Here is a 57671-nt window from a genome sequence, read left to right on the forward strand (position 1 = left end):
ATAGAGATATAACATGGAGTTGGCATCGTAATCCTTCCTTTAATCCATTTTTGAATGAGTGGTTGATTGAACGAAGGAGATAGAGCAAGGGGGATGCCAACCTCAAATCCACCAAATTTCAATAAGTTAAAATAAAACAAGCAAATAACTGCCCCTTAACGAGCAATTTATTGCTCTTCAGGCAAAATTTCTGATGGTGCGCCATTTCTTCGTTCTAATGCCAAATGCTCTTCTAATTCCACCACCTTCCAACTCAAACTATTTAATCGCTCTTTAAGCACGGAGAATTCCATTTGTGCTTGTTCATAATCGCCCTGCTCAATGAGATCTTGCACATACCCCACTCGCCCATACACTGGCGACAAGCTCACCGCAAAATCTTCAAGTGATTTGGTCTGGCGTTGCAGTTCTCGCCAACGCTCTTTCTTTGCTAGCAAAGAGATATTAGCCATGCGGGTTCTTATCTCTTGAAAACGTTCAATAAACTGTGAGGTCAAAAGAAGTGCTTGCTCCTTTGATAGCGCCACAGATTCTTGTACTTGTTGGGTTAACTCTGAATCAGGAAATAGAATATTCAGTGCTTCAAGCTGTTGTTGGGCCTGAATTAACGGCAGCTCCACAGATGAATCAATCAAAGTTTCAATGGAATCACTATAAAGCGTTGTAATGCCCTGCTCTTCGTTGGCTACCGACTCCTGAGAATGAATGCTTAAATAATGTAATGCTTGCTCCCTTCCCGCCAAATTTGGTGTGGTTAATTGCTGTTGAAAAGATATTTCATGGAACCAAGGCGTATTTTGATAAATCGCGTTCGTGCCAAATACCGAACCAATTCCCAATAGGAAACAACCAGCTAGCCACCAGCGTTGTTTGGCTTTTCCTTTACGAAGAACTTCAGCCTGATGCTCCTCGTCCACTTTAACCAAAGAGTGGTATTTTGTTTCAATTCGATCAATATGCTCAAAAACGGCAAACGCCACCCCCTCAAAATCAACTTGGTATTCGGGTTGCTGATGTTCGATAAGCAGAAAAATTCGGTCAAAATAGTTTTCGCACCGATACAAGTCACGCAGAGAGTGATAATCAGGCTTAAGATCTTTTAACTCTCTGACGACACGTGCATTCATCCAATCGAGAACTTCTTTACGCATTTTGGCCGTTTTGCTATCAGGCTTGTCAGCTCGACTAACACCTAAGCTCAATAATTCAAGAGCATTCACGTAACCAGCAAGACCAGAGGTTTTCAAACAAGCCACAACATAATAACCACATAAAAGGAGATCGATACCGGGGCCACTAGCGAGCGTTTCACAATCAGCCTTTACTTTCTCCCAATCAATACTGCCACCAAAAGGGCCGTTACGGCGGTTAATCTCTTCTCTAACACGCTGATAGGTACTTTGATCTCTCAACGAAGCTGTGTCATCGACAATATGGAAAGGAACTTGGTCAATAAATAAGATATTGGACATAGATACTTCGTCCTGAATTAAACGGAGCGACTTACGCCGCTCCTGATAAGTTAGTACAGTGTTTTTGATAATTTAAATGACTTAAACAGTCTGTCCGTAAATGGATTCGCATCAGATTCAGCATAAATCCGATAGGTCATGTCACCACCATCGACTGCAAACTTAAAGTCAACCGATGTCGGACTTGCTGAAATCACTTCACCTTTCTCCAACAAGCGGAAGAACGCCCAAGGTCCTTGAAGATTAATACTGCGTGGAGACTGATTCGGTTTTGCAGGAACAAGCGTGACTTTCGAAACAGCAGAATCACGCAAGGTATTTGGCCAGATAAGATCGACACTTTCGCGTGGACCATGACTGTACGCCAAATACTGCCCATCAACGTTCAACACACTACGACGCTTATTATTAGTTAGACGCAGAGGTTCAATCGCAAAGTTCACATCCAAGATACCTTTACGATTGAAGAACGCAGCCTGAATACGTTGAGCCTGCTTTATTTGCTCAAGAACATCTTTGCGGATGATGGATTGAGCATCATCGCCTTCATTCAGTGCCGAAGCATCTTCAATAAACATCTTTAACTGATGATTGTAAAAGCTATCCAATGTGCCATTCGGAGCAAAGAAGGCTTCAAAATCATTTAACGCTGCATCTTTTTTCGACTTCTGGCTGAATGGATAACGACTGGCTAGCTTAGTCTCATAGGTTTTGTAAACATCTTCATACCAACGCACTTCCAAATGCTTAATCGCTTCTTGCTTAACGACATACCAGCTTTCGTCAGCAAGCTTCGCAACCATGGCATCAAGTGGTTGAGGTAAACCTGAAGAGATACGTCTCAAGGTATAGATCGGATCTGCATTAACAAGCTTTAACCGAGCCTTAGTGGCTTCTAGAGCAGCCATGCCTGCATCCGGAGATTCTTGAATGCCCTTGAGGTAATTTTTCAGTTCTTCAACAGACGCCAATACTTCGTTGATATAAGCAGGTTGTTCTCCAACAGGTGCTAGCATGTTATTTAGCTCAGAAAATGGCGCTTGGATCATTGAAGCCACTTTGTATTTTGGTGACTTTAAGATCTCTTTCTGCGCATCTTCTCCAGTTGGTAATTGGGCGATCACCTGAGTATTAGTATCCAAAGTGCGGAGTAAACGCTGTAGCGGCTCAATGTTTCCTGTCAGGTTATCCAATACAGCAACAGCATCGTTGATATCCTGGAAATACTTCATATCAATTTCGTTCAGTGCAGCTCGCCAAGTATTCACATAATCTGCGACATATAAATCTCGTATTTTGTCACGAAGAACCTGTTTGTCCGCTTCACTAAACTGGGCCGTTTTTGACTGCCCTAGCACCCAGCTATCAATCAATGCTAGATCAGAAACTTGTTCAGACTCCGGAAGGAAGTAATCTTCAAAACCTTTTTTAGTCAACATCTGTGGAATGAACAACGCAGAACTGCGCTCGACACGCTCTTCGAATACCAGATCAAACACTGGACCAACGAGATTTCTTAAGTTGATAGAAGGACCAAGTGCTGTTTGAGCCGTCAATTTTAGGTTTCGATATACTCGCTGATCATTAGGCATAGACCCAAGATCCGCTTGAACCTTTGCAATCGTTACATCATAAGGCTTCATTACCTGTTCGGCAGCAATATCACCATTATTTCTGTCGCCAGCTAGATCGGTATGACGCATTGCATAATCAAGGTGACCAAGGAGCTCCTCTTGCACTTTGCGTTGACCAGAAAACTCTTGTTGCCAATATTTACCGAAGAAATCGAGCACATATTCTTTGTAGCGCCCACTTTTATCCACCATCATGCGATAAACACGCAGTACTGCGAGCTTTTCTTCATCAGTTTCAGCTAAGTTAAGCTCAACAACTACATCCGCCATAAGAAGAGGCAAGAAACGGGTCTCCAACAAGTTCAGATACGTTTCTTCCACTTTAGGTCCAATAGTATGGCCCTGATAAAGCCCAAAATCAGAAACATACATCGGTTTTTCACGGAAGAAACCGAACTCCAACGTAGCCTCACGAATTTTGTTTAATGGGATGAGAATGTCTTGTTGCGATGTTAAGCGTGAACTGGATGGAAATTGTTCCTTGTATTCATTTACTTTTGACAATACCGCCGACGCCTGATTGGTATTGACCATGTAATAACGATGCCAAGTACCAACCAACAAAAGCGAAGCAATCGAGCAAGCAACAAATGATAACCCCATCAACCGACGCTTTTGCTTAGCGACACGGAAGTTATCCGACGCGAGCCCTGCTTCAGGGTAAATGACGTTACTAAATAGCTTTTGAGTAAAGTAGACCGTGGAATTCTTTGCCTGTTGAGCTTTATTGACCGCATGAGTCAACCCATAACGACGAGAGGCTGCATCATCAAATGCATTCGTAGGAACCCCTTGCTGATAAACCGAAGTAAAGTAGACACCACGAACTAGCGCTGATGTGGAGAACTGATCACTTGATAACGCATCTTGGAAGAACTCCTTCAAAATATCTTTTAAGCCAGCAATTTGACGAGTAAAACTGTAAATTGCATTTCGCTCTTCAAGTGACATAGGTGTCGCAGCGGCTTCAGGTAACAGTTCGTTAATACGCTCAACAAACTGACCATATTCATTAATAAATTCTTCCAGCCAATGATCAAGTTCATCGACAGAGTCTAATGAGAAGGTGAAACCTAGAACTTCTTCACGCTGTTTTTTTGTGTATTGCTTAAAGAACGGTTCAAAGCCATGAAGTAAGTCGAGTTTAGTCAATGAGACGTACACCGGTAGGCGGGTCGATAATGTTTCCATCAACTCACGTAAGCGAGCACGGAGTAAACTAGCATACGCCTTTCGTTCTGTTGCTGTTGCCGTTGCCAAATGTGATAAGTCAAGCGCCAACACAATACCGTTTAGCGGTCGACGGCTGCGAGTACGATCAAGCCAATTGATGAAGTGAAGCCAAAGCCTGCGTTCCATTTCTCCATCATTGTCTTCACTGCGATTGCCTTGAGTAAGCAGTTCACCATCTGGATCGATCAAAACAGATTCATCACCTACCCACCAATCAAAAGAATAAGGGTTCTCGCTTTTTTGGCCGGAAGCCCTAAGTACCGAAGAGAACACAAAGTTTTGTCCAGAACGATTAATAAGACTCGTCTTACCCGCATTCTCAAGTCCAAGTACTAAATACCACGGTAAAGCATACAAATAGTTACGCTTATTCAAGCTCTGCTTCATATTAACCATCATGTGGTTGAGCTCGTTTTCTTGGCGCTCTTCAAGTAACTTTATTGGATCTTGGCGAAGTGTCTCTTCTCGTTTTTGCTCCGCTTTAAACCCTTGTAACTTACGCCATTGGACAATACCCCAGATACCTAGACAACCAAGTGTAAAAAATCCACTTGCCAATAGACGTGCCATTACACTATCAAGCGGTCGGTTACCTGCAATTTCTAACCACGGGCCAGCCCACCAAATTGCCACGTTCACTAAAATGAACGTTGTGAATAGCAAAACAGGTAAAGCAGCAACCATACCTGGTTTAAGCTTCTTTACTATTCCAACAATAAATTTCCACATGGAGTATATCCTTCGATTAATCTGACGTTGCGTATCGTTTTAATTCTTCTACCAATGTAGGTTCCCAATCGGTGACTTTCATTGATAGTACTTGTTCATATAGCGTTTGATATTGTGAGGCTGCCATCTCATCAAGATGATTTGCCTGCAAGAGGTCTGCTGAAAGCATTCTCCAATAGAAACGATCTCGTGGCTCTGTTGCCTTAACTAATCCATCATTTAACATGGACAACGCAACCGCGATTCCGCCTTCTTTTGCTAAGGAAAATGCTTCCTTTCTTAGCTCTTGCCAATCACCTAAAGCTGATTGAGAGCTGCTTTGTGCTGTATCAGTTTCATTAATCCATTCGATCACTGATTGCGGTACGAATGGTTCACCACCTTTAAACTTGAGGCTCATTAATTCAGGAAGACGCTGCAAGAATAGACGTGTTTCCGAAGCAATTGATTCACACCACTCTTGCTTACCAAGACTTTTTGCTATCTGATAGCTCATTAAGTGGCCTTCAAACCAATACGGAGCCATTGTTAAGCTTTGTTCTACTTGGCGCCAAAGCACTAGATCAGGCTGCCTAAGCTTATCTTGATAATCTTTTACTCGGTCAGCTTGCATGCCACGAAGAAGCGTCTCTCCATTAGCATCATGATCAGGCAGCGTTGTGATGGCCCCCCATACGGCATAGCGTCGTAAACGGATCCCAATTGAACTGCCAAATTCCTGCTCACCTAAAAAGTCAGCCACCTTTAGCAATGACTGTTTTGTCGCCTTATCACTTGTACTGTCCACCGATACTGAAGGTGTACTCGTTGTCGTGATGGGAGCCGCAACATTTTGCTTTATCTCTGGCTGCTCAGTTTTCTGGCGCTCATCAACTTTGCGTAGTTCAGAAGTAATGGAAATGGCAACCGAGCTAACGACATCATTTGTTAACCCTGCCTTTTCAATCGTTTTCTGCCACTCCTCACATGCTGACAACAAAGCATCTCTGTCTTGGGTATCAAACAGATTAAAGTCAATCTTTTCCAACACTAAAGAAAAGCGCTGCACCATTTGGCTAAAAAATTTACGTCGAGGAAGGTTGCCACGTTTACCTGGAGCCGGATAACAGGTTTCCCAGTAGTGAGCAATAAAATCATTCATTACTCCAAAAGAAACGATTAGACGCTGCGGGTTAACTTGATTGTGTAAGCATTGTAGTAAGTGGACCAAAAGCTTTATATCTTTGGTTTTCTCACTAAATAACTTAACAATGCTATGCTCCACTTCATCCCATTGGACACTGCCATGAGATAGCGAACCCACTTTCATCATCTGATCCTCAATAAAATCAAAAAGAGGATCATCGATGAGTCGTTCTCCAACCGATGTTTTAGAAGAAATAGGTCGAACTATATGTTCGCGGTACTCTGCTAATTCCATGGTTATCTTCCTTTACCAACCACAACGATAGCGCAATGCTGACAGCGAGTTTTTGAGTTCTGTACTATCAAATTTCAACCCATCAGCAATAGCTGCATTTGAACGAAGCACCAGGCGCTTCTCCTTAGCCATTGCTTTCATCATCTCAATTGCAGGTAATCCGCGAGCAGAAGAAAACAACAACCCTGAGTCATCACTACGCCAATACTGTGTCGGGCCGTAAGCTACTGATAATTTAATTCTTGGATCGGAAACAGCTTCTGGAAAAATAAGCTCAACACGACTTAAATTGTCAATACAGCTCATCATCAAAATGGGCTTATCATTTCCCTCAAAGGCTGTTTTGTCGTTCTGTGCTCGTAAAGCAACCCATGCATTACTTTGTTTTTCTTCCCCTTGGGTTTTCAAAATAAGTGGGAGTTCATCGACAGAGTCAGAGAAACTTTCCATGGCTCGAACCCATTGTTCTGGTAGTCGTTCCTTGTTAACTACCGGACTTTCAACAGGTGTTGCAAACACCTCATCAAAACACTTAAGCCTTTCAATTCTCGCTATCACTTGAGTGCACTCTTTCGCGCGTTCAAAAAGCTGACTCGACTCACTTGCTGCATGACTATTGCCAGATAAACACACTGAACTTAACGTAATACTAAGTACTGAAAACAATAACTTTCTCATAAGCTTTTTATCTCCAGCTTTTGACATTTGTACGCTAAGGTGCGCTTTGGTATCCCAAGGCTTTGAGCCGCTTTAGCTCTATCACCCTCATACTGTTGCAGACGATCTCGGATTATTTGAGCCTCGTAATCGCTTAGCGCTTGCTTTAAGTCATCAATGAACTTGATATCATGGCTATTCTGACCACTCACCACAGCATGATCGTGTGTTGCTTCTGTTTTTCCGATTTCACACAGTAATGAGATACGCGAGGCAAAACAGGCTTCTTCAACCTGAGTTCCATCTTCAGTTTGAGCGCAACCAAATTCAACAAGATGTTTTAGCTCACGTACGTTTCCAGGGAAGTCATGACGTTTGAGACAATCCAACGCACGATAATGAATACCGCGAATGTTCGTTCCATGTTGCTGATTAAAATTAACAACAAAGTGTTGGCTCAATTGGTCAATGTCTTCTTTACGTGCACTTAATTTTGGCAACGTCAGTGGATATTGGAATAGGCGATAATAGAGATCTTGTCGAAACTGCTTATCTCGAACCTGCGCTAACAAATTCACATGAGTCGCTGAGACCAGACGAAAGTCAGAAGTCTGCTCCTCTTTGCCTCCAACAGGCCTGAATGACCGAGTTTCGAGTACTCGAAGTAGCTTAGCCTGCAAAGACAAAGGCATATCACCAATTTCATCAAGGAATAATGTGCCCCCATTTGCTTGAGCGATTAGCCCTTGCTTATCACTGTCAGCACCAGAAAAAGCACCTTTCTTGTACCCAAACAACTCACTTTCAAGCAGACTTTCTGGAATTGCGGCACAGTTGATAGCGACAAACGGAGCTTTTTTTCTTGAAGATAGCTGATGGACAGCCTGAGCAACCAGCTCCTTGCCCGTTCCTGTCTCACCTTGAACCATTACCGACAATTGGGATGTAGCTGCACTTGCAATTTGGCGTCGTAGCCGCTGCATCACGTCACTTTGACCAATCAAAATAGGTTCTAATGTTTGTGCCAAAGCACGTTGCATAGAATCTTTTTCGAAGTCATCAAATGATGCTTTCAATACCCGGTGCTCTTGCTCTTCTTTCATCATTTCTGTCAACAAGTTCCACTGTTTAGTGAACAAATCAACGAACTGCAAGAAGCCTGCATCCGCAAAAATAGACGTAATACAGTCCTGCTCACCAACCATCATGAGGACACTTTGAACATGCCGCGCATCAATGGGTAGCGGCTGAACATGTACAGCCTCAAACATGCCCACATTTTCAACCAACTGACTAAAGTATCGATCTCCCCGCCAAAAGACCAAGTCATCTGCAGATAAGGTCATGGATTGAGACGTTTGCAGTACTTGAGTAAACGGATTATTTAAATCCGTTACTGACCATTGGCATGATAACTCAGCGTTATGGGGCACAAGCATGCGCCCCTCTGGGTTAGGAAACAGTATTAAGCAACGAGACAATTGGAGCTCGCGAGTTAGTACTTCAACAAATTTTGTAGCTAATTGGTCGGGCTTTTTTAGTCCCACCAACTGCGTGGCAAAAGCTAACCAACTACTCATCGTTACTCAACCTCACCAATAAACTCACCATCTTGTGCTGCAAGCCGGATCTGCTTAACATCTTCCTGTGCAGCAAGTTTGTTTAATAATGCTAGAGACACAGGTGGCAATAGCTGACCTTCAATAATGGCTTCAAGCATACGAGCGCCATTTTCTGAGCGTGTCGCTCGTTTTAAGATCTCTTCAATTAAAGAGTCTTCAACCATAACTACCGCGTTATGACGCTTCTTCAACAAGGCTTCTAAGCGAGAGAGTTTTCCTTTAACGATCTCCTCCAATACCTCTTTATTAAGTGGCATGTATGGAACCACCTCCATACGCGCAAGAAGTGCTGGTTTAAAGAAAGCAGCCAGTTCAGGATAGAGCGCTTCGTCCAACGCTTTCGGGTTTTCTGCGTAATCAACGATTGTTTGGTAACCTAGATTCGAGGTAAGGAAGAACACAATATTCTGACAATCAATCAAACGCCCTTCACCATCAGCCAGCTCACCTTTATCAAAAGCCTGATAGAAAATATTCAAAACTTCAGGGTGCGCTTTTTCTACTTCATCAAGCAGTACAACTGAGTAAGGCATCTTACGAATGGATTCGGTTAGCACGCCGCCCTCTCCGTAACCCACATAACCCGGAGGCGAGCCGATGAGACGAGATACTGTATGTTTCTCTTGGTACTCAGACATGTTAATGGTCGTCAAGAACTGCTTGCCACCATACAACTGCTCCGCCAATTGAACGACGGTTTCTGTTTTACCAACACCACTTGGTCCAACCAACAAGAAAGCCCCTTTCGGCCTTCCAGGACGACGTAAATCAGCTCGGGCGGTAAGTAAATGTTTATGTACGCGTTTGATCGCGTGATCCTGACCTTTAATTTGTTCACCTAAGATCGAGGTTAAGTGCGTGATCTTATGCAGCTCATCACTGTTCATTTGCTCAATTGGAACACCAGTCCAATCCGCAATCACTTCTGCAACTTGCTCTGCATCCACCTGCGGATGCATTAAGCGTTCGCGATGAGGAATTGACTCTAGCTCTTGGTATTTTTCTTTAAGGTCCAATTTGAGTTGTTCAAAGTCACACTCTTCATCGTGACAATCACTTGGTGACATTAATTGCCCACGTAGCTCAACAATGGATTCAATCAATGCTTTTTGATGGTTCCAGCGCTCTGTCAGTTCTGCTTTTTCAACTTCTTCCTGTGCTTCGATGGTTTTTAGCTCGTCCAACCGGGCCGTATCAACCTCTTTACCCATGCACTCCATACGTTCAAGCATGTCGATTTCAAGTTGACGTTGATGACATGCACTCTCCAAAAATGCTAAACGCTTTGGTGGCGAAGTCATGTTAATGGCAATTCGAGCACATGCTGTGTCTAAAACATCAATTGCTTTGTCAGGAAGTTGTCGACCTGAAATATATCGAGCAGACAACTCAGACGCAGACTTAAGCGCATCGTCAGAGATTAATACACTGTGAGATTTTTCATAAACAGGAGTGAGACCACGCAGAATATCTATTGACTGTTCAATGCTCGGTTCTTCAAGCTTTACAAGCTGAAAGCGACGCGTTAACGCAGGATCTTTTTCAAAGTACTTTTTGTATTCTTTCCATGTCGTTGCAGCAACCGTACTTAACTCTCCCCTTGCTAACGCAGGCTTAAGTAGGTTTGCAGCATCACTGCCACCTTCTTGATTTCCCGAGCCAATCAATGTGTGTGCTTCATCAATGAATAGAATAATAGGTTTTGGTGAATGTTTGATCGCATCGATAACACCTTTCAGGCGTTTTTCAAATTCACCTTTTACAGAAGCCCCGGCTTGAAGTAAGCCCAAATCTAATGAATAAAGTTCAACATTTTGTAACTGTGTAGGTACTTTCCCATCTGTCACTCGGAGTGCTAGCCCTTCGATCATTGCACTTTTACCTACGCCTGCATCACCGACAACAATCGGGTTGTTTTTCCGGCGACGGCAAAGAATATCGACCATCAAATTCAGTTCATTTTCACGACACAGAACTGGGTCAAGCTCCCCTTTGCGAGCCTGCTCAGTTACGTTAGTGCAATATTTAGAAAGAGGCGTTTCACCTTGCTCTGCGACAGTTTTGTTTGCAGATTTTGCTTTATCACTCGTTACTTGAGTTTCCGCTGAATCAACTAAAACAGTGTTAAAATGCTTTTTAAGTGTTTCTCGGTTAATCGTTTCAAGCAATTGGATTAGTTTATAATCCAAATAGCGATCTGCTCGGCATAAGGCAGCTAAGAAAATAGCACCAGAGCGCATCTCTGCTTGGTTCAACTCTGTCGTTGAAAGCAACCATGCTTCTTGCAGTAGCTCAACCAATAAGGGAGAAAATGGCGGGTAGGTATCTAATTCTGCTTCGCGAGTATAACTCGCGGTAATCGCCTGTTTCATCGTCTCCAAATCGATATTCGCTTGCTTCAAAATTAGACGAATATCGGAAAGTGGATTTTCAAGTAAAGCTTCTAAATAATGTTCAACCGTAATTTCTGGATGGTGTTGCTCAATGCACAATGACGCCGCTTGTTCTAGCGCTAATTTGCTTTGTGCATTAAGTTTTGAAATCAGAGTGGGTAGTTCAATACGTATCACAGTTATCACCTAGCCTTTTAATTTTTTAGAGTATTTGGTTTAGTTGGCTCAACACATCTGTTGACTTGGTATGCAGTAAATAGGAGTAGCCAAGAAAAACACCTATCCATAAGATCACGAATCCTGCAAAAATCGACCAGACAGGCATTTGCTTACTCAGCTTGTACTTCGAACGGACGACATGATCCGTTGCGCTGGTCAATTCAACTGATGTTTGTTGTTCTTCATCGTGAATAAGGTTATGTAAACGTTCGATTACTTTCTCACGCTCAACTTGCCCGCCTTCCATCACTCTGTACTTACCTTCGAAGCCAAGGATTAAACAGTGATAAATGAACTCAAGCAGAGGCTTATATGTCTGAGGCTCGCCCTCTAAACGAGAGAGAATGACAAAGACTTTTTCCCCGCCCCAAGTTTCATTGTGAAACCTCGACAACATTGAGTGTTCAGCCCAAACACAAGACGCTCCCCATTCCGTACCCATAACAGCTTCATCTAAAAATGCACATAAAATGTAGCGGTACGCCATGAGAACGGCGTGTTCAAATCCTTGTGAGTTCAACTCAATTTCAATTGCTTTGATTTCTTCAATGGTCTGTTTGTAAATCTGTTCAATGTTGTCACACTCGGCCAAAGAGCGAACACGAAGTGATAAGCCAAACAACGGCGTTGCAGCATCAATTAAGATATTGGGATTATCGCCACGTAGCTGGAACCAGTAATCTTGATCGTGATTAATTTTCTCTACATCATCAAAAAGTAAGTTACTGTACTGACTCTGTTTTTTATCAAAGCTCATGCTTAACTCCTGATTGCCCAGAATTGCAGATCTAAGTCTTCAAATGCCGCAGCTACATGAAGAGCGAAGCCACTTGAATTCATCACGGTATTCCATGCCGGACTCGTCTTATCAAGTTGGTAATACGTATATCCTGCATGGTATGGCAGCTGTCGAGGAGCGACAGGTAGTGAAACCAAAGGAATACCCGGTAACTGTAACGAGATAAGCTCGCGAATTTTCTCTACTGATGAAACTTTTGTTTGCTGTGTGAATAGGCGACGCAATTCGTCAAGCGGCATACGTGCTTTCACAGCAACAATAAACTCTGCGTCAGACATCAACTGAGGATCTTGAATAGGAGCAACCATCAAGCCGTACTTACGCTTGTCTAACTGAATCGAAACAGCTCTTGGTTCAAGCACTACACTTAGGCTCTGACGTAAATTACGGATCAAGGGCCAAAATGACTCACCCGGCATATCGTGGTTATAACTTGGAATATTCGGTGGCATGCGACTTTCATCGGTAAAAGTGGCCAACTCACCACAAACTGACGCCAACGATTCAAACAATCGCTCGGGATGTAAGCTACGAAGTTCAGCTAGATGTTGCATTTTAGGCTGAAGTCTATTTAGCGCTTGAAGCAGCATAAAGTCTGAGACATCAGCGACCCCACCTTGTGAAGGTGAACTAATACGCTGTGCAATATTTTTTGCACGCTCTCTCATCAAGCCAGAGACTTCATTAATGAAGCGATGTAATGCATCATTACCCACGACATTGTAATGACACGGGATAAAGTCATGATCTAATACCACGCTGCCATCAGGACGCTTCTCGCGAATGCGTGCAATCGCAATTGACGCGTAAGAGCTTCGATCTTCTTTTTCAAGCATCAATTGCATCTTCACAGGAGACACATCAATCGTTGTCGTATCCCCTTGCACCGTGTGAACATCCCGTAGCTCAAGACGACGACTTTCATATCGTCCGGTTCCACGTTCGTCAGGCCAATTTATCTCCATCAAGGACTCACTGCGCAATGGGATCGCAAGATAAATTAACTGGTTCGCAAGAGATGCATCATCAATTTCCAATGCATCTGGCATCTCATCTTCTTGTGGAATTCGGAATACCGTACCGTCTGGCATAACTCCGACAGCACGTTCAATCGCAATCCGTCCAAATGAGAGATACTCCGGATTGAGTGACAGTTCTGAGATACCATATAAATAGCGACTTACAGCAATCATGCGCTCATCGACATGATATTCAACGTAGCGTTGTTGTTGCTGGAAATGCTGCGGCTTGATAAAAAGCCCTTCGTTCCAAATTACACGGTTACGTGCAAACATCTTTATTCCACTCTTTCCAATTTGACGTCATAGTCTTTGAACAGCATAAGCAGGTGATATTCTCTGCCCTTATTCAAAACTTTGACCGCCTTCTTCCATTCACTAAGTTCAATATCTGAAAAGTTTGCCATCACGCCGATGTAGTTAGTGTCTTCATCCACTTCAAACGCGGTAACAAATTTGAACTGACCTGGGGTTAATACATAGTCATATACTTCGACAAAATTACTCTTGAGCGCTTTCTTATGATCTTCCCGTAACTGGTCATAATCAGCAGACATAAACATTGAGTCGTCTTTAAGTTCAAATATCTGTACTTCAACTGGCGAGGTTTCACCTGTGATATTCGGGTTCATGCCTTCATCAGCCACTAAACTGAAAGTAACTTTTGTCGGCATATTTGCAGGATCATATTCTGATGAGCTGCTACTACAGCCGCCCAAAAAGAATAATGAACACAGCATGATTAGCCATTTATTCACTTTCAGAACTCCAATTGTTTTTCACGGATTTTTTTGTCGTATGCTTGTTCAAAGATTTCCCAGAACAACTTTTCAAAGCCACGTTGGCGGTTTGAGGTCAGTTCTTGGTAGTAGTTTTGGTACATGTTCCAAGCCCACTCACCTTCACTCTGATTCACATTGTCTGAGCTGCGCTTATAATTTTGGAATCGGCGGGTCAATACGTCGGGCGAAAACGCATTTAAGATTTGACACAAGGCTTCAGTAGTAGCGTGCTGCATAGCTTCATTATGAGCACGTACATTTTTCAAGCTCTCGGAGATAGCGGCAGGAGCAGAAAGATGAACAAGGCTTTGCTCACCATCGTAAAGCGTGCGCATCGTTTCTTCGTAAGACAAGCCAAGCCTTAAAGGGTTATCTTCAATAGGCTGAAGGTTTCGATTCATTACACCAAAGCGCCCTTCCTGGACTTGAGCATGGACATCTAACAGACCTTTCACACAAGCTTGAAGAGATTCACCGAGCTCACGAGATAACGCATGCATACGTTCCATATCATGTTCGTAGCTGATGTCTACTCCCATGCCATTTAGCATCGGGCCAGTAAGTAAATGTGTTCCACCTACATGGTTTGATTGCAGTTCAACTTGCTCTGGCTTAACACTTTTAGCCACCTCTTCTTCTAGCAAGTCTAGTACTCGTTCATCCATCTCTAAGCCCTCTAAAACATTGTTGTCTGTTGAATTTGATACAAGTTGTTTATTGGCTGGTGTCTCCTCCGGAGTCGATTTATTCTCAGAGTGACGACTACCTGACCATAATTTTTTGAACATTTTTTTCAGCCGTACTGATGAAGATATTTCGAAATCACTATCGGCTTGTGGAGTAAAATCTGGCTGTTGCAAAGCCAAATTGTTTTCAGGAATTAAAACTCGCTGGCTTTCTTCATCGACCTTAGGCTTCTCGAGTTCATCAATAAGAGAAAACTCATTTTCTTTGGGCAACACTTCATCTAGTGCTGCTAACGGATCGATATGCAATGACTCCTCGCTCTCATCAAGCGCGGGTTGCAAATTGTCTTCTTCTTTTTCATCTGCGATAAGTGCATTACTATCTGTGTTTAATAGTGTTGCAAGTGAAGCATGAGACATCGCATCATCACTATCTTCTCGAAGCACTCGGATCACATAAGGGCCAATGTGTATCTCATCTTTATGATCTAGCCTTGCTAACTCACCTTGCCCAAGTGGCATGTGAGAACCATTGATGTATGTTTCTCCGCTAAGATCCTTAAGACAAAACACACCATCCACTAATACAACTTCACAATGGAATGGTTTTGTCTTACCTGCACTATCTTTCAGAATCCAGTCAGCAGAAGAGGAAGAACCAATGATCCCGCCATTCAAATCCCAAGATTTCTGAGCCGTTAAGCCAGCTTCTAAAATCTGGACATTGCTAACCGTGAAGTTCAGTATTGATTGTTTTTTCACATTCATATTATTGCCTTACTTGAATCAAGACTCGGCGATCTGTTAGTTTCTGGCCAAGGAAAGATGTCCAACCTAAAGCGGGCTTCACCGCATCATCCAACCGCATTTCCATCACTTCGTTTTCATCCATTGACAGTTCAAGGTCGTATGCCATCTGTTCTCGTAAAATGAATTCGACCAATTTGCAAAGCGGTTGAAATTCTTTTCCTGACGGCAAAAAGTCAGCAAAACGTTCACGAGAAAGCCCTTTAATTTCAATAATAAATTTGCCTTTACAGTCCATGATGGATTCCCCCATGGTGCTGTCATAACCCAAGCTTGCGTTCTGTAGGCCCAACGAAAGTTGTTGCGCTCGGGCGATCTTTACTTTTCTTGTCACCCATTGGCGAATTTCGACACTATCAAGATCAAAACAATGCGAAATGATCCCCGCGACAACTTGAGGCGAGCGGCTGCGTCCGGCTAATGTCCCTGCATACGCCAGCATTTTGCACCAATTAATTGGTGTTTCACCTCGTAAATCAGGATCCCCAAGGCCGACTAAAGCAAAGATTTGTGCTGAAAATGGGTCTTTAGCGTCAGGCTGAAAACGCACGTAGTAACGGTATTTGCGCCAGATCCGGTAAACGAGGTTAATCAACCGATTATTAAAGAAATCAAGGAATGGCTGCTTACAGCCACCTCGTTCTTCCATTGCCAATTGCTCGACAAAAAAACCGGGGAGTGGCGATTGTGAACCTGACAAACCAAAGAAATTGGTCAACATGACCATTCTTTCGTCGATTCGCTGATCAATATTCACAACATCAGAGGGTGAAAAACCAAGGCTTGGATTCGCACTGAAAACCAGTTGACAAGCACGTTCCCACTCTTCTGATTCAGGGTTTAATTGATTAATCTTTTGCAGCAATTCTACTAACTGGTAAAAGTTGTAGGAATGTACTGACTCCGGTAGCTTGGGCCCAACCGGAGTGTCTACCGCTATATCAGCGGTTGCATACCCGTTTGAGTTCCCCATGTATACTTCTCTTGATTTGATGTGTTTATTACGACCAACTCGTGAAATGAGTTAATGCTTGCGTAAAGCGTAAAGAAGTGGCTGAGCACTGTTCCGAATAGATACAAATCACCTTCCGAGCCAAAACCTGCTTGATCAATATACAAAGTCGATTGCAACCCACGGACAGGTAAACCGCGCAAAATTTTATCAATAGGCTGAGATTCAATCTTGACGATGCTGTCTAAGCGCTTACGCGCAACACGCTCAGCTTGCCTATCTACTAACGCTCTAAAATCATAGGCACGCAGCACACAATTCAATGCATCTTTAGAAAGCAATGAAAGGTAGTTAAGTGATAAGTTAGAGATCAGAACCCAAAGTAAACTACCATCTAAAATTGGCCGTAATGATTGGGAAGGTTCTGTAATATTCCTAAACGTCGCAAACGGTGGTGAGGTGTCGGTCGGTTCACAAATATCACCGACCCCAAGCTCTAAAGGCAACAATCTATTCGTGCATGTCAACTTAATTGAAACGGCTTCATCGACGTCAACAGACAGGGTTTCATCCCCACGAATAAAGGAAATGAAAGAGTCAAAACCATCACCACGTATACTGTCTTTTACGCGTGTTCTGTAATATAACGCCTTACGATCTCGAACACGTTCAACTTCATGCTGAAAGCTTTCAAATGAAGAGTACACTCTCTTCTTGCCACGAATCCTTTGCCCTGTTTGCGTGTTGTCTTGCCAACCAGCCACACTATCTACGCTAAACACTTCATAATGAGCTGGATACCGGCTAGAAGGTATAATTCTGTATTCCGTCTTACGACCATTTAAGTCAACAGGGTCAGCGTCGTGCTCAAACAAATTAATGACAGGTGTACAGTAAAGTTGAAAGTTCTCAGTCTGAACGCGAACATCTGCGGGTAAGGTTTTTGAGAAATTAAGCTGCAGCGTAAACTCGCCATGCACAGACTTCGGAAGCGCTTTATCGATATCTTTGATATCAAAAAAGTGGAACGCCTCAGGGAATGATAAGTATTCCTGCAGAATGCGATAACCTTCATATACATTGGTTGGGTACGGTAATAACGCCTCATTACTGTCAAAACCAACAATGCTGAATGCACTTTTGGGTAATGCAAACTCGGTTCCATTCACATCTACGGATACTTTGCTCAAATAATGATTGAGCCATAAGTAAAGCATTTGAGAGCTATATTTATCGCCTCCCAAATAGAATCTTAATTTATCCAGCAATGCTTCACCAACAGATTGCTCACCAGTCATTTTTAGGTGGATCTTAATCGTTGTTGCTTCACGTGTATGGTGAGCATGAACTTCAGAGGTTGTCAGTGGAAAAATCTCGACATTTCGACACGTACGAAAGTGACATTTGGTGCCAAATATTGCTTTGCTATCAAGCTGGGTTTCTCTTGCAATTATTTGTTTTTCACTGACGCTTTTATCAGGAGAAAAGGCAACAACACTCATACTTGGTACTGGACGCAAGTAATTCGGCCAAAGCATGTTGATGATAGAGTGCGTTAACTCAGGAAACTCATCTTCCACTTTTTCGCGCAGACGAGCAGTCAAGAAGGCAAAACCTTCCAACAACCTTTCAACATCGGGATCGGTCGTATTGCCATGAAGAAAACGGGATAACTGTGGATGAATTTCTGTAAATTCTTTTCCCTGCTCTTTTAAAAACGCCAGTTCTTCCCTGAAATACTTGTCTTGCGTCATTGTGATTACAGCACTCGATATTTTCGGTTTTGATCCAGTAATAAACTGAATTCGACTTTTTCATGAATCGCTTCACTATTGATGACTGCAGCGATATGAAACTTCAAAGTTAATGGGCTGTATGCATCAGAAAGTGTACGAACTTCAACATCAGTTAATCGAGGTTCATAACGTTCCAAGCAATCTTGTATAGCCAATTTAATACGAAGAGATAGGTCTAGGGTTTCTAACGTTGCATCATTAAAATCAACTAGCCCTAACTTCGGAGCGCTTTGTGATCCACCAACTCGTGTATTCAAAATTGCGGACACATTTCGTTTTATTGAATCCAGTACATCCTCAGCATCCGGCCCTGATAGGGCCGAAACTGGCTTGGTGTCGGCTTCTAAACGCTCAAAGAAACCAACACCAAATGCACTTTCTTCAGGTGCGAAGTAAGGCATATTAAGACTGATCTAAACGTCCAACCAACGAGAGCTCAAAATTTGCTCCCATGTATTTGAAGTGTGGGCGAACGGCCAAAGAGACTTGGTACCAGCCTGGGTTACCCTCTACATCTGCAACTTCAATTTTCGCTGCACGCAGAGGACGACGGCTACGTACGTCTGCTGGTGGGTTCTCCTGATCTGCAATGTACTGTTTAATCCAAGTATTCAGTTCACGCTCTAGATCCTGACGCTCTTTCCAAGCACCAATTTGCTCACGCTGCAGCACTTTAATGTAATGAGCCAAGCGGTTGATGATCATCATGTACGGGATCTGAGTACCTAGCTTGTAATTCGTTTCCGCTTCTTTACCCTCTTTCGTGTTAGGGAAAATTTTCGGCTTTTGAATCGAGTTTGCAGAGAAGAATGAAGCGTTGTCACTACCCTTACGCATCGTTAGAGCAATAAAGCCTTCTTCTGCCAATTCAAACTCTTTACGGTCTGTAATCAGTACTTCCGTTGGGATCTTACTTTGTAGTGCACCCATCGACTCAAACACGTGTACAGGTAGATCTTCTACTGCACCACCACTTTGAGGACCAATGATGTTTGGACACCAGCGGTACTTAGCAAAGCTATCTGTTAGACGAGTAGCAAATGCAAATGCTGTATTACCCCATAGGTAATGTTCATGAGAGCCCGTTACATTTTCGTTGTAGTTAAACGACTTGATTGGGTTTTCTGTAGGATCATAAGGGACACGAAGTAGGAATCTTGGTGCGGTTAAACCAAGGTAGCGTGCGTCTTCAGATTCGCGCAAAGAACGCCACTTGGTATATTTTGGACTTTCAAATGTAGATTTGAGGTCTTTAATATTCGGAAGCTCTTCAAAAGAATCAATACCAAAAAACTCAGGACCGACACTTGAGATAAATGGAGCATGTGCCATTGCACCAAGCGCACCCATGTATTGAAGTAGTTTCATGTCTGGTGTTGATGGTGTAAATGCATAATTACCGATGATTGCACCTGTTGGCTCACCACCAAATTGACCATAACCAGAAGAATACACATGCTTGTATAGACCTGCTTGCGTCGTTTCTGGTGCAAACTCAAAGTCTTCTAAAAGCTCTTCTTTTGTCACATGCAAGATGTCAACTTTGTTGTTTTCGCGAAAATCCGTACGGTCTACGAAAAGCTTAAGACCACGCCAAGATGATTCCATCTGCTGGAATGCCTCATCGTGTAAGATCTCATCCATTTGAGCGCTGATTTTCTTATCCAGCTCAACAAGCATTTGATCAACCAAAGACTTGTTCACAGCTTCATCAGCTTGATTTGAACCAATTAGGTTTTCAATAAAGGCAGCAACGCCTTTTTTCGCCACCTCATACCCTTCTTCGCTTGGTGCGATACGGGTTTGAGCCATAATTTCATCGAGCAAGCTTCCTTCAGCAAGCTCAGGTCTTTCCAATACTGATTCAGTAGCAGACATGATTGTTTTCCTAAACTGTAATAATTAACGTAAGAGGCTTAAGTTACTCTTTTGGTTGTTCTTCAGAGCTGCTTACAAGGTTCAATTCAGAAAGCAGTTTCTCGCGAGACTCTTCAGAAGCAAGCAGGTCTTGAAGACGATCGCGGAATGCCGGGATGTTTCCTAGCGGACCTTTTAGTGCAACCAAAGCTTCACGCAGCTCGATAAGTTTATTAAGTTCAGGAACTTGAGAAGTGATTGAATCGGGGGAAAAATCAGCCAACGACTTAAAGCTTAACTCAACAGGAAGCTCAGCATTTTCATCATCGCTCAGTTTGTTTTTGACTGTTGTAGAAAGCTTAAGATCACTCTCACGCATAACAGATTCAAAATTGTTTTTATCTACTGATACTGTACTGCGCTCTTCAACTGGTGTTTCTTCCGTGTGTCCTTTGAAATCACCAACAACAAGAGTTTTCAGCGGCAGTTCTACTTCAGCCTGTGCGTCTCCAGTAGCCGGAATATACTTAATGTTAATCCGCTCTTTAGGAGCAACACTTCCTTCTTTAGACATATTACGTCTCCAATACCTATGCCAATTACGTCGTTAAACAAAGTGATGTAAAGCTTCCCTTACCTCACCAAATATTCTTATTTTTCTATTGTTATTCTCTAAAGCATTAAGGAGAACTTAATTGACCTTTAATTATTATAAATTGTCTTTAACAGCCAAAATCGAACCGTTAGCGTTAAGATAAAGCCTGTTCAACCAAGGAAAACGCCCAAAGAAACGCTTTATTTTTAGCGTGTTTCACTTTGAGACAATGCTAATTTAGAGATTATTTAAATCAATCTTTAATATTGGTCATACCATAATCCAAAATGATTAAATTCATTATATAGAATTGGTCAAATACGTGATCTGCACCCAATAAAATAAACGTAAGTTCCAGCTTAATTAAATTAATAGAGAGTAATCACATTCAAATTACAAATGCATTCAATCAATACCATTCAGAAAACAATTGAAGCAAGATCACAATTGCACAATGACAATAGAACAATCAAACAAACAACAAAAATCTATTAAATTCAATAACATAAATAAAAACAAATAGGATTAAACAGCCTACCTCCTTGCTGTTGCTAGCTCAATCAACTCTTAACATCAAGTTAAAAATCACACAAAAAATTGAAAGAGATCGAGTTACCTAAAAAGGAATGACACTTTTTCAGAAGTTATAGTGAGCTTTGGATTAAGGTTCACTTTAAATAATTTTAAAGTTTACTTAAGGACAATTGTTATTAACAAAAAAAACAATAATAGAAGCCGGTTATAATATTAATAATTCAATCAATAAAAACTCAAAGGAAAATTCATTTATAAATCATCTCTAATTTTTATTTAAAAGGTATGTCATTTTGTAACAAATGGTTATTGTGTTTTAAGAAAGTTAGATGAGTTTTTATTTAACTAGAGAGTCCATAATTTAAATATACGATTTACCTCTTATTTACTGTTATCCTTATTGATACTACTATCTAATTACAAATACATTAATAAAGCACGTTAAAATGGATTAAAGGCTTCGAATAAAGTATACATTTCGCTCGCAGCCCCCCTTCTCTTTAGCAAGCTTTAGATGCTCATGTACTAAATCACGTCTTCACACGTATTGACAAGTTACAAAATGTTTCACACTATCTATCCAGGAGTGAAATGATAACCATTATCAACTCCAATAAAACATCATTACATTTATCGTCTTTTGGTTTATTTGGATATTAGTCATGCAACCTTTACACAACGCCATCAACGCAGCGTCAGCCATACAACTGCCTACCCTTCACACTGTGTTATCTAAATCTGGAGTAGATGAGCGCTTAGAGCGTTTTATTGAAACTCAACGTGACGAGATCAAAGATATTCTATCGGGAAAAGATCAGCGTATGCTTGTGATCATTGGCCCGTGTTCAATCCATGACCCTAATGCAGCTTTGGAATACGCAAATAGATTAGCCAAAGTTCAAAAACAATTTAGTCAAACGTTAAAAATTGTCATGCGAACGTATTTCGAAAAGCCGAGAACACGAAAAGGTTGGAAAGGTTTTATCGTCGACCCAGAGTTAACAGGCGATTTCAATTTAGAGCAAGGTGTCTATCAAAGTCGCTCATTATTGAAATCGATACTAGAGCTTGGCGTCCCTACTGCAACAGAGTTTCTCGATACAAACATTGCTCCATATATTGCTGACCTTGTTTGCTGGGGGGCAATTGGAGCACGTACAACAGAGTCACAACCTCATCGACAACTTGCATCAGCACTTCACTGTGCTATCGGCTTTAAAAATGGAACAGACGGAAACACCTCCATATCCATTGACGCAATACATGCGGCAGGAGACTCTCACTTACTGGTGACATCCGGTTCCAATGGGCATCCGATCGCACTCCAGACACCAGGCAACCCTCATTGTCATGTCATTCTTCGTGGAGGATTGGCTCCAAACTACTCAAGTCCAAATGTTCGTAGTACTGCTTATCACCTTGAGTACAACAAGTTAGCACCTAGCCTCATTATCGACTGCAGTCATGGCAACAGTGGTAAGATTGCAAAAAACCAACTCAATGTTATCAATAACATTTGTGATCAATTAACCGCAGGTGAAACCAGCATTTCAGGTGTGATGTGTGAAAGCTTTTTGCAAGGAGGTAACCAAGCATTGAATTCAGGAGAGTTGTGTTACGGCAAGTCGATTACCGACGAGTGTTTGAACTGGGATGATTCTGTCAGCTTCTTATCTAAACTCGATGAAGCTGTTAAGGTCGCTTACCAAAATGAATACCTTCATTCTGAGATCGCTTAACTATTTAGCCGGGCATAATGCCCGGCTTCATTAGTTGTCTAACGTTGCTCCTCCATCCACACGAAGATCATGCATTGTGATCTGTTTAGCACCATCAGACATCAGAAAGAGAACGGCTTTAGCTATGTCTTCTGGTTCTGCCATTTGCCCCAATGGAATCCCCAATCGATACTGTTCTAAGTTCCCTTTTATGACTTCATTCTCGCCGTAGTTGGCGTTCCATAGCTGAGTTTGCATGTCTGTTCTCGTTGAACCAGGGCTAACAAGATTGCAGCGAATACCCTTTTCAGCAAGTTCTAAACCAACGCATTTCACTAGCATATGTAAGGCTGATTTTGTTGCTGCATATGCCCCAATATTCAACCTAGGTGTATTTGCCGAATTTGAGCCAATTACGACAATGTTTCCCTGCTGCCTATCTTTCATGCCGTTTGAAATCGCTTGGACCAATGCCAAAGCACCAAAGGTATTTACATCAAACATTTGTTTGATCTCATCCAGAGGCATATCGTTCACTGCGCCAAGATGCAATATCCCAGCACAACTCACTAAATGGTCAAACTGAAACTCACGATCGAGTTGGCAAACTTTGTCGTTCACCGCATCGTGTTTTAATAAATCCAATTCGAAACAACGTAACCTAGATTCATCAAAACGAGCTCTAAGATCTTCAAAGCTTTGGTTCAACAACGAAATATCCTTATCTGTCGCTACCACTCGATAGCCATTTTCTAACAGATGTTCCAACACAGCATAACCAATACCTTTACCTGCTCCAGTAAGGAGTACCGTTTCAAAAGTACTATTCATTTACCTTACCCCAACGTTTAAGTGGTAGCAGAAATCTGACGTCATTTATCACTCCTTATCAAAATGCAATTAATTATCGTTTGATATTAATAATTATTCTCATCTATACTCTAGCACTGTATTCGCATACGAAACAATTCGCAAATATAAGTAACAGAATATTTAGAGGTTAGGTTTATGAAACGTGAAGTTGTTGGATTCTCCAAAATGTCTGATGAGATTTTGGATGCGCGATTAGATGAGTCCCCTTTCTTCTTTGCTTCCCCCCATAGTTCGATGCTAGGCGTCGGTATTGAACAACAACTTGAGCAAGCCATTCCATTTTCACAACTGGCAGTTCAAGCCAATGAAATGTTGGAAAAAGCAAAGTCTGAACACAACGATAACCCTGTCTTGTTTGCTACCGTTCCTTTCGATGAAAATACGCCAACAAGATTTGTTATCCCAGAGAAGCTTTATGTTTCCAGTAGCCACAGAGCAAGAGGACAAGATAAACAAAGTTCAAATAAAGCGACCATAGTGTCTGCTCCAACAGGAAACGATTACAAACAAGGTGTATCTACTCTCTTGAATTTGTTTGATACCACAGAGCTATCAAAGGTCGTACTTTCACGCTCAGTCAGGCTGGCAACAGATCACACGATCGACCAAACAGTGCTACTGCGTAACTTATTATCCATCAATGCCAATGGTTACACCTTTGCTGCAGACATTGGAAGTGGCGCTAAATTGATGGGAGCCAGTCCGGAACTGCTACTGGCCAAAAAAGGTGGCCATGTAATTTCTAACCCGTTAGCCGGCTCTCGTCCCAAGTCTAAAAACACTCAAGAAAACCTTCATTTACGTGCTTCTTTGTTAGATACCCAAAAGGATCTGAATGAACATAGTTTTGTAGTCGAGGAAGTTGAAAAAGTCTTGAGTCGTCATTGCCACAACCTGTTTACTCCAATGGTGCCTTCAGTGATTGAAACGGAAACAATGCTGCACTTGTCGACCGTATTGGAAGGTCAGGCAGACGATCCAACAACGAATGCACTGCAAATCGCGGCCGAGCTCCACCCTACTCCAGCGGTTTGTGGGTTCCCGAGACATTCGGCTTATCAAGCAATTAAGCAGATAGAGAACTTTGACCGTGGCTACTTTACCGGCATGGTTGGTTGGTGTGATGCAAGGGGTAATGGTGAATGGGTGGTAACCATTCGTTGCGCAGAAGTAAGCCAGCACGAAATGTGTGTGTTTGCGGGTGCAGGTATCGTCACGGACTCTTCACCTCAGAGTGAGCTAGATGAAACAGGAGCTAAGATGGGAACAATTTTACGTGCTGCTGGTATTCAAATTGACGAACTACTTACGGTATAGAACGCATGACGAACACACAGCACACGCTAGATTTTACACCATGGCCAAAAGAGTCCGCTCAGTACTATCGAGCAAAGGGATATTGGCAAGATAAAACATTATTCGACCATTTTCTGGACTCGGTTAAGACTCATCCAGATGCTTTAGCCATCATCAGTGGTGAATGCTCATACACCTATCAACAGTTGCATGACAAAATCACCCAGCTCGCTGCAGGATTCATTACATTAGGCCTGAAATCGGGTGACAATGTTGTCATGCAAATCAGCAATCGAGCGGAGTTTTATATTTGCTTCTTTGCTCTGACTATGCAAGGGATAAAGCCAGTTGTTGCACTGCCGGCCCACCGAACTCTTGAGCTCAGCTATTTCTGTCGTCACGCCCAAGCAAAAGCGTATATTTTCTCTGATGACACGCCGGGTTTTGATGCCCAAAAGACGGCCTTAACTTTGCAGGATGAATGTGCATCATTGTCATACCTCATTCACACAGACCAATCAGTAGATTCTCAAATTACCGAATTAAGAACTCTTTATAAAGCACAAGGTATTGCTCAAAACAGCAATGCTGACCATGTCGCTTTCTTCCAGCTGTCTGGTGGCACTACAGGCACTCCAAAGCTGATCCCAAGAACACACAATGACTACGCATATAGCGTTATCGCAAGTAATGCAATCTGTGACTTCAGTGAACAAACACGCTATCTGTGCGTATTGCCAGCAGCACATAACTTCCCATTAAGTTCCCCGGGTGCATTAGGCGTTTTCTTTGCTGGGGGCTGTGTGGTACTGGCACAAGATAGCTCACCACAAAATGCGTTCAAGCTGATTGAGCAACATAGGATCACCGTCTCCGCTCTTGTACCACCACTCGCGTTACTTTGGATGAAACATGCAGAGACTGCCTGTGACGATATTTCTAGTCTTAAATTTGTGCAAGTTGGCGGCGCCAAGTTCAGTGAAACCGCAGCCAGAGAGCTACCTAGTAAGCTAAGCTGCCAATTGCAACAAGTCTTTGGAATGGCGGAAGGTTTGGTCAACTATACACGTTTAGATGACCCGATTGATGTCATCGTAAAAACACAAGGGCGGCCAATGTCGCCAGACGATGAAGTGCTCGTGGTTGATGACGAAGGCAAACCCGTCCCTGTTGGTGAAGAAGGTGCACTATTAACCCGAGGCCCATATACGATCCAAGGTTATTTCCGCGCCAAAGAACACAATCAACGTTCATTTAACACAGAACGATTTTACGCCACGGGAGATCTCGTTCGGCTAACCTCTGACGGCAACATCATTGTTACTGGACGTGATAAAGACCAAATCAACCGAGGAGGAGAAAAAATCGCCGCAGAAGAAGTAGAAAACCTGATACTTCAACATGACAGCGTACATGATGTCGCTTTAGTCGCCATACCTGATGAGTTTCTGGGCGAGCGCAGCTGTGCGATTATTGTTCCTGAAAGCAACCAGACACCAAAGCCTGTTGAACTAAAACGCTTCTTGCACAGTCAAGGACTTGCTCAATTCAAGATTCCTGACCAAATCCATTTTGCTGAAGCCTTACCTAAAACTCCGGTGGGCAAAATAAACAAGAAAGTGTTAAGAGAACAATTCTCTTCATAATAAAAAACCGATTTCATTAGAAATCGGTTTTTACTTTAGCTCTAAGCGGCAACTTCCAAATTCGATTCAATCATTTGCCACCATTCCCTTAAGGTGGTTTTTTGCATGATGTCCGAAAAGGCAATATCAATGCCTTGCTTTCTCCAAGCTTCAAATAACGTCATTGCTCTTATGGAGTCTAGGCCTAAAAACATTAGGTTCTCATCAACATCAACTTCTTCAAGATCCATATCTAGAATCTCTGCGATATCAACGCGCATGGAAGCTAGGCTCAGCTCTGACTTCAGCTGTCCACCCTGTGCTATTTCATTAATAAACTGCGACATTGATTTAATGCAACCCGCTCTGCCTGCAACGTATTTCAGCGCGTACTGATGATCTTCCAAAGAAAAGTCTGCAATCGCATCCCCGACAATGAAGGGCTTAATGTCTAGCATAAATGCATCAAGCGCAGTGGACAAAATACCGATATGACCGTAAACCCCGACAATAATCAGTTGGTCACGCCCCGTTTCTCTCATCCAATCTAATAGAGGCGTCTTCTTAAACGCGCTATAGCGCCATTTTTTATACTGAATATCACCTTGTTTGGGGGCAACTTCTGCAATGATTTCTGTTTCTTGCGTGAGCCCAGTTCCCCAGAAATCCGTTAGTAAAGCACGTTCCTTAGGATCTTGATTCGCAGGTTGCGCCGTATAAACCACGGGGATATTCGCATGACGGGCTGCCTGTGCGATATTTTGTACATTGCGAAGTAAGTGTGGGATAGGTTGCTTGGCCTTATCAAAGAAGTTAATAAAGTATTCCTGCATGTCGTGAACCAATAACACCGCTTTGTCTGGCTCAATACTCCAGTTGACTTTGTTATCAGGGAAAGTATCAACTTCTGGTATTTCGTAGCCAGCAATCTTGGGAATCGCCATTTTTTATAATCCTTAGTAAGTTATTTCCTATATAGGAATTGGTTGACGTTGTTTATGAACAAAGAAACAAATGGTAACAATTATCATTTAACCAATAGTAAGCAGCAGCAAAGACAAAATCAATTGATAATGATAGTAGTTCGCAATAAAGTAACTACCTTCTACCAAAAATGAAGTCATATGCGTTCGTTATAGAGCGATTAACCACGGGAACTGATGATGAGACACCACTATGCGAGAGTTTTTATAGGGCTGCTTTTTCTGACCTTATTGTCGGCATGCAATGATGCAGCAATTTCAGACCAGCAGTCTAAGCCATTAACTGTTTCAGACGGTTGGCCAAAGAAAATAACGTCAAGCTATGGTGACATCACACTGACATCGCCACCCAAGCGAATTGTTTCCACCAGTGTTTCGATCACAGGAACACTTTTGGCTATTGATGCTCCAGTAATTGCTTCGGGTGGGACGCTTTCCAACAGTCCTGTCGCAGATAAAGACGGGTATTTTTATCAATGGCGCTCCGTTGCCAATGAAAGAAACGTTAAACCACTGTATCAAGGCCTAGCTAATGCAGAAGCCGTCGCCAAAGAACGACCAGATTTGATTATTGTGTCCGCAACGGGTGGTGACTCTGCAATAAAAATGTATGACCAGTTCTCAGCTATCGCTCCGACTCTGGTTATTAATTACGACGATAAAAGCTGGCAAGAGCTTGCCCGACTATTAGCATCATTTACTGATCGGGAAACACAAGCGGAAAACGCAATTCAACGGTTCAATCATAGGGTTGTCGAAGTCAAAGAGCGCATTAAGCTACCACCTCAACCAACTACTGCCATGGTGTATTATGGCGATGGTCGTGGCGCTAATTTTTGGACAGTGAACTCCGCCCAAGGAAAAGTTTTGCAAGCCTTAGGGTTTGAGTTAAGTGAGATCCCAGAACCGCTCACAGACAATCATCAAATGGGACGACGAAAAGACATTGTTCCAGTCAATGGTGAGAACTTTGCCGATGCGATAACAGGTCAATCCATACTTTTGTTCGCCGCAGAAACACCTGTGATTCAGCAATTACGAGAAAATAAGTTCATTGCCCATTTGAAAGCGGTTCGAGATCACCATGTTTACGCAATGGGTAATGATTCATTTAGACTCGATTATTACAGCTCCATGAATTTACTTGAGAACATTGAAACACTATTCAGTACTCAATAGAAAACAAACCGCCCATATAGGGCGGTTTATTCTAACTTGTCGCTGTGGCTTCTTTTGCTGAACCGGTTGGCTCTGGTGGCGGAGCCAAAGCAGGATCAAATAGCTTTGCTCGGCGCAGCGGGCGGAACAGAATAACCATTAACATCCCTATCCCTGTCGCCCCCAATCCAAATGAAAATATCGACATTGCTGGCGCCATAACCTTCCCTAAAGCACCTAATCCAATAGCACCCATCGAGTCTCCAGTTACGTCTTGCGCTGTCCATAAACTGCTTACACGGCCTAATAAATGATCTGGGGTATGTCCTTGGACAATAGAATATTGAATAAGCGAAGCCACAGAACCTAAGTATCCGTATATCACCAATATACCAAGGAATAACCAGTAGTTTCCTGCCAATCCCATGGCCACAATGGCTAAAAATGTTCCCATGGTTGCGTAGATCATAACCATTCCCGGCCGTTGAGATTGCTTTACCCAGCCTGACGTTAATGCACCGACCATCGCACCTAATGGGATCGCTGAGTACATCAAACCAGCATTCGCGGCATTCCCGGTAAATGTTTCAAGAGCCAACGCGGGAAACATAACTCTAACCGCTGTTGCGAGTGTTTCTAAGGTACCAAAAACAACCACACACCCCACAACCTTGTTCGAAAAGAGAAACTTTACGCCTTCATACAATGACAACAACGGATTTTCTGGTGCGTCATGACTCGGTTTCATGGAAGGAAGTCTGAACAACGGGAATAAGGTGCACAAGGTACCAATTGAAGCAGCAAGGTAGTTCCAGCTGACGTCACCAAACGAGATGAGCAACCCACCAATCGCTGGTGACAAAACCATTCCCATGCGAACAGTAAGCATGCTAAGTGCCGCCGCTGAGGGCAAATTCTCTCGTCCAACAATAACGGGCAACGAAGCCATCAAGGCCGTCATTCCCATCGCGCCAAAAAAGCCATCCCACACAGAAAGTACATAAAGTGCAACCAAGGAAGATTCCGCCAATAGGCTGTTTAAGGCTAACGCCCCAAATCCAATGCCACACGTTGTTCTGGCGAATAGAATGAGTTTGCGTCGGTCGTATTTATCTGCCAAAACGCCCCCGATGAGCAACCCGACAAACATGCCGATGCCATCTAATGCCATGATCATTCCGACTTGAAGGGTTGAGCCAGTCATTTGATGTATCTGTATTGGTACAGCGACGGTCATCATGCCAAGAGCAAGAATCGACATCATCCTTGCAATAAATACCATTCTAAAATTCGGGTTTTCTTTAAGTAAGCTGAAATCCAGCATAATTTTGGGCATTTTCATTATTTCTTACGTCAAATATTGTGAGTCGTGAAATCAACACGATGAAAGAGGATGCTTATTGCTTGAACATTCTACGCATCAAGTTACAATAATGGCAATGATAATTATTTACAATTGTATTTATGAGTGTTCATAAGTTGCCTTTAATCTCTTCTCTCTTACCAAGTAAAACGGCACTCCCCCAAACGCCAGACTCCCGTAAAAAACGTACTTATCGCCACTCTTTAACGTTATTTTCTTTATGTGCTCTACTGCTGTTCACATGCATCTTAAGCTTGGTGATCGGTGCCAAAAGTATATCGCCAAGCATTGTGTTTGAAAGCTTGCGAGGCACAGTAACATCAACAGCAAGCCAAATAATCCTCGAAGCAAGAGTCCCACGAACCCTCGTTGGACTGCTAGTCGGAGCGGCGTTAGCTGTGGCAGGTGCCTTAATACAATCTTTGACACGAAATCCCCTTGCAGATCCCGGCATCCTCGGTGTGAATGCTGGTAGCAGCTTTTTCGTGCTTATTGGTGTCGCAATTTTCGGTAACCATTTGATGAGTGAACACCTGTGGTTCGCTTTTATCGGTGCTCTCGCCACAAGTTTATTTGTCTATTTCATAGGAACATATAAAGAAGCCCGAGTGAATCCGTTAAAAATTACGCTTGCCGGTGTGGCTCTAGGTGCACTTCTTGCGGGAGTGTCATCATCGGTTACGCTTTTAAACCCTCAAGCCTTTGACGAAATGCGTTTCTGGGACGCTGGCTCATTAGATATCAGAAACCTCTCTTTGACTTTTACGGCCATCGCTCCCATTACTTTTGCATTGATCGTCGCGTTATTGATTGCACCAGGGTTGGATAACTTAGCCCTTGGTGAAGATGTTGCGCAAGGACTGGGGACGAATGTCAAACAGACGCAAGCTTTAGCCCTGCTAGTGATCGCTATTTTATGTGGCAGTGCCACAGCGCTTGCAGGTCCAATTGGCTTTGTTGGCTTGATGATCCCACACGTAGCTCGAAAGCTGGCTTCTTCAAGCCAACGCTGGTTGACGCTTTATGCAATGGTTCTTGGTCCTCTCCTTTTGATTAGTGCCGATATCATTGGCCGTGTTATCGCTGTCAATGAAGTCCGAGTCTCTATTGTGACAGCATTTGTCGGGGCTCCAGTCCTAATCTACCTCGCTCGTAAACTGAACTCCTTTGGTAAACTCTAATGCAACCATCAGGTACTTACCTACTTGGCCGCAAAAGTGGTCGTTTCAATTTTCTATTATCCAAACGGACTGTCGCTTGGTGCATTTTGCTTACGATAGCCACAACAATCATTGCCACCTTCGCTTTGTCTCAAGGAGAGCTAAGAACAAGCCTGACCGATCTTGTTGAGGTCGCATTCGGCACCGCTGAACAATTCACTTCAATTGTGATTCTTGAATGGCGACTACCGAGGTTATTTGCATCGCTTTTTTTTGGCGCAGCGCTCGGAGTCAGTGGTGCACTTTTTCAATCACTCATCCGTAATCCATTAGGAAGCCCTGACATTATTGGCTTTAACACTGGTGCATACACAGGTGCACTAGTCGTCATCATTGTATTTGGGGGAAGCTATTTTGAGGTTGCATTTGGTGCAATCGCAGGCGGCTTAATTGCAGCAACTGCTGTATACCTGCTGGCATACAAACAAGGAATCCAAGGATTTAGATTAATCATCATTGGTATTGGCATCAGCGCCATGTTAAGCGCTTTTAATAGCTGGCTGATGCTCACAAGCAAGTTGGAGACAGCGATGACAGCCGCCATATGGGGTGCTGGTACATTGAATGGACTGGGATGGAGTAAAATTTTGCCATCGTTTGTTTTTATTGCTGTCGCTTTTGTCATATCTGCAACACTTGTCAGAAAGTTGAACATTTTAGAAATGGGTGATGACAATGCCGCAATGCTTGGCGTAAGTGGTGAGCGTACTCGGCGGCTGGCGATGTTATCTGGCGTCATTTTGACAGCAGCAGTCACTGCCGCTACGGGCCCGATTTCATTCATCGCTTTAGTCGCTCCACAACTTGCTAAAAAGCTAACCAAAGATGGCTCGGTGGGACTGATGGCCTCTGCATTGATGGGAGCGATGTTACTCACTCTGTCCGATTTCACTGCCGTTAATTTATTTGCACCAAACCAATTACCCGTCGGCGTAATAACCATAAGTATTGGAGGTATCTACTTGCTGTATTTGCTTATTCGCCAATCAGAGAGATCATAATTTGACTAACGCAACACAACATAAAATAAACTCGCGCTATCGATTGCAGGCGGAACAAGTCACACTCGCCTACCAAGATAACGTCATATCTCAATCTTTGTCAGTTGGCATCCCAGACAATAAATTCACTGTCATCTTAGGACCAAACGGCTGCGGTAAATCAACATTACTACGCGGATTAAGCAATCTGCTCATGCCCAAATCTGGATCTGTTTTGTTAGACGGCAAAAATCTCTGCCACTTTCCTCGTCAAGAACTGGCAAAGCAGCTGGGACTACTACCCCAATCTGCAATTGCGCCATCTGGCTTAACTGTTCACGATCTCATATGTCGAGGGCGCTTCCCTCATCAATCATTTTTGAAACGCTGGACACAAGCTGACGAACAGGCCGTACAACAAGCGATAGAGGCAACTCAGGTTGAGCCATTACTAGGCCAAAACGTTGAAGCATTATCCGGAGGACAGCGGCAACGTGTTTGGGTTGCTATGGTTTTGGCGCAAAAAACACCTTATTTGTTGTTAGATGAACCGACAACTTATTTAGACATTGCACATCAAATCGAACTATTGGATCTATTCAGAAAACTGAATCGGCAAAACAGTTCAACCATCGTTGCGGTGCTGCACGATCTCAATCATGCATGTCGTTACGCTGATCATTTAATCGTGATGAATTCAGGACAAGTCGTTGCAGAAGGGACACCTAATACGGTGATCACAGAAACACTGATCCAACACGTATATGGGTTACGTTGTTTAGTAATGCCCGACCCTCTCACCAAGACGCCAATGATCATTCCTCGAGATTCTAGAGTCGATTAGCGTTTCTGGCGATATCATGCGTTTCACATAAAGAATTTACACCAATAAAAAACCGGCGATTTCGCCGGTTTTATTTTTGTTATTTCAAGCTTGGGAGCCCACTAAGCAACGTATCTAGCTGCTCCCCAACATCACCAACATTTTCAGGCGCGATAATATCTTCGTGTGAACACTCAAAATAATGCTTGTGCAAGCTGGTAATAAATGGCTTCCAATGCGCATCAATGTCATACCCCTTGGGTAAGGTACGTTCAGCCACAAACAAATTCACCTCACCATCATAAAGTGATGATTTTGCACTAGATAATAGCCGAACAGCATCTTCATAGTTCGATGTTATATCTTTAAACATCGCCATACGTTGCTTGTCCAATTCATCATCTGTAATGTCATTTGCTGCTAAGAACAAATCCTTTTCTCTTTCGATCTCGTCTTGCGCCTCTTCATTCATTGGCCCTTCCCAATCTTGACCTTCAGGTGGATAGGTATCTAGCAAGCCTAGGAATGCAACTTCTTCACCTTGACGTTGCAGTTTAGATGCCAATGCCTGAGCGACTGTTCCACCAAAGGAATAGCCTAGTAAATGGTATGGTCCTTCAGGCTGTAATTGCTTCAATGCTTTCATATGAATATCACAAGCATCTTCCATGTCTCGCCCCGCAGAGATGGCACCATTTGGACGTGGTGATTGCAGACCAAATACTGGATAATGACCATCTAGATATTTAGGTAAACCTGTATATTGCCACGCGAAACCAGAGGCGGAATTGATGCAGAAGAGCGCAGGACCAGATCCCGCTCTTATTGGCAGGACTTCACCAAAGCCAGCAAGAGTTGGATCGTTTAGCGCTTCATCGTCTAATAATAATGCCGTCAGTTTCTCTGGTGTTGGATTCACCATAATTTGACCAATGGTCACAGGAACATTAAGAATTCGGCGAATATCTGCTGCCAGCTTCATTGCCATTAATGAGTGACCACCTAAGGCAAAGAAATCATCTTCTGCAGACAAAGTATCCAGGCCTAACACGTCAGCAAATATGCTCACAAGTTGCGTTTCCATCCCTGGTCGTGCTGTCCGCCCAGATCCAGTGACAACGTCACTCGGGAGAGGCAATGCTTTGCGATCAAGTTTGCCGTTTGCACTTAACGGGTATTCTTCCATCAGGATAATGGCAACAGGAACCATGTGCGCTGGTAAATGCTCTGCCAGTTTGTTGCGCAGAGTTTCGCTCTCCGTTTCGATACCATCATTGAGGATCACATAACCCACAAGTTGGCGATCATCCGCACCCGCCATAGCCTTTTCATTACTCAAGGATTTTGCACAGACAAGGGCCTGCTTAACACCTGCAAGCGATTGAAGTGCCGTTTCGATTTCTCCCAGTTCAATCCGTTGACCACGAATTTTTAATTGATCATCACTTCGACCAAGGTATTCGATTTTTCCAGAGGGCAGCCAACGAACAACATCCCCGGTACGGTACATACGCTCCCCACTCGAGAATGGATTTGCAATAAACCTGTCTGCTGTTAATCCACTGCGGTTCAAGTAGCCGATAGCCAATTGATCACCAGCTAAATACAACTCACCGGGAACACCCACTGGCGTTTCTCTCAGGAAGCTATCTAGCACATACACCTGCGTATTCCATACGGGTAGACCGATCGGCACACTCGTCCCTAAGCTTTCAGCTAAAGCAGAACCAAAAGCCGGACAATACGTTACATCAACCGCCGCCTCAGTTGGACCATATAAGTTGTGTAATGGCGCTTCTATCCAGCGTGCATATTGACTAGACAGTTCTTTCGATAATGCCTCACCAGAACAGAAAACACGCTGCAAGCTTCGGGCGACACGTTCACCTTGTTCATGACTGTTTTCTATCGATGCCATAAACGCAGCAAGCATAGACGGTACAAAGTGCATGGTTGTCACTTTGTAGTCATTGATGATCTGCATTAACCACTCCGGATCTTTATGCGATTCCGGTGGTGCCATGACCAAGCTCGCACCTTCAATCAGCGGCCAGAAGAACTCCCAGACAGAAACATCAAAACTGCATGGCGTTTTTTGCAAGACCACATCTTGCGCATTGAGTGTGTATTCATGCTGCATCCATTTCAGGCGGTTTACGATAGCCTGATGCGAAACTAACACGCCTTTCGGATTCCCTGTCGAGCCAGAGGTATAGATGATGTAGGCTCCATGATAAGGCGCAAGTCCATCCTTCTCTTCAGTCAGCGTGGAAGCCACTGGCTCAGGAAGGTCATCCAAAATTAGCAACTCTCCGAATGCAGAAAAGCGCGCTTGGTGCTCAGATGTCGTGATGATCAGCTTAGGTTTCGCATCATTGACCATGTACGCCAACCTTTCGTCTGGATAACCCACATCAAGCGGTAAGTAAGCGGCCCCACATTCAATAATACTATTGAACGCAAGACTTAACTTCGTACTTCTTGGCAAAGCAACGGCAACAATATCGCCAACACTCACATTGTGCTGCCAGAGTAACTCCGCTATCGCTTTTACCTGCCCTCTCATTTCGCGATAAGTGAAACTTCGTTCTTCATCAATCAAAGCAAGTTTTTCGGGCGTTTTCTCAGCTTGTTGCACCATCAACGAACGCAAGGTTTGCTCTGGTAACGCAACTTTGGTCTGGTTGACACGCTGCTGTAACTCAACTTCATCAGCAAGACGTAAATCCAACTGGGTCAAACTTGCCTCTGGTGATGCGATAATCGCATCTAACACTTGTTCAAAGCGCTGCATTATTTGCTCAGCGACACCCGCTGTATCGCGGTATTCAAACAGAATATGGATCTGCTCACCGGGTAACACTAAGATCGTTAATGGGTAATGAGTGTAGCCACGGTTATGAATATCGCACAGCTGTGCTCCAGCATAGTCTTTGTTAAACCAATCTGAATGATCTGGATAGTTCTCAACCACCAGGAGCGTATCAAATAGCGTTTCGCCGCCGGCCAATTGCTGAATTTCACCCAAACCAAGCTCATCATGCTCTAGTAATTGAATCTGAATTTCTTGATGCGCTTTTAGCTGCTCAAGCAAACTTAGATCTGGTTTGAGTTTCATCCTTACCGGAATGGTATTGCTGAACAAACCAATATGTTCATCAATCCCTTCCACATGACCAAAGCGGCCTGATATCGGCGTACCAAAAACCACATCTTCTCTACCCATCATGCTGCCAAGAATGCTCGACCAAACACCTTGCATTAATGAGTTCATGGTAAGGCCATAGTGGCGAAGTAGCTGATTGATCGCTTGAGTCTTGTCTTCTGGGATAAGCAGTTCGAGCTCGTTGAGCTTATCTGTGACGGGAATATCTTCAAATGCAATGGCTGGGTTCACGCCCTGTAACACATCCACCCATCGTTGCTGAGCGGCTTTTTTATCTCTTCCTGTAAGCTGCTCAACAACGCTGGCATAACTTGCGCTAATCGGCGTTAAGACATCAACACCACTCGCATATGCCGTTAGGAAATCTCTCAACAAGATCGGCGTCGACCAACCATCAACCACCAAGTGATGAGCTGAGATGTACAAAGTACTTTGGTTATCACCATGATAAATCACACTCGCATTTAATAGTGATTGTTCAGGGTTGCTGAGATCAAACTGGCGCGTCAGTTCACTTTTCTCAAAACGAGTCAGATACGCTTGCTGTTCGCTTTCTTCCATCGAAGTAATGCTATGACTTTCGATTGGCCACTCACCGAGCTCCTTAGGAATAAGCTGAACGGTTTTACCCAGCATATCGCTATCAAACTTAGCCTTTAATTGAGGATGACGGCTTATCACCACATTAAGAGCACACTTAACATGTTCAATATTGATCTCACCGTCAAAGGTTAATCGCGTTGTTGAATTGTAATTACTGTTCTCATCACCCAGTTGTGACTGGAATAACAATCCTTCTTGTAAAGGCAAGGCCGGAAGCACATCTGCAAGCTCCCCATATCGCTTTTCAAGACTTGAAGCTTGTGGCAATGAAATACCGGCAACCGTCAATTCTGCTGGCACTTTTAGCTCTTCAGCCAACATTGTTCTCGAAGAAAGCCAATCGGCAATAGAATTCAGATTCTCTTCAATTTTGTCACTAATAATATCGATTTCATTTTGGCTAAACTGAAATTCGTTCCATGACCAGTTCAATGCAAATGCGGGCGCGGCTGCATTTTCATCGACAAAAATATTCAGTTCGAGATCGTGCTGTAGTGCTTGTTCACTGTCTAACAGAACAGCAAAGGTATCAGCAAATTTTCCGGCTCGACTTTGCGGCGACCATTTCTCTGACGATTGCTCAAATCGGCCCAAATAGTTAAAGAGTACCGACGACTTATAACGACTTGCTAGTCCTTTTAACTCGTTACGATGCGGATTATCAAGATGGAGCAAGGCCATATACCCCAACCCTTTATCCTTGATACTCCGTTTGGCTTGTTTTACCTCACGCAGCAAGTCAACCGTTGTCCCTGATTCCGGCAACGCCACAACCAAAGGATACTCTGTGGTAAACCAACCCATGGTTTGGCTTAGGTTGATGGACGAGTCAAACTCTTCCCGCCCATGAGATTCAAGATTGAATTTAATCGCCTCGTTGCCAAACACATTAGCAATGGCTGCACTTACGGATGAAAGTAAGATCTCTTCAATATCAATCGACTCTGACAGTTGACCGAACTCAAGCACACGCTCTGTGGTAGCAGCTGCCAGTTTATTTCGGCAATGCTTAACTCGGCAATCCTCTTGCGCAGGTTTGAACGGCATGACAGGACGACTGTCTCGTGCTCGCCAATCCGCCATTTGTTGAGCCGCGACATCCAAATAATTGTGCAGCGCATCAGACCACGTATTGATACCCGTGACTTCATTTGGAATGACGATGTCATGACCGGAAACTTCCGCGCGAGTTAGTGATTTAAGCTGAGGCAACAACACACGCCAAGAGACACCATCAATCAACAGGTGATGGGCTAAGATCATCAGGCCACATTGCCCTTTACTATCACTTAGCATCACTAACCGTAGTAGCTGACCATTAGCCAAGCTCATTGTCTTACCATACTGATCAAATATGGCATCAATATCGGCATGTTTTAGCTCATCGACTGTTAGATGCTCCACCCACGATGCGACATCAAGTTGATCTATCGATTCGATATAATATTGCGATTCTTTCTTTATCAAGCGACACACCGAATTCATCGATACCAGTTTCGCCAGCGCTCGTTGTAGCGCACTCAACGTGACATCAGCTTCGATTTCGACAAAGACACTCTGAACATAGCTGGTGTCCTCCGAGAAGGTATCTTCAAACCATTGCCACATTGGCAACGGCTTTATTTGCCCTTCTTGCGCCACATGCTCTTGCCGGTTTAGTGGCTTCATCACTTTCGCCATATCACCAACTCTACGGGCGGCAAAGATTTCTTTGGGGCGGAGTTCGAAGCCAACTTTACGCAAAATGGTGCCAAGCCCCATTGCGGAGATACTATCCCCACCAAGGTTAAAGAAATCATCTGAAATACCAACATCAGCAACACCAAGCAATTCTGCAATGGCACTACATAGAGCAACTTCTTCTGCTGTAACCGGAGCGATCACTTCTTCGCGATTGGTAAGATCAATGTTTGGTAATGACTTTCTGTCGATTTTCCCGTTGACGTTTAGCGTGAACGCGTCAAGGATCATCAAACCTGCCGGAACCATGTATTCTGGTAATGCCTGACTCATTTCATCGAGTAACTGCTGCTCAGAGATAAGCCCCTTCGCATGGCTGACTAACGTGCAATACGCAATTAAACGGTGTGAATCTCCAAAACGTTCTGCAATCACCACTGATGAATCCACATCCGGGATATTGTTGATTGCGCTTTCTACGTCACCAAGTTCGATACGGAAACCACGAATTTTGACCTGATCATCCGTTCGACCAATAAAGTCTAACTGCCCATTCTCGCGCCATTTTACTAAATCACCCGTACGGTACATGATCTGACCGTGCTCAAATGGATTGGCAACAAATCGATCTGCTGTCATTCCCGGTTGATTCAAATAGCCTTTCGCCAGCCCTGCACCTGCAAGGTATAACTCACCGGCCACGCCGACAGGCACTTCTTGCAATGCATTGTTCAAAACATAGGCTTTAGCGTTGAGTATCGGACGGCCAATTACAGGAGTGGTATCTGCATTTAGAGGAGCACTCACGGCATCTACGGTAAACTCTGTTGGACCATAGAAGTTTTCTACCAACAGCTGAGGGTAATTACCTACACGCTCCCACAGTTTTTCTGGTACCGCTTCACTACCGATGAGAACCAGAGTTGGTGTATAAACCTGCTCCATAAGTCCGCTATCAAGCATCTGATTAAACAGCGATGGGGGTAAATCCATTGCATCGATGTGGTCGTTTGCTACACATTCAACTAATTCATAGGCATCTTTACGCTGATCATCATCATAAAGATAAAGCGTGTGACCGCACAGCATCCAAATAACTTGTTCCCAAGATGCATCAAATGAGAATGACGTCGTATGTGAGGCCCTGACCGTAATCTTTTCCGGCTCAGTCGAACGATTTGTCGCTAGGCTTGATATCGCTTTCGCAAAGATAGAGTTTTGATGAGAATGAAGTAAATTAAGTAACGCACCATGCGTGTTCATAACACCTTTCGGCTTACCTGTTGAGCCTGAAGTAAATACGATATAGGCGACATCATGCTTGGAAATATCAATCTGTTCTGGGGTTGAAATCTGTTGAGCGGTTAATTCAGCAAGTGTTGTGCAGTTTGCTAATTCCCCCCATGACAGGTTTTCTTTATCTTCAACAATAACCGTTTGAGGTTGAGCTTGTTCAAGGATCGTCTCTATACGCTCTTGGGGATAATCAAGATCTATTGGTAAGTAAGCCCCACCACAGCGCATGATAGCCAGCATAGTAACCACGGTTTCTGGACTTCGAGGCAATGCCACACCTACAACATGCTTTGGCTTTATACCCAAAGTATGCAACTGAGCAACGCGCTGCTCAATAGCTTCACGCAATGACTGAAAGCTCCATTTTTGTTGCTTATAAACGAGCGCAGTTTCATCTGGTTGTTGTGCAGCATTGCGTTCAAAAACATCAAGAACAGATTTATCTTGATGCGGATCTCGCCATCGATTGCCAACAGACCAATCAGCGATACTTTGCTGCTCACTTTGAGGAATAAGTGCAATCTCAGCAAGTGTAATGGATGGGTTTTGCGCGATTTGCTCCACCATGTTGGCAAATCGATCAGCATGAATCGCTAATGATTGCGTATTGTACTTTTGAGCATTGGCAGTGAGCTCAATCTCAAGCTTGCTGTTACTTAATGCAGGAGAAAATTCAATATCATCGATCGGACCTGCAGATAAGATATGCGTTTTCGATCTGATGCCAGCAAAATGCAGTTCATCTTCAAATGGCTTGAAGTTGAGCATTGGTCCGTACAAGGGTTGCCCGACTTTGCCTAAATCGCGCGATATTTGCTCTGCATCATACATTTGATAACGACGAGCTTGTCTGATGGCTTTATTCATCACCCGAGCGACATCGGTAATACTCATTGTTTTATCAACAGAAAATGCCAAAGGTAGTACATTCACAACCGCACCAGACGCACTCATTGCCGAACTGCCCATTCGGCGCATAAATGGGAAGCCGACGCAGACGTCGTCATTGCCGCTGTGTAAATGTAAATACGCAAACACAAGAGCCATTGCGAGCTCTGAGGGTAGTACATTATTGCCTTGGGCATGTAGCCAATCGCCACCATGAAGGCTAATGTGCTGCTTAACAACACCAAAACGTGCCTTATCGGTTCCGCCAGTGGTTAAAGAAGGCGGAGCGGGCAACAAACTTCCGGCCTCCTTCCAAAAATATCGTGCTTTGTCGTATTGCTCTGATTCGGTAAATTGACCATGTTCCGCGACTACCTTGGCCATTGGTATAAAACCTTCAGGCTCGGACGTTCCGAGTGTCATGTGATTGTAGTGACGGGTGATATTTTGGCTAATTGCGTTAAAACTGAATCCGTCAACATCAATATGGTGATAACGCTGGTACCAAAGCCACTTTGGTGCTTGCTTGGAGCCAATTTGAATTAGGCAGTGACGGTAGCGTCTTTCATTGCCTTGAATATCGATGGCCGTTTGCAGATCTTTTTCCATCCATTCCAATGCAGCATTTTTTGGCTGCTCTAAATGGGAAAAATCGAAAACCTCCAGCACTTCTTCTAAAGCCTTTCCTGCTTGAAATTGCTGTTTGATCACGCCTTCGACTTCTACATAACGACAATGTAATGAATCTGCAGTGTTAAGCCCTTTTGCCACTGCCTGCCTAAAAATCGACGTATCAACTTGACCTTCGATTTCTACATAATGTGCGACGTTGAATTCTTCAGGGTTTGGCATCACTTGCTGAGCAAACCAAATTCCTTGTTGTGTGCCCAATAGGGGCCATAAATTATCTTGCACTTGTTGAGTGTGCATTGGTGTATTCCTTAAAAATTTAATTATTATCGTTGTGGCTATTTGTTTGTTTTTTACACACGAATGTCATGCCAATTCGCTTCGATATAATCAATGCAGTCTTGCTTTAATGACGGACCAAATGTGCTTTTCCAGCCAGAAGGGATCCCTTTGAATTCAGGCCATAAGCTATATTGATTGTTGTGATTAATCAGCACAAAGAACTGGTTTTCAGGTTCGTCAAAAGGATTAATGTATTTCTCAGACATAGTTAACTCCAATAATAGAAAAATCAGGATTCAAAATTAAAAACATACGACAACCCATCAATGAGGCCTCCGCGCCAACACAGGCGTTCATGCCCACCATCAAAGGTGCGAAACGATAACCGATGGTTTTGTTGCTTAAGTTGCTGGTATAGGTCTTGGCTCAAGTCCACCATGACGTCCTCTCCTAATCCAACCTCTATAAACACACTTAGCTTTACGTTAGAACCAAGGCCAGAATGAACTAATTGACTCATTTGAGTTAAAGGTTCGCCTGTTTGGAAGGGAGAATATTCACTAGGTGGCTTCACTAACGAAAAATCAGGCCACCAAAATGAACCCGATTGACAAACAACCGCACCAAAACGATCCGGATGGTTCAATCCGGCATACATCGCACTTAAACCACCAAGGCTTTGCCCAACAACAGCCGTACGATTTGCGTCATTAGTAATTGGGAAATAACGACCAACCAACGGCAGTAGTTCTCGAGTGATAGCCTGCCAAAACAAAGGGTTGCAACTGAGCTCTTCGCTACGCAGCGCTCCGTTGATTTCATCAATGAAGACATACAAGGCAGGTGGAACTTGACCGCTGCTCGTCGCATCGGTCAGTGCACTAAACAAAGGCATGGATTGCGACCAAAATTGACCATCTAAGATCAAAATCAATGGCAGCTCAGCGATTTGTTCAGCGCTGGCTGTCGAATACAACCAAACATGGCGCTCATTACCTAAACACTGGCTCGTCCAAGTCAGCTGCATGTTCGCTCGTGCCTGAACATCGCCATTTTTTGTATCGAACCTTGACCAAGCACTTTGCGATACTGCCTTTGGCATAGATAGCGGCGTTTTCGAACGTCCCCATTCGCAGGCTGACAAATTGTTTTTACTTAAATCATCGCGAACACTAAGAGGAAAAATGGTTCTCAACCACTCCCGATGCTTGGTGCGTTTCTCTTGGTATGTTCCTTGGTACGCTGGTTGGACGCGTTCATGTGTTACTGGAATAAACGCGTAGCTCCCCCGCCACGTGCTGTTTACCCTAGTCTTATAAAACCAAACATCCGTTCCTTTAACATGGGTAAGCCTTTCCATATCAAAGCTGTGATGATCAGTAATACCGTTGATATCAATGTATATTTCTTCAACACTGTCATCCGTGTTTCGCCAAAGAAATAGCAGCTCAGCGCTTGTATTATCTTGGGAAAGGATAAAAGGTGTTCCTTTTGTCTGAACCTCGTCCCACCAACATGGAGCTCCTACTTCTTCATTAGCTTCAAGCAAACCACTTAAAACACTATTGATATTCTTATTTTCTATTGTTCGATAAGCCTTTATATCCATCACAAATCCAACTTGTACGTCGAAACTTCATGCATATCTTCTAGTAATGAGGTAGCACAAACTTATATCATTATTGTTGTAAATAATAATAATTATCATTAGTATTATTACCGCAACACTTTTTTACATAAATGTTGTTACAACATCAAATGTTTTCTTCTTTTTTTTATTAAGGAATACTCAGGTCATGAAGCCCATGGATTTAAACAGTGGCATCACCATCACTAATACTGGCAAAACTAAACTTGCCATGCTCATTGGTGTAATTTGCCTTGGAGCCAGCACCACTCTTTCAGCAGAGCAAGTGGACAACAGCAACACGAAGAAAGGACAAGAAACCATTGTGGTACTTGGTGAGAAACTCGGTGGCACACTTGCTGAGAACACAAGCTCAGTCACCGTTTTTACTGATGAAGCAGACAATGGCGAAGATCAAACATACTACGATCTACTCGATCGCGTCCCGAATGTACTGAATGCCCCATCTGGTATTCCACATATTCGAGGTGTCGATGGTCGTGGAGCTGGTGAAGGCTTCCTTTCCTTCATGACGGGAGCGACGCCAAGGGTGAATACAACCGTTGATGGCGTGTCAGAATCATGGACTGGTGAAGCCTTTGGTAAAGCCGGATTGTGGGATACAGAACAAGTAGAGATTTATAAAGGCCCTCAATCAACCAACCAAGGCCGAAATAGTATTGGCGGCGCGGTGGTCATCAAAACCAAAGATCCAACGTTCCACTTTGAAAGTAAAGTTCGTGGTGGCTATGAAAACGAAGATGGCAAATATCATTTAGCGGGTGTTGTTTCTGCCCCAATCGTGTCTGAAAAGCTCGCATTTCGATTAGCCGCTGAGGGCACAAAAGGTAATACACCAATTGATTACTCGCTGCCCGATAATGACCAATATCCATGGGACCCTTCTGAAGTTGAATCTCATAATGTGAGAGGTAAGCTGTTATTCAAACCGATGTCTAACGATAAGCTTACGCTTAAACTGACATTGGCTAGCCGTAATGAAGAAGGTCAATATACAAATCTGGTTTCTGAAAAAGGCAAGTTTGAATATATCGATGAAAACGGTACTCGACGTCAAACCACTGAAAGTTGGAATGCAAATTTTGACGTAAATTACTTGATCAATGATGAATTGACCCTTGATGTATTGCTTGCGCGCCGAGACTACAATACGAAATTCAAAGCTTATCCACGTACGGAGTGGTGGGGTGATGTTGATGAAAAAAACCACACCGCAGAAGCGAAGCTGTCTTATAACTCGTTAGATGACAAATACAATGCCATTGTCGGGGTAAGTAGTTTTTACAAAGATCAGGATACGCAAACAGACTCGATGAAGCGTAAAGATAAAGTTCTGACCAACTCAATTTACTTCGATTCAAAAGTCCAGCTCAACAACCGTTGGGGCTTGCTACTTGGCGCTCGTTACGAAAAAGATGAGCTGAAGCGTGATTTTGACCACGCAAGGTTCCCACTCGATTTCAATGCCGATGAAAGTAACGGTATTTTGCTGCCAAAAGTCGGTGTGACTCTAAATGTATCAGACAATTCAATGCTTGGACTTACTGCTCGTAAAGGATACAACGCTGGCGGACTTGGGTACAACGAGTACCAACAACAAGTGTTTGTATTTGATCAGGAAGAAGTCTGGACTTATGAGCTAAGTTCCCGTTCAACTTTCCTTGAAAATAGACTTGGTTTAACTGCAAATGTCTTCTACAACGACTATGAAAACTATCAAACGGTCGTGTTTGGTGACAGTGGAAATCGTTTCGACAATTACATCGCAAACATCCCTAAAGGAAAAACATACGGTACTGAAGTTGAAACTAATTACTGGTTTGACTCAGGTTTGGACGTATTCGCATTTGTAGGCTTGTTAAAAACTGAAATCACCGAAGGGCCAAGCGGTACCGTTGAAAACTTAAATGGGAATGAGTTCAGCTATGCACCTGAAGTGTCGGCAGGTCTTGGTTTTACCCAGCAGCTAGATTCGGGCATTTTCTTTGGTGCTCGTGTTAATCACGTAACGGATTACTTTACAGATCTCGCCAATACCCGAAGTACATCAGCAGGTGACTACACCATATTAAATCTTAATGCAGGTTATGCCATGGATGATCTCACCATTCGAGCTTACATTAAGAATGCAACAGATGAAGATTACGTTCTTCGTCATAAGAATGATCTTATCGAAATGGGCGGACCTCGTACCTTCGGCCTTGTGGCTGATTATCAATTCTAACAACACAAAGGGCTCCGCTGGAGCCCTTTCCTTCTTATTGAAGCTGCACTAACTTCAGTTTTAAGCTTTTATTAATACCAAATTTAAGACAAACCTAATAAACCTTGACATAGCTAAGGACATATCGCGAGTCCAAACTTTCGTTTATAGCGAGTCAATTGTTCGTCTTCTATCTAATAATTGACAGTTCTGATAATTATAATGGACAGACCTATGACGAAACAAATAACTAGACTTTCTACACTCGCGATCGCTTGCATTTCTGCCTTTTCAATGGCCAACGATACCATTGAGAATCGCGATAATCGTGCACAAACAGTGGCAGACGTCATCACCCAATCTGGTGTCTTAACACCAAAGGGGCGATTTAACGTCGAAACTTCTTTGAGTTACACCCAAAACTCATCGAACAAGGTTTCTGTTGTTGGCTACACCATCCTACCGACACTCATCGTCGGCCGAATTGAAGTCAGTGATTCTGACCGAACCACCATAACAGCAGGCTTAACTGCACGTTATGGTTTAACTGAAAGTACGGAACTGGAACTTCGGCTCCCTTTCGTATACAGAAATGACCAAATATCGACAAGGCCAATTCAGGATGGTGCAGCTGAAAATACGATCAATACAACACTTGATGGAGGTGGATTAGGCGATATTGAATTTGCAATTCGCCACCAGATTAACTTCCAAAGCACACCATATTGGATCGCAGGTGTGAAAATAAAAAGTGATACCGGGCGTTCTCCCTATGAGGTTGATATCGACACAATAACCAATACATTCACCGAAGTTCCAACTGGGTCGGGGTTATGGAGTGTAGAGCCGAGCGTCACCATGATCTACCCTACCGACCCCGCCGTGCTGTTTATGAACCTTGGGTACATCTACAACATTGAAGATGATGTCAGTGTCGGGGGTGAAAACGTTAAAGTCGATATCGGAGATACCCTATCATTAGCTGCTGGGTTAGGTTTTGCCGTGAACCCCGATCTGTCTTTGTCGTTTGGCTTAAACCACAAGACCATCTTAAAAAGTAAAGTGAATGGTGAAGAAAGCGATGATGCAAAATTGCTTCAATTGGATACCATCAGTATAGGGATGAACTACGCCTTTTCTGATCAAACTTCTATCAACGTCAGTGCTCAAGCAGGCCTCACTGAAGACTCTCCTGATTTCCAATTGACCATGCGTGTTCCGTTCACCTTTTAATACCCTTTTTATCCACGCAGAAAAATCCCCCTTGTCATTGGGGGATTTTGAATTGCTTTGAGTTATGTTTCTCTCAGTACAATTGCATTTGCAGCGCTTCTTGTAAGCGAAGGTTCGCTCTCAAATCTCGGAGTGCACCACTCACCTGTGAATCAATATCTACCACAGTATTGAGCCCAATCACGCTATCATTTTGCGTATTCTGAACCACATGACTCAACAATGTAGCCCCCTGATTTACAGCTAGGTGACTCACAACAGGTGTGCTATCAATTGGCTCTATATTCGATGGCTGGGTAGTTTCACTCTCGACCACGGGCAAGCTATTTTCTGTCGATTCGGTTGGAACCACCTGATTATTCTCGCCAACCTGCACGACATTTACGCCACTGTCTGCTATCCCTGAAGAAATGATCTGCCCATTACGAATTACCAGATCAGCAATGTGCGAATTAAAAATTGTATTTCCGTTAATAGAGGTAACAACACTCAACCCAATATTAACGACATAATCATTCGCAACACCAAAACCGCCACGATATTCCATCAATTCAACATCAGTCAGCGGATTCAGCGTGAGCAGGGAGCTCACTTTTGCTTGAACATAGCCTGCTACCGACAATGAAGCTAAGGCAATCAGAAGCACCCTAATGAAGTTAGACATAGGTTAATATTCTCCTGACTCCGGCAAAGTGATAGTGAATTGGCCGATCGAGTCTCGAGGCAGTGAGCTATCCAATGGTGCTCGGTTGTAAAGTCTATACTGGGCCACATCAATGAAGGTTTCTTTTCCTACCTCTGCATGATTGCGAACTAGCAATACAATGCCCTGATAAAACTGAACAAACTTGGTCTTGCTCATCACTATTGTCCCTCGAGAAGGGTCACCTAATATCACGTCACTTTGATTGATACCTTTCACTACAACAAAGTGACGGTAACCATCAAAATCAACCAGAGTAATGACCGGTAATCCAATCGACTCTATCTTCTCCAACGTCAGTTTATACCCTTCTGACTCAAATCCTTGACTCATCAAATACCGCTTCATATCAAGTAACGAAAAGCCCTGTTTTTCAATAAGTTCCCGATTGCCGTTTGCGAACATCGCTTTAAATATATCGGCTTCATCTTTGGGGGTTCGATAATGATAGGTCAGCAGTGATGCTAATGCTGCAGAGCCACAACTGAAGTCATACTGTTGGCGAATCACATCACCAAACTGTATTTCTTTATAGCTTCTAACAGGCACCTGAAAACTTCCTCTTTCAGGCAACCAATTTAAGGCGGCCGCATAGCAAGGTGTGAGTAAAACAAACGAAATGAAAAATTGCCGGAGTTTCATTTTACTTAAGTGTTAAATTAACAACGGTGGAATTTTGAATCAGCACATTGTTACCACTGTTCTGGATAACGTTCGTGATCCCTGAACTTGCTGCTAACGCACCAGCAGCAATGGTATTGTTTCCTGTAACCACATGCTCGGCTACGTTACCTGAACTAATTCCTTCCACGGTTGAGGTTGCCGCGATGCTGTCGAGGTCAATGTAATACTGACCACCACGAGAGCTGTCCAGTTCTGTTTCAGACAGCTCAAAGTCAGTCAGCACTAGATCATCAGCATACACAAATGTTGGAATGAGTAATCCCAAGACGAACAGTGCTAAACGCATGGCGAATCCCTCTACTTACTTGGTAAACACAGAGGCGTTAGTGGTTACGGCTTGTTGCACCATAGAATTGGCCCCAGCATTTTGACCAACCGTTGTAATACCTGCTGTACCAGAGAATCCGTCTAGTGAGTTAGCACTTGAGACACGCTGATAGCCTAACAACGCAAGCTGGGTATTCGTTGCCGAAACGTTTGAAATACTACCGTTAAGATCGGCATCTGCGACTACCATATCGCTTTCTAAAGAAATTGATGTATTGGTTGTCGTAGTTGTCGTATTCAAACTGTCTGACCATGAATTGTTACCATCGTCACCATTTTCGTTATAGCTAAAGCTATTACCATCATCACCACCACCAATTGTCGTGGTGTTTCCATCGTTTCCGTTCTCGTTATAACTGTTACCGTCATCACCATTACCGATGGTCGTATTGGTGTTGGTATGGTTATGCGTGTTGTTGTTACTAGCGACTGCGTTGTTACTTAATACATCATTGTGACTGGCTACATCATCACTACCAAAGGAATCATTAGAATTATTTGCTAACACGGCACCGCTGAATAGAAGAGCGGACACTGCTACTGCCAAGCCTGTTTTTTGTAGATTCATAATATTCACTCCATCGTGTTTTGAAGGTTTTGTCCTTTCGATATGCCCGAAAGCAAAGTGATTATAGGAATCTATGCGCCACAAAAATTCTCATAAATGAGACGGCATTTTACGCAACTCATAGAATGAGATAATACGAAGGTTAACTAAGATATTTAGTTACTAAATTTCATAGGCTTATTGTCGATTTATTAGAAAAGCATGAAAAAACCCATGGAATTAGCATTAGATTTCTATCACCCAAATCGAGCAGGTCTAATACTCTTTGTTGCGCAACAGCAAAAGGGGGAAACCGATCAGACTAACTGGGGAAAAAAAGACCAATCAAGCCTTGTTTTATTAGCAAAACGTTTATTACTAATTAATAAATCTAAACCTGACGACTACTCAAAAATGGTTATCTCTAGAACCTATTTACCATTTTTAAAACGCTTTCAAGAGTTTAACTTATACTTCAATTAATAGAGCGTTATTCATAACGTATCTAAATACAACGTTTTATTGGCTATGCATACGGAAAGGCTATTATGGCTCCAACAACGCTCGTCATTCTGTCGGACAACAATTTGCAAAGTAACTTAATCGAACAACAGCTTTTATGTTTAAGCGACGTTACGACTACCGCCGTGCATCCAGATAAGTTCAATCACCTTTGCAGTCGATTGACGATGGACTTGGTGATTCTCGATTTTCATTACCTCACCTACCTTGAGGATCTCGACATACTGCCTGATTTTGACCTACTTAATCTTGATATATTGGTTTACAACATTCCAGAATTGGGGCTTAACCACCCTTTTGTCCGCTGGCGCACATTAAGAGGGATGATCCTACAAACTGCGTGCGCGCAACACTTAATTGATGGGGTGAAATGTATTTTGCAAGGTGGCATGTGGATACCACGACGGTATCTGGAAGAATTGATCATGCTTTATCGAGATCCGAGTAACATACGCGATTGCAGCTTTGATCAACTGACCGAAAGAGAGCGGCAAGTCCTCGATTTAGTGGTTCAGGGAAGCTCAAACAAAGAGATCGCAAAGTTGCTATACCTATCAGAAAACACCGTTAAAACACATATTTACAAGGTATACCGTAAACTTAATGTCCACTGTAGAAGTGAAGTCAGCAAACTGGTTAAGCAGGCTCGAGGAAATAACAGTTCGTCCAATTAGTCATTGTTTCAGGTGACTTTCGCCAATCACACACCATGTGATGTAATGTGCATCATCCATCATTGAATAACGGACTTTAATATTCATCTCATTATTCAAATATTCATCGAGAACAGGCGTTGTTGCAAAAGTCAGTTCTTGTTTAGCACAATCAATCTGCTCAAGAACGACTGAATCAAAATCTAAAATCTGCTGAACGGTAGGGAAAATCGCTTTATAGATCGCCTCTTTTGCCGAAAAGATTAACGTTAGAAACTGACAAAAATCTCTAAAATAAGCAGCGAAATACCGTTCGTTGAGCGAGATAATTTGTGATGAAAGTTGATTCGCCCACTCGCGAGACATCACTTTCTCGATATCTACCCCTACCCCAGCGACATCTTCACTGCGGTGAGCAACGGATGCGACAGCATGCCCCACGCAATGGGAAATAGACCCTACAATATCTTCAGGCCAAACGGGGTCATTCCCGCGACCAATACCAATACCAATACTGTCGGCAGCTTCAAGACCTAAATAGGTTAATGCTTGGTTTGCACACGCTCGTCCTGCTAAGAATTCACAACGGCGCTTAAGTACCGCTTTACCAAAATCACTTGGTAAATAGATACCTTGCAACTCTATATGCGATATAAAATCAGGGCTGTAATCCACGCTTAGGTAGCGGGAAACCAAGTTATCAGGCCACGGAAAAAGCTTCATGAAACTTACAAAAACTATTTTATAATGAGAATTATTATCTTATATCGATGATCGTTTTGAAAGTCGTTATCACTTATCTTTGTTCGCAAAACCTTTTAAGGTATCAGCCTGCCCGTACATTTTGGCAAACTCAGATAACGTCAACCCCGCTTTATTGGGTCGGTCAGAACAGGTTTGTTGATAAAGGTTTTTAGCAATTGATAGCTCACCTTTAATTAATGCCCCCATCAGTGCGGTGTTACCACGTTTGTCACGAGCACATACATCAGCACCATTTTGAATCAATAACTCCACCGCTTTGGATTGGCCGTTGTATGCTGCGATCATCAATGCGGTATAACTTTCAAGATTACGTAAGTTGATTGGGAATCCCGCATTAATGAACTGCTCCAGAACATCGACTTCTCCTATCCGCGCAGCAGCGAAAAAGTAAGCAGAGATTTGTTGGGCATCTTCTTTTTCAGAGGGGCTGCCAAATACGGTTTGGTTTACTCCTCCAGTCAATAATATGACCATGAATACACTACGCCACAGACGTTTCATAATGAGCCTCCAGTCAACTATCTGATATAAAAGGCCCATGAGGCATCCTCTAGATTCCGGGCAGAAAAGAGCGGATTGTTTACCTCATGGGCCAAACCGATTACATTTCTGCTAGTTTCTCTACACGGCTTAAATTACCGTTAACAGCTTTAGTTAGCTTACTTCCGTAGTCCTTATCAGCTCGATAGAAGTAACTCAACATGATGTGTTTTGTTTCATCATCCTGAACTTTTCCTAAATCTCCGGCCAGATTGACGATGAGATCTTTCTGATCTTGCTTACTTAGCCCACGGTAAAACTCCCCAGCTTGGTAGAAATTACGCGGGTTCGAGATTGCTTTCTGTTGCACAGTTCCAACTAGTGCCGTTTCCACCGCTCTTGCACTGTCATCTTCCTTCAGCGGCAAAATACGACTAGGTTCATAGTTCACGTCTGAGTCCGTCAAACTACCATTTCCGGCGCCATCTTGGTTATGGTTACTCACTATCACTTTTGGTTTGTTTACGGGTAGTTGGAATAAGTTTGCTCCAACGCGGTAGAGCTGCGTATCAGCATAAGCAAATAAACGACCTTGTAACAAACGGTCTTCCGAAGGCTCAATTCCCGGAATTAAATTAGAAGGCGCGAATGCCGATTGTTCTGTTTCCTGAAAAAAGTTCTTTGGTACCCGATTAAGAATCATGGTTCCAACTTTTTGATCCGGAATATTCAGCCACACTTTGGTCGCATCAAGACCGTTGTAATCCAGTTCGCTAAGCTGCGTTGGTGTCAACACCTTAACGTATAGGTCCCACTTAGGGTTGTTTCCTTTACCAATCTCGCTATACAGGTCATTAGTTAAGTGATTAAAATCCATACCTTGTACTTTCGCGAGATCATCAGGTCCTAAACTCTCTATCCCTTGTTGGCTCTTCCATTGAAACTTAACGTATTTAACATCGCCCTGTTGGTTTATCCATTTGTACGCATGAACACCAAAACCATCCATAGTTCGGTAGCTCTTCGGCGTGCCTCGGTTGGAGTAAACCCAGCTCAACATATGAGTCGAACCCGGTTCATGACTAAAGAAGTCAAAAAATCGATTAGGATCTTGTACGTTGGTAATGGGTGACGGTTTCAATGAATGAACCATATCAGGAAATTTAATCGAATCCCGAATAAAGAATACGGGTAGATTATTTCCCACTAAGTCCCAGTTGCCTTGTTCAGTATAAAACTTGGTAGCAAACCCGCGGGGATCACGTAAGGTTTCTGGTGAACCTTTTGAGTGGATAACCGTGGAAAAGCGCACGAAAACAGGCGTTACTTTGCCTTTCTCGCTAAAAGGATCGGCAATGGTTAGATCACTAAAATCACCACTCGATACGAATTCCCCGTATGCGCCTGTTCCTCTTGCATGAACCACACGTTCAGGAATACGCTCACGAGCAAAACGTTGCAGTTTTTGGATCAACTGAACATCTTGCAACAGGACACTACCATTAGGCCCTGCCGTCAGTGAATTTTGGTTATCACCAACTGGTGCACCATTGTCTCTGGTAAGAGTTTGTGCCTGAACGCTAAACGCCAGACCCATTGAAATAATTAAGAAGCTTTTTGACATACGCATAGTTGCTCTCCAATGCATGACAAAAGCTCTTTTCTGCCCAAACGCAGTATAGCTCTATGAATAAACTCGATTAAAATGGGTAATTACGATTAATTTCTATCGAAAAAAGCGATGATATAGACAAGCCCTTACCAAACAAGGTGTATAAGGATTGGATAGCGCCCCTTTACAGGGTGAGAATTCCCCTTACAATGTGCGCAAACTTTATTTTTTAAGGTCATTCTTATGTCAATCCAATGGTTTCCGGGTCACATGCACAAAGCCCGCAAAGAAATCGAAGAAGCGATTCCTCAGGTCGATGTCATCATCGAAGTGTTGGATGCTCGAATCCCTTTCAGTAGTGAAAACCCGATGATCTCACAAATCCGTGGCGAAAAACCGGTAGTAAAAGTACTGAACAAGCGAGATCTAGCCGACCCAGAATTAACTCAGCTTTGGATTGATCACTTTGAAAAAGAAAAGAATGTTAAAGCAATGGCGATCACCACTTCTAACCCACAAGAAGTGAACAAAATCCTTGAGCTTTGCCGTAAGCTGGCACCTCACCGCGAAGAAATTGGCAAAAACATTCGCACTATGATTATGGGGATCCCAAACGTAGGGAAATCAACCATTATTAATACGCTTGCTGGCCGCACCATCGCTCAAACGGGTAACCAACCTGCTGTCACCCGCCGTCAACAACGTATTAATCTACAAAATGGCATCGTTTTATCTGATACTCCGGGGATTTTGTGGCCTAAGGTTGAGAACCCACATAGCGGTTTCCGCCTTGCAGCAACAGGAGCCGTTAAAGATACCGCCATGGAATATGATGAAGTGGCCTTTTACACGGTTGAATACCTTGCAAAAGCCTACCCCGAACGTTTGAAAGAGCGCTATCAGATCGAAGAGTTACCAGAGAGTGACATTGAGCTAATGGAAGAAATTGGACGCCGTCGTGGAGCTCTACGTGCTGGCGGCCGTGTTGATTTACATAAATGCTCTGAAATTCTATTGCACGAACTTCGAGGTGGCACGCTTGGTCAAGTGACCTTAGAACTTCCTGAGATGATCACACAAGAGCTGATTGAAGTTGAAATTGAAGCAACCAAAAAAGCCGAAGAAAAAGCGAAGCGAAAAGAAGAGCGTCGTAAACGTTATCTGAAAAATAAACGCTAAGCGATTTTTGTTCAGGGATGATTCCATCCCTGAACAGCTTCTATTGAGTTTCCCACAACCATTACACATTTAATTGAGCGCATACCGAGTTAAAATCTCGTCATACTCACCATTTGCTTTAATTCTCTCCAAGCTCTCATTAAAGCTCTTGAGCAATTCACTAGCATTTGGATAATCTGGCGACACCATCAAATAGGAATCCCAGTCCGGGTTGCCACTTTCGCCGATCAGTTCTTGAAATGTAATATCCAAGGTTGAAAAGAGATGCGTTTCTCCCGGATATAATTGTTCAATCAAGTACCAACCTAAAACAGGATCCATCTGCACAAAATCGACACGCTCTTTGTATAGCCGATGAACATTCAGATCATCACTAATGACTCGTTCCATTTCGATACCTATCTGGGACATCACTTCTACAGATGCATCTCCTGCTAACACAGCAAACTTATAAGGCTTAAAATCCGCCCATGTTTTGATCTCTGGAACACTTGTTAGCTTACTGGTTTTGTAAAAGAATTTACCGGAAGGATTGATAAGCAAGCGTTCTGAAAAAACAAAGTCTTTCTTGCGCTCAGGAGTAATCGCATAAGGGAAGAAACCGAAAGCCTCACCATTTTTCAGCATTTTCTCCCCTCTTTCCCAAGGAACAAACGAGAGTTTAGCGTCAATGCCCATCTCATTTATCGTCGCAGAAACAATTTCGGTAATTAGGCCACCATTATCGATGTGGGCAGAGGTATATGGTGGCCACTCTCCAGTAATAAACACTATCGGTAGGGATTCATCAGCGTGTGCTGGCAGCAAATAGAAAGAACACAATAATAACCGTGTGATGATAGCTTTCAACGTCATTGGTATAGTCTTCCTTCAAACCATGGGACTGCTTAAACAGTATAGCCAACGAAAGTACCATCACACGATGCAGTCTCTAATTACTGCATAATGGAGAGTTTAATGTGAATCAATCATCTATCAATATTTGCTAACTTCAACAAAACACCTTCAAGCTGCGCCCATGGTAGTAATTGAGAGTCAATGACCTCGAAACGGCTCTCAAAACCTTCCAAACTCATTTCATTTACGGATACAACACCTTTGGCTACATTAAACGCGTAGCACCCTTTATCCGTATTAACGACTGCTTTTACACGCTCTGCCGTCAGCGCAGACAACATAGAAACCAGTTCATCAAAATCAAAGGTGTGCTCAGCGCCAAATAGCCAACCACAGCTAAAATAACCTTGCCCTTTATTCTCTTTTCGAACAAAAGCTTTTCCGGGTTCTAATTGAAATTGAGGTTCAAGTTCAGCATGCTCGTGATGATGATGTTCAATTACCGTAGACGCACTACCACCGCGTCTTTCGATATCTAAGATTTCTAACAGCAATTGTCCTTGCTTCACGAGTTTGTGAAAGACCTTTGGTGGATTTTGATCAGTCACCCAATCGTTGAATACATCAATATCATGCGCATGACATAAATCGACCTTGTTGCCGATAACCACATCCGCACTGTCCAATTGGTCGTTAAAGTTCTGATTTGAAGTGTATTTTTCGTCACTTAAGTTACGAGGGTCAACCAAGGCGACTGTTGCTTTAAGATCAACGTATGGTTCGTATTGAGATGACGTTAGTGTAGCAATAACCTGCTTTGGGTGACCTAAACCCGTCGGCTCAATAATTAAGCGATCTGGGTTTTGGCGCAGTAAAGCATTTATCCCAACCGACATGGGAACACCAGCAGTACAGCACATACATCCACCCGGAACTTCTTTAATAAAAGCACCCTGTTCACTCATTATGGCACCGTCAATACCGATTTCACCAAACTCGTTAACCAAGACCGCCCACTTTTCGTGCGCAGGTTTGTTTTTAAGAAGATCTAAAATAGCGGTCGTTTTACCAACACCAAGAAATCCCGTAATGATATTTGTAGGTACTTTAGCTGTCATTGTTGCTCTCCGTTTATTGCAGCAGTGAGTATATACCCAAAAGGGCTTTACGCACGCGTAAAGTCAAACAATCACTTAAAAGCCTAAGTATTATGGGGCTATAAACGACAAAAGGCGCACTACCTGAGTGCGCCCTATCCCTCGTTACTCAATCGTGAGTTTGCGAATCAGGAAGTCTATAGGTGCGACCTGATAATAAACGAGGCTCTAGAAATGAGTTATCGAATCCATCCAAATTGTATGTAAGGCCTTGATGTCCTCCCTGCGAGTCGGTTCAGATTGCCTTACAACTTAACTATGGCTCAAAATGACCAAACTTCAAGTCTAGACATGTGATCTTCTGTGCAAAACGCATCAAATATGAAAATCAAAATTCCATTTCTGTCGCTATAGTAAAACACCTTGACGAGTATAATTTACGTATTCCTTCCCCACTCGTTAGTAAATAGGCCAAACACCCCATGACTCGAAGAGAGAAAATTAAGTTGTCTTTATTGTCTAAAATGCCTAAAGACACCATCAATCAATTTCTCTCTAAAGATAAAACCCCCGTTTCAGTACTGTTCTTATCAGCACTTGTTGGCATCATTGCTGGTCTGATTGGCACCTATTTCGAAATTGCGGTTCACCTTGTCTCTGAAACTCGAACTGATTGGCTCAAAACTGAAATCGGGAATATTGTTCCTTTATGGCTGGCCGCCTTTTTGATCAGTGCTGGCCTTGCATTCATTGGCTATTTCTTAGTTCATCGCTTCGCGCCAGAAGCATCTGGCTCCGGTATTCCAGAGATTGAAGGAGCAATGGACGGCATTAGACCTGTTCGTTGGTGGCGTGTTATTCCTGTGAAGTTTTTCGGCGGAATGGGTGCCCTTGGATCAGGTATGGTACTTGGACGTGAAGGACCAACCGTTCAGATGGGTGGCGCCATTGGTCGTATGGTCACTGACATTTTCAGAGTCAAAGATGATGACACCAAGCACTCTCTTCTCGCCTCAGGTGCTGCCGGAGGCTTAGCCGCAGCCTTTAATGCACCACTGGCTGGTATTATGTTTGTGGTTGAGGAGATGCGCCCTCAATTTCGCTACTCTTTAATATCGATACGCGCGGTTATCATTTCTGCTGTTGCTGCAAATATTGTTTTTCGTACCATCAATGGACAAGCCGCAGTTATTACCATGCCGCAATATCAGCCACCTGGCTTACCCTCTTTGTGGCTCTTCTTACTATTAGGGGCTCTTTTTGGTATTTTTGGTGTTGCTTTTAATAAATTAGTGACACTGTCACAAGATGCATTCGTACGAATTCACAAAAACGACCGTAAGCGCTACCTCTTAACTGGCTCCCTCATCGGCGGATGCTTTGGCATTATG

At 43.2% G+C, this 57671-nt stretch carries 43 protein-coding genes (1 of these 43 running past the window's edge); 13 read left to right on the forward strand and 30 right to left on the reverse strand.

Going from position 1 to position 57671, the window contains the following annotated elements:
- Window positions 1–167: 167 nt before the first annotated feature.
- From ACQEXU_RS13880 to tssB, 15 genes are all read right to left on the reverse strand, one after another.
- Window positions 168–1472, reverse strand: coding sequence for a type VI secretion system ImpA family N-terminal domain-containing protein (locus tag ACQEXU_RS13880; RefSeq protein ID WP_427011267.1), 1305 nt, complete (start codon window positions 1470–1472; stop codon window positions 168–170).
- A 50-nt stretch (window positions 1473–1522) separates the two neighbouring features.
- Window positions 1523–5023: a type VI secretion system membrane subunit TssM gene (tssM, locus tag ACQEXU_RS13885; RefSeq protein ID WP_427011387.1), complete on the reverse strand. Its 3501-nt coding sequence runs from the start codon at window positions 5021–5023 to the stop codon at window positions 1523–1525.
- 61 nt (window positions 5024–5084) lie between these two features.
- Complete coding sequence (gene tssA, locus ACQEXU_RS13890) at window positions 5085–6488, reverse strand: type VI secretion system protein TssA (RefSeq protein ID WP_427011268.1); 1404 nt, start codon at window positions 6486–6488, stop codon at window positions 5085–5087.
- A gap of 12 nt (window positions 6489–6500) precedes the next feature.
- A complete protein-coding gene (gene vasI / locus ACQEXU_RS13895; RefSeq protein WP_427011269.1) occupies window positions 6501–7166 on the reverse strand; it encodes a type VI secretion system-associated protein VasI in 666 nt (221 codons plus the stop codon).
- Window positions 7163–8725 (reverse strand): sigma-54 interaction domain-containing protein, encoded by a 1563-nt coding sequence (locus tag ACQEXU_RS13900; protein ID WP_427011270.1) that lies wholly within the window; start codon window positions 8723–8725, stop codon window positions 7163–7165. The genes vasI and ACQEXU_RS13900 overlap by 4 nt, the downstream gene beginning before the upstream one ends.
- Window positions 8726–8727: 2 nt before the next feature.
- The gene (gene tssH / locus ACQEXU_RS13905) at window positions 8728–11337 is read right to left on the reverse strand and encodes a type VI secretion system ATPase TssH (RefSeq protein ID WP_427011271.1); all 2610 of its coding nucleotides are present in this window, start codon (window positions 11335–11337) and stop codon (window positions 8728–8730) included.
- Between the two features lie 25 nt (window positions 11338–11362).
- Window positions 11363–12136: a type IVB secretion system protein IcmH/DotU gene (gene icmH / locus ACQEXU_RS13910; protein WP_427011272.1), complete on the reverse strand. Its 774-nt coding sequence runs from the start codon at window positions 12134–12136 to the stop codon at window positions 11363–11365.
- A 2-nt stretch (window positions 12137–12138) separates the two neighbouring features.
- Window positions 12139–13473, reverse strand: a complete 1335-nt coding sequence (gene tssK, locus ACQEXU_RS13915; protein WP_367989972.1) for a type VI secretion system baseplate subunit TssK — start codon at window positions 13471–13473, stop codon at window positions 12139–12141.
- 2 nt (window positions 13474–13475) lie between these two features.
- Window positions 13476–13955, reverse strand: a complete 480-nt coding sequence (gene tssJ, locus ACQEXU_RS13920; RefSeq protein ID WP_367989973.1) for a type VI secretion system lipoprotein TssJ — start codon at window positions 13953–13955, stop codon at window positions 13476–13478.
- Window positions 13956–13957: 2 nt separating this feature from the next.
- Window positions 13958–15433: a type VI secretion system-associated FHA domain protein TagH gene (tagH, locus tag ACQEXU_RS13925; RefSeq protein ID WP_427011273.1), complete on the reverse strand. Its 1476-nt coding sequence runs from the start codon at window positions 15431–15433 to the stop codon at window positions 13958–13960.
- A gap of 1 nt (window position 15434) precedes the next feature.
- Entirely contained in the window at window positions 15435–16445 is a 1011-nt protein-coding gene (tssG, locus tag ACQEXU_RS13930) for a type VI secretion system baseplate subunit TssG (protein ID WP_427011274.1), read from the reverse strand.
- The gene (gene tssF / locus ACQEXU_RS13935) at window positions 16409–18178 is read right to left on the reverse strand and encodes a type VI secretion system baseplate subunit TssF (protein ID WP_427011275.1); all 1770 of its coding nucleotides are present in this window, start codon (window positions 18176–18178) and stop codon (window positions 16409–16411) included. The genes tssG and tssF overlap by 37 nt, the downstream gene beginning before the upstream one ends.
- Before the next feature lie 5 nt (window positions 18179–18183).
- The gene (tssE, locus tag ACQEXU_RS13940) at window positions 18184–18621 is read right to left on the reverse strand and encodes a type VI secretion system baseplate subunit TssE (RefSeq protein ID WP_427011276.1); all 438 of its coding nucleotides are present in this window, start codon (window positions 18619–18621) and stop codon (window positions 18184–18186) included.
- A gap of 1 nt (window position 18622) precedes the next feature.
- Window positions 18623–20098, reverse strand: coding sequence for a type VI secretion system contractile sheath large subunit (tssC, locus tag ACQEXU_RS13945; RefSeq protein WP_427011277.1), 1476 nt, complete (start codon window positions 20096–20098; stop codon window positions 18623–18625).
- Between the two features lie 43 nt (window positions 20099–20141).
- Entirely contained in the window at window positions 20142–20651 is a 510-nt protein-coding gene (tssB, locus tag ACQEXU_RS13950) for a type VI secretion system contractile sheath small subunit (RefSeq protein ID WP_367989979.1), read from the reverse strand.
- 1217 nt (window positions 20652–21868) lie between these two features.
- Here tssB and ACQEXU_RS13955 point away from each other — a divergent pair.
- Complete coding sequence (locus tag ACQEXU_RS13955) at window positions 21869–22945, forward strand: 3-deoxy-7-phosphoheptulonate synthase (protein WP_427011278.1); 1077 nt, start codon at window positions 21869–21871, stop codon at window positions 22943–22945.
- Between the two features lie 30 nt (window positions 22946–22975).
- Here ACQEXU_RS13955 and ACQEXU_RS13960 read toward each other — a convergent pair whose 3' ends face one another.
- Complete coding sequence (locus ACQEXU_RS13960) at window positions 22976–23755, reverse strand: 2,3-dihydro-2,3-dihydroxybenzoate dehydrogenase (RefSeq protein ID WP_427011279.1); 780 nt, start codon at window positions 23753–23755, stop codon at window positions 22976–22978.
- A gap of 177 nt (window positions 23756–23932) precedes the next feature.
- Here ACQEXU_RS13960 and ACQEXU_RS13965 point away from each other — a divergent pair, with 177 nt between their 5' ends.
- Window positions 23933–25114, forward strand: coding sequence for an isochorismate synthase (locus ACQEXU_RS13965; RefSeq protein WP_427011280.1), 1182 nt, complete (start codon window positions 23933–23935; stop codon window positions 25112–25114).
- Between the two features lie 5 nt (window positions 25115–25119).
- Window positions 25120–26739: a (2,3-dihydroxybenzoyl)adenylate synthase gene (locus ACQEXU_RS13970; RefSeq protein ID WP_427011281.1), complete on the forward strand. Its 1620-nt coding sequence runs from the start codon at window positions 25120–25122 to the stop codon at window positions 26737–26739.
- Window positions 26740–26780: 41 nt separating this feature from the next.
- On the opposite strand, the gene ACQEXU_RS13975 is transcribed toward ACQEXU_RS13970, so the two are convergent.
- Window positions 26781–27662, reverse strand: coding sequence for an isochorismatase family protein (locus ACQEXU_RS13975; protein ID WP_427011282.1), 882 nt, complete (start codon window positions 27660–27662; stop codon window positions 26781–26783).
- A gap of 219 nt (window positions 27663–27881) precedes the next feature.
- Here ACQEXU_RS13975 and fepB point away from each other — a divergent pair, with 219 nt between their 5' ends.
- Window positions 27882–28880, forward strand: a complete 999-nt coding sequence (gene fepB, locus ACQEXU_RS13980; protein ID WP_427011283.1) for a Fe2+-enterobactin ABC transporter substrate-binding protein — start codon at window positions 27882–27884, stop codon at window positions 28878–28880.
- A 31-nt stretch (window positions 28881–28911) separates the two neighbouring features.
- Here fepB and entS read toward each other — a convergent pair whose 3' ends face one another.
- Window positions 28912–30195 carry an enterobactin transporter EntS gene (gene entS, locus ACQEXU_RS13985; protein WP_367990752.1) on the reverse strand — a complete coding sequence of 428 codons (1284 nt, stop codon included), beginning with the start codon at window positions 30193–30195 and terminating at the stop codon, window positions 28912–28914.
- A 128-nt stretch (window positions 30196–30323) separates the two neighbouring features.
- Between entS and ACQEXU_RS13990 the strand changes: the two genes are divergently transcribed.
- The 3 genes from ACQEXU_RS13990 to ACQEXU_RS14000 are packed head-to-tail and all read left to right on the forward strand — an operon-like array spanning window position 30324 to window position 33266.
- On the forward strand, window positions 30324–31403 hold the full coding sequence (locus ACQEXU_RS13990; protein WP_367989985.1) for an iron chelate uptake ABC transporter family permease subunit: 1080 nt from the start codon (window positions 30324–30326) through the stop codon (window positions 31401–31403).
- The gene (gene fepG / locus ACQEXU_RS13995; protein ID WP_427011284.1) at window positions 31403–32443 is read left to right on the forward strand and encodes an iron-enterobactin ABC transporter permease; all 1041 of its coding nucleotides are present in this window, start codon (window positions 31403–31405) and stop codon (window positions 32441–32443) included. Before ACQEXU_RS13990 ends, fepG begins: the two co-directional genes overlap by 1 nt.
- Before the next feature lies 1 nt (window position 32444).
- A complete protein-coding gene (locus tag ACQEXU_RS14000; RefSeq protein WP_367989987.1) occupies window positions 32445–33266 on the forward strand; it encodes an ABC transporter ATP-binding protein in 822 nt (273 codons plus the stop codon).
- A 79-nt stretch (window positions 33267–33345) separates the two neighbouring features.
- Here ACQEXU_RS14000 and ACQEXU_RS14005 read toward each other — a convergent pair whose 3' ends face one another.
- The 3 genes from ACQEXU_RS14005 to fes are packed head-to-tail and all read right to left on the reverse strand — an operon-like array spanning window position 33346 to window position 43399.
- Entirely contained in the window at window positions 33346–41808 is an 8463-nt protein-coding gene (locus ACQEXU_RS14005) for an amino acid adenylation domain-containing protein (protein ID WP_427011285.1), read from the reverse strand.
- A 53-nt stretch (window positions 41809–41861) separates the two neighbouring features.
- Window positions 41862–42056 carry an MbtH family protein gene (locus tag ACQEXU_RS14010; RefSeq protein WP_334224893.1) on the reverse strand — a complete coding sequence of 65 codons (195 nt, stop codon included), beginning with the start codon at window positions 42054–42056 and terminating at the stop codon, window positions 41862–41864.
- A 23-nt stretch (window positions 42057–42079) separates the two neighbouring features.
- The gene (gene fes / locus ACQEXU_RS14015; RefSeq protein ID WP_427011286.1) at window positions 42080–43399 is read right to left on the reverse strand and encodes an enterochelin esterase; all 1320 of its coding nucleotides are present in this window, start codon (window positions 43397–43399) and stop codon (window positions 42080–42082) included.
- Between the two features lie 187 nt (window positions 43400–43586).
- On the opposite strand from fes, the gene ACQEXU_RS14020 reads away from it, so the two are divergent.
- Complete coding sequence (locus ACQEXU_RS14020) at window positions 43587–45662, forward strand: TonB-dependent receptor (RefSeq protein ID WP_427011287.1); 2076 nt, start codon at window positions 43587–43589, stop codon at window positions 45660–45662.
- Window positions 45663–45935: 273 nt separating this feature from the next.
- Complete coding sequence (locus tag ACQEXU_RS14025) at window positions 45936–46874, forward strand: transporter (protein WP_427011388.1); 939 nt, start codon at window positions 45936–45938, stop codon at window positions 46872–46874.
- Window positions 46875–46947: 73 nt separating this feature from the next.
- Here ACQEXU_RS14025 and ACQEXU_RS14030 read toward each other — a convergent pair whose 3' ends face one another.
- From ACQEXU_RS14030 to ACQEXU_RS14045, 4 genes are read right to left on the reverse strand one after another with little or no spacing between them, the layout of a single operon-like run.
- Window positions 46948–47538 (reverse strand): hypothetical protein, encoded by a 591-nt coding sequence (locus ACQEXU_RS14030; protein ID WP_427011288.1) that lies wholly within the window; start codon window positions 47536–47538, stop codon window positions 46948–46950.
- 3 nt (window positions 47539–47541) lie between these two features.
- Window positions 47542–48219, reverse strand: coding sequence for a C39 family peptidase (locus ACQEXU_RS14035; RefSeq protein WP_427011289.1), 678 nt, complete (start codon window positions 48217–48219; stop codon window positions 47542–47544).
- A 1-nt stretch (window position 48220) separates the two neighbouring features.
- Window positions 48221–48547 carry a carbon storage regulator gene (locus tag ACQEXU_RS14040; RefSeq protein WP_427011290.1) on the reverse strand — a complete coding sequence of 109 codons (327 nt, stop codon included), beginning with the start codon at window positions 48545–48547 and terminating at the stop codon, window positions 48221–48223.
- A 15-nt stretch (window positions 48548–48562) separates the two neighbouring features.
- On the reverse strand, window positions 48563–49156 hold the full coding sequence (locus ACQEXU_RS14045; RefSeq protein ID WP_367989995.1) for a hypothetical protein: 594 nt from the start codon (window positions 49154–49156) through the stop codon (window positions 48563–48565).
- Window positions 49157–49369: 213 nt separating this feature from the next.
- Here ACQEXU_RS14045 and ACQEXU_RS14050 point away from each other — a divergent pair, with 213 nt between their 5' ends.
- A complete protein-coding gene (locus ACQEXU_RS14050) occupies window positions 49370–49618 on the forward strand; it encodes a hypothetical protein (protein ID WP_427011291.1) in 249 nt (82 codons plus the stop codon).
- Window positions 49619–49683: 65 nt separating this feature from the next.
- Window positions 49684–50331: a LuxR C-terminal-related transcriptional regulator gene (locus ACQEXU_RS14055; protein ID WP_427011292.1), complete on the forward strand. Its 648-nt coding sequence runs from the start codon at window positions 49684–49686 to the stop codon at window positions 50329–50331.
- Here the strand turns inward: ACQEXU_RS14055 and ACQEXU_RS14060 are convergent, their stop codons facing one another.
- The 3 genes from ACQEXU_RS14060 to ACQEXU_RS14070 all read right to left on the reverse strand — a co-directional run bounded on the left by ACQEXU_RS14060 (window position 50332) and on the right by ACQEXU_RS14070 (window position 53185).
- Window positions 50332–51033, reverse strand: a complete 702-nt coding sequence (locus tag ACQEXU_RS14060) for a 4'-phosphopantetheinyl transferase family protein (RefSeq protein WP_427011293.1) — start codon at window positions 51031–51033, stop codon at window positions 50332–50334.
- 69 nt (window positions 51034–51102) lie between these two features.
- Complete coding sequence (locus ACQEXU_RS14065; protein WP_427011294.1) at window positions 51103–51576, reverse strand: ankyrin repeat domain-containing protein; 474 nt, start codon at window positions 51574–51576, stop codon at window positions 51103–51105.
- A 100-nt stretch (window positions 51577–51676) separates the two neighbouring features.
- Window positions 51677–53185 carry a catalase gene (locus ACQEXU_RS14070; protein ID WP_427011295.1) on the reverse strand — a complete coding sequence of 503 codons (1509 nt, stop codon included), beginning with the start codon at window positions 53183–53185 and terminating at the stop codon, window positions 51677–51679.
- 225 nt (window positions 53186–53410) lie between these two features.
- On the opposite strand from ACQEXU_RS14070, the gene ylqF reads away from it, so the two are divergent.
- A complete protein-coding gene (gene ylqF, locus ACQEXU_RS14075; RefSeq protein ID WP_427011296.1) occupies window positions 53411–54346 on the forward strand; it encodes a ribosome biogenesis GTPase YlqF in 936 nt (311 codons plus the stop codon).
- 69 nt (window positions 54347–54415) lie between these two features.
- Here ylqF and ACQEXU_RS14080 read toward each other — a convergent pair whose 3' ends face one another.
- Together ACQEXU_RS14080 and ACQEXU_RS14085 are read right to left on the reverse strand one after the other, a co-directional pair.
- Complete coding sequence (locus ACQEXU_RS14080) at window positions 54416–55201, reverse strand: substrate-binding periplasmic protein (RefSeq protein ID WP_427011297.1); 786 nt, start codon at window positions 55199–55201, stop codon at window positions 54416–54418.
- Between the two features lie 113 nt (window positions 55202–55314).
- Window positions 55315–56301, reverse strand: coding sequence for a CobW family GTP-binding protein (locus ACQEXU_RS14085; protein ID WP_427011298.1), 987 nt, complete (start codon window positions 56299–56301; stop codon window positions 55315–55317).
- 461 nt (window positions 56302–56762) lie between these two features.
- On the opposite strand from ACQEXU_RS14085, the gene clcA reads away from it, so the two are divergent.
- Window positions 56763–57671 carry the 5' portion of a H(+)/Cl(-) exchange transporter ClcA gene (clcA, locus tag ACQEXU_RS14090; protein ID WP_427011299.1) on the forward strand. It continues 492 nt past the right edge of the window, so only the first 909 of its 1401 coding nucleotides appear in the window; it begins with the start codon at window positions 56763–56765; its stop codon lies beyond the right edge, outside the window.

It is taken from the genome of Vibrio sp. TRT 21S02, assembly GCF_050113675.1.
Classification (GTDB): domain Bacteria; phylum Pseudomonadota; class Gammaproteobacteria; order Enterobacterales; family Vibrionaceae; genus Vibrio.

Coding starts and splice junctions, on each gene's coding strand:
- ACQEXU_RS13880 (WP_427011267.1), bottom strand. CDS start 1,472: ATGTCCAATATCTTATTTATTGACCAAGTTCCTTTCCATATTGTCGAT.
- tssM (WP_427011387.1), bottom strand. CDS start 5,023: ATGGTTGCTGCTTTACCTGTTTTGCTATTCACAACGTTCATTTTAGTG.
- tssA (WP_427011268.1), bottom strand. CDS start 6,488: ATGGAATTAGCAGAGTACCGCGAACATATAGTTCGACCTATTTCTTCT.
- vasI (WP_427011269.1), bottom strand. CDS start 7,166: ATGAGAAAGTTATTGTTTTCAGTACTTAGTATTACGTTAAGTTCAGTG.
- ACQEXU_RS13900 (WP_427011270.1), bottom strand. CDS start 8,725: ATGAGTAGTTGGTTAGCTTTTGCCACGCAGTTGGTGGGACTAAAAAAG.
- icmH (WP_427011272.1), bottom strand. CDS start 12,136: ATGAGCTTTGATAAAAAACAGAGTCAGTACAGTAACTTACTTTTTGAT.
- tssK (WP_367989972.1), bottom strand. CDS start 13,473: ATGTTTGCACGTAACCGTGTAATTTGGAACGAAGGGCTTTTTATCAAG.
- tagH (WP_427011273.1), bottom strand. CDS start 15,433: ATGAATGTGAAAAAACAATCAATACTGAACTTCACGGTTAGCAATGTC.
- tssG (WP_427011274.1), bottom strand. CDS start 16,445: ATGGGGAACTCAAACGGGTATGCAACCGCTGATATAGCGGTAGACACT.
- tssF (WP_427011275.1), bottom strand. CDS start 18,178: ATGACGCAAGACAAGTATTTCAGGGAAGAACTGGCGTTTTTAAAAGAG.
- tssE (WP_427011276.1), bottom strand. CDS start 18,621: ATGCCTTACTTCGCACCTGAAGAAAGTGCATTTGGTGTTGGTTTCTTT.
- tssC (WP_427011277.1), bottom strand. CDS start 20,098: ATGTCTGCTACTGAATCAGTATTGGAAAGACCTGAGCTTGCTGAAGGA.
- tssB (WP_367989979.1), bottom strand. CDS start 20,651: ATGTCTAAAGAAGGAAGTGTTGCTCCTAAAGAGCGGATTAACATTAAG.
- ACQEXU_RS13955 (WP_427011278.1), top strand. CDS start 21,869: ATGCAACCTTTACACAACGCCATCAACGCAGCGTCAGCCATACAACTG.
- ACQEXU_RS13960 (WP_427011279.1), bottom strand. CDS start 23,755: ATGAATAGTACTTTTGAAACGGTACTCCTTACTGGAGCAGGTAAAGGT.
- ACQEXU_RS13965 (WP_427011280.1), top strand. CDS start 23,933: ATGAAACGTGAAGTTGTTGGATTCTCCAAAATGTCTGATGAGATTTTG.
- ACQEXU_RS13970 (WP_427011281.1), top strand. CDS start 25,120: ATGACGAACACACAGCACACGCTAGATTTTACACCATGGCCAAAAGAG.
- ACQEXU_RS13975 (WP_427011282.1), bottom strand. CDS start 27,662: ATGGCGATTCCCAAGATTGCTGGCTACGAAATACCAGAAGTTGATACT.
- fepB (WP_427011283.1), top strand. CDS start 27,882: ATGAGACACCACTATGCGAGAGTTTTTATAGGGCTGCTTTTTCTGACC.
- entS (WP_367990752.1), bottom strand. CDS start 30,195: ATGCCCAAAATTATGCTGGATTTCAGCTTACTTAAAGAAAACCCGAAT.
- ACQEXU_RS13990 (WP_367989985.1), top strand. CDS start 30,324: ATGAGTGTTCATAAGTTGCCTTTAATCTCTTCTCTCTTACCAAGTAAA.
- fepG (WP_427011284.1), top strand. CDS start 31,403: ATGCAACCATCAGGTACTTACCTACTTGGCCGCAAAAGTGGTCGTTTC.
- ACQEXU_RS14005 (WP_427011285.1), bottom strand. CDS start 41,808: ATGCACACTCAACAAGTGCAAGATAATTTATGGCCCCTATTGGGCACA.
- ACQEXU_RS14010 (WP_334224893.1), bottom strand. CDS start 42,056: ATGTCTGAGAAATACATTAATCCTTTTGACGAACCTGAAAACCAGTTC.
- fes (WP_427011286.1), bottom strand. CDS start 43,399: ATGGATATAAAGGCTTATCGAACAATAGAAAATAAGAATATCAATAGT.
- ACQEXU_RS14020 (WP_427011287.1), top strand. CDS start 43,587: ATGAAGCCCATGGATTTAAACAGTGGCATCACCATCACTAATACTGGC.
- ACQEXU_RS14025 (WP_427011388.1), top strand. CDS start 45,936: ATGGCCAACGATACCATTGAGAATCGCGATAATCGTGCACAAACAGTG.
- ACQEXU_RS14030 (WP_427011288.1), bottom strand. CDS start 47,538: ATGTCTAACTTCATTAGGGTGCTTCTGATTGCCTTAGCTTCATTGTCG.
- ACQEXU_RS14035 (WP_427011289.1), bottom strand. CDS start 48,219: ATGAAACTCCGGCAATTTTTCATTTCGTTTGTTTTACTCACACCTTGC.
- ACQEXU_RS14040 (WP_427011290.1), bottom strand. CDS start 48,547: ATGCGTTTAGCACTGTTCGTCTTGGGATTACTCATTCCAACATTTGTG.
- ACQEXU_RS14045 (WP_367989995.1), bottom strand. CDS start 49,156: ATGAATCTACAAAAAACAGGCTTGGCAGTAGCAGTGTCCGCTCTTCTA.
- ACQEXU_RS14050 (WP_427011291.1), top strand. CDS start 49,370: ATGGAATTAGCATTAGATTTCTATCACCCAAATCGAGCAGGTCTAATA.
- ACQEXU_RS14055 (WP_427011292.1), top strand. CDS start 49,684: ATGGCTCCAACAACGCTCGTCATTCTGTCGGACAACAATTTGCAAAGT.
- ACQEXU_RS14060 (WP_427011293.1), bottom strand. CDS start 51,033: ATGAAGCTTTTTCCGTGGCCTGATAACTTGGTTTCCCGCTACCTAAGC.
- ACQEXU_RS14065 (WP_427011294.1), bottom strand. CDS start 51,576: ATGAAACGTCTGTGGCGTAGTGTATTCATGGTCATATTATTGACTGGA.
- ACQEXU_RS14070 (WP_427011295.1), bottom strand. CDS start 53,185: ATGCGTATGTCAAAAAGCTTCTTAATTATTTCAATGGGTCTGGCGTTT.
- ylqF (WP_427011296.1), top strand. CDS start 53,411: ATGTCAATCCAATGGTTTCCGGGTCACATGCACAAAGCCCGCAAAGAA.
- ACQEXU_RS14080 (WP_427011297.1), bottom strand. CDS start 55,201: ATGACGTTGAAAGCTATCATCACACGGTTATTATTGTGTTCTTTCTAT.
- ACQEXU_RS14085 (WP_427011298.1), bottom strand. CDS start 56,301: ATGACAGCTAAAGTACCTACAAATATCATTACGGGATTTCTTGGTGTT.